The sequence below is a fragment of the uncultured Bifidobacterium sp. genome, assembly GCF_945269915.1.
Lineage (GTDB): Bacteria > Actinomycetota > Actinomycetes > Actinomycetales > Bifidobacteriaceae > Bombiscardovia > Bombiscardovia indica.
Genome location: NZ_CALYOY010000002.1, coordinates 1 through 57,671 on the forward strand (window position 1 = coordinate 1; position 57,671 = coordinate 57,671).

At 60.8% G+C, this 57,671-nt stretch carries 47 protein-coding genes and 1 tRNA gene (1 of these 48 running past the window's edge); 30 read left to right on the plus strand and 18 right to left on the minus strand.

Features of this window, described 5'->3' with window-relative positions:
- Positions 1 to 224: 224 nt before the first annotated feature.
- Positions 225 to 1,451: an acetate kinase gene (locus Q0K62_RS00600; RefSeq protein ID WP_297316044.1), complete on the minus strand. Its 1,227-nt coding sequence runs from the start codon at positions 1,449 to 1,451 to the stop codon at positions 225 to 227.
- Positions 1,452 to 1,656: 205 nt separating this feature from the next.
- Positions 1,657 to 3,366, minus strand: a complete 1,710-nt coding sequence (gene pta, locus Q0K62_RS00605; RefSeq protein WP_297316045.1) for a phosphate acetyltransferase — start codon at positions 3,364 to 3,366, stop codon at positions 1,657 to 1,659.
- Between the two features lie 181 nt (positions 3,367 to 3,547).
- Between pta and Q0K62_RS00610 the strand changes: the two genes are divergently transcribed.
- On the plus strand, positions 3,548 to 4,600 hold the full coding sequence (locus tag Q0K62_RS00610) for a LacI family DNA-binding transcriptional regulator (RefSeq protein WP_297316046.1): 1,053 nt from the start codon (positions 3,548 to 3,550) through the stop codon (positions 4,598 to 4,600).
- A gap of 27 nt (positions 4,601 to 4,627) precedes the next feature.
- Here Q0K62_RS00610 and Q0K62_RS00615 read toward each other — a convergent pair whose 3' ends face one another.
- From Q0K62_RS00615 to Q0K62_RS00625, 3 genes are all read right to left on the minus strand, one after another.
- Positions 4,628 to 5,914: an MFS transporter gene (locus Q0K62_RS00615; RefSeq protein ID WP_297316047.1), complete on the minus strand. Its 1,287-nt coding sequence runs from the start codon at positions 5,912 to 5,914 to the stop codon at positions 4,628 to 4,630.
- A 30-nt stretch (positions 5,915 to 5,944) separates the two neighbouring features.
- Positions 5,945 to 8,443, minus strand: coding sequence for a TIM-barrel domain-containing protein (locus Q0K62_RS00620; RefSeq protein WP_297316048.1), 2,499 nt, complete (start codon positions 8,441 to 8,443; stop codon positions 5,945 to 5,947).
- 330 nt (positions 8,444 to 8,773) lie between these two features.
- Positions 8,774 to 11,248, minus strand: coding sequence for a phosphoketolase (locus tag Q0K62_RS00625; RefSeq protein WP_297316049.1), 2,475 nt, complete (start codon positions 11,246 to 11,248; stop codon positions 8,774 to 8,776).
- A gap of 417 nt (positions 11,249 to 11,665) precedes the next feature.
- Here Q0K62_RS00625 and guaA point away from each other — a divergent pair, with 417 nt between their 5' ends.
- The gene (guaA, locus tag Q0K62_RS00630; protein ID WP_297316050.1) at positions 11,666 to 13,228 is read left to right on the plus strand and encodes a glutamine-hydrolyzing GMP synthase; all 1,563 of its coding nucleotides are present in this window, start codon (positions 11,666 to 11,668) and stop codon (positions 13,226 to 13,228) included.
- A gap of 579 nt (positions 13,229 to 13,807) precedes the next feature.
- Here guaA and Q0K62_RS00635 read toward each other — a convergent pair.
- From Q0K62_RS00635 to Q0K62_RS00655, 5 genes are all read right to left on the minus strand, one after another.
- Positions 13,808 to 14,209, minus strand: coding sequence for a hypothetical protein (locus Q0K62_RS00635; RefSeq protein ID WP_297316051.1), 402 nt, complete (start codon positions 14,207 to 14,209; stop codon positions 13,808 to 13,810).
- Positions 14,206 to 14,550 (minus strand): hypothetical protein, encoded by a 345-nt coding sequence (locus tag Q0K62_RS00640; RefSeq protein WP_297316052.1) that lies wholly within the window; start codon positions 14,548 to 14,550, stop codon positions 14,206 to 14,208. Before Q0K62_RS00640 ends, Q0K62_RS00635 begins: the two co-directional genes overlap by 4 nt.
- Before the next feature lie 422 nt (positions 14,551 to 14,972).
- Positions 14,973 to 15,257 carry a hypothetical protein gene (locus Q0K62_RS00645; protein WP_297316053.1) on the minus strand — a complete coding sequence of 95 codons (285 nt, stop codon included), beginning with the start codon at positions 15,255 to 15,257 and terminating at the stop codon, positions 14,973 to 14,975.
- Positions 15,258 to 15,633: 376 nt separating this feature from the next.
- Entirely contained in the window at positions 15,634 to 16,917 is a 1,284-nt protein-coding gene (locus Q0K62_RS00650; RefSeq protein WP_297316054.1) for a glycoside hydrolase family 28 protein, read from the minus strand.
- 636 nt (positions 16,918 to 17,553) lie between these two features.
- Positions 17,554 to 17,904, minus strand: coding sequence for a TrmO family methyltransferase (locus Q0K62_RS00655; protein ID WP_297316055.1), 351 nt, complete (start codon positions 17,902 to 17,904; stop codon positions 17,554 to 17,556).
- A gap of 120 nt (positions 17,905 to 18,024) precedes the next feature.
- Here Q0K62_RS00655 and Q0K62_RS07975 point away from each other — a divergent pair, with 120 nt between their 5' ends.
- From Q0K62_RS07975 to Q0K62_RS00675, 5 genes are all read left to right on the plus strand, one after another.
- The gene (locus Q0K62_RS07975) at positions 18,025 to 18,360 is read left to right on the plus strand and encodes a hypothetical protein (protein ID WP_366515876.1); all 336 of its coding nucleotides are present in this window, start codon (positions 18,025 to 18,027) and stop codon (positions 18,358 to 18,360) included.
- A complete protein-coding gene (locus tag Q0K62_RS00660) occupies positions 18,344 to 18,493 on the plus strand; it encodes a hypothetical protein (RefSeq protein ID WP_297316056.1) in 150 nt (49 codons plus the stop codon). Before Q0K62_RS07975 ends, Q0K62_RS00660 begins: the two co-directional genes overlap by 17 nt.
- 53 nt (positions 18,494 to 18,546) lie before the next feature.
- Positions 18,547 to 18,696, plus strand: a complete 150-nt coding sequence (locus Q0K62_RS00665; protein ID WP_297316057.1) for a hypothetical protein — start codon at positions 18,547 to 18,549, stop codon at positions 18,694 to 18,696.
- 732 nt (positions 18,697 to 19,428) lie between these two features.
- A complete protein-coding gene (locus Q0K62_RS00670; protein WP_297316058.1) occupies positions 19,429 to 20,598 on the plus strand; it encodes an aminotransferase class I/II-fold pyridoxal phosphate-dependent enzyme in 1,170 nt (389 codons plus the stop codon).
- Between the two features lie 299 nt (positions 20,599 to 20,897).
- Positions 20,898 to 21,890, plus strand: coding sequence for a D-2-hydroxyacid dehydrogenase (locus Q0K62_RS00675; RefSeq protein ID WP_297316059.1), 993 nt, complete (start codon positions 20,898 to 20,900; stop codon positions 21,888 to 21,890).
- A gap of 163 nt (positions 21,891 to 22,053) precedes the next feature.
- Here Q0K62_RS00675 and Q0K62_RS00680 read toward each other — a convergent pair whose 3' ends face one another.
- Positions 22,054 to 22,644: a xanthine phosphoribosyltransferase gene (locus Q0K62_RS00680; RefSeq protein WP_297316060.1), complete on the minus strand. Its 591-nt coding sequence runs from the start codon at positions 22,642 to 22,644 to the stop codon at positions 22,054 to 22,056.
- Between the two features lie 245 nt (positions 22,645 to 22,889).
- Between Q0K62_RS00680 and Q0K62_RS00685 the strand changes: the two genes are divergently transcribed.
- Positions 22,890 to 23,150, plus strand: a complete 261-nt coding sequence (locus tag Q0K62_RS00685) for a hypothetical protein (protein ID WP_297316061.1) — start codon at positions 22,890 to 22,892, stop codon at positions 23,148 to 23,150.
- 278 nt (positions 23,151 to 23,428) lie between these two features.
- Entirely contained in the window at positions 23,429 to 26,095 is a 2,667-nt protein-coding gene (locus tag Q0K62_RS00690) for a UvrD-helicase domain-containing protein (RefSeq protein WP_297316062.1), read from the plus strand.
- 94 nt (positions 26,096 to 26,189) lie between these two features.
- Here Q0K62_RS00690 and Q0K62_RS00695 read toward each other — a convergent pair whose 3' ends face one another.
- The 4 genes from Q0K62_RS00695 to Q0K62_RS00710 form a co-directional block, all read right to left on the minus strand.
- Positions 26,190 to 27,974, minus strand: coding sequence for a CAP domain-containing protein (locus Q0K62_RS00695; RefSeq protein WP_297316063.1), 1,785 nt, complete (start codon positions 27,972 to 27,974; stop codon positions 26,190 to 26,192).
- 165 nt (positions 27,975 to 28,139) lie between these two features.
- A complete protein-coding gene (locus Q0K62_RS00700; RefSeq protein ID WP_297316064.1) occupies positions 28,140 to 29,429 on the minus strand; it encodes a nucleobase:cation symporter-2 family protein in 1,290 nt (429 codons plus the stop codon).
- Between the two features lie 531 nt (positions 29,430 to 29,960).
- Positions 29,961 to 31,256 carry an MFS transporter gene (locus Q0K62_RS00705; RefSeq protein ID WP_297316065.1) on the minus strand — a complete coding sequence of 432 codons (1,296 nt, stop codon included), beginning with the start codon at positions 31,254 to 31,256 and terminating at the stop codon, positions 29,961 to 29,963.
- Entirely contained in the window at positions 31,234 to 31,962 is a 729-nt protein-coding gene (locus tag Q0K62_RS00710; protein WP_297316066.1) for a helix-turn-helix domain-containing protein, read from the minus strand. Before Q0K62_RS00710 ends, Q0K62_RS00705 begins: the two co-directional genes overlap by 23 nt.
- 319 nt (positions 31,963 to 32,281) lie before the next feature.
- On the opposite strand from Q0K62_RS00710, the gene rpsD reads away from it, so the two are divergent.
- The 7 genes from rpsD (at position 32,282) to Q0K62_RS00745 (ending at position 39,040) form a co-directional block, all read left to right on the plus strand.
- Positions 32,282 to 32,908, plus strand: coding sequence for a 30S ribosomal protein S4 (rpsD, locus tag Q0K62_RS00715; protein ID WP_297316067.1), 627 nt, complete (start codon positions 32,282 to 32,284; stop codon positions 32,906 to 32,908).
- A 133-nt stretch (positions 32,909 to 33,041) separates the two neighbouring features.
- Positions 33,042 to 33,710 (plus strand): histidine phosphatase family protein, encoded by a 669-nt coding sequence (locus Q0K62_RS00720; protein WP_297316068.1) that lies wholly within the window; start codon positions 33,042 to 33,044, stop codon positions 33,708 to 33,710.
- A gap of 94 nt (positions 33,711 to 33,804) precedes the next feature.
- Positions 33,805 to 34,257: a DUF948 domain-containing protein gene (locus Q0K62_RS00725; protein ID WP_297316069.1), complete on the plus strand. Its 453-nt coding sequence runs from the start codon at positions 33,805 to 33,807 to the stop codon at positions 34,255 to 34,257.
- Positions 34,257 to 34,496, plus strand: coding sequence for a hypothetical protein (locus tag Q0K62_RS00730; RefSeq protein WP_297316119.1), 240 nt, complete (start codon positions 34,257 to 34,259; stop codon positions 34,494 to 34,496). The genes Q0K62_RS00725 and Q0K62_RS00730 overlap by 1 nt, the downstream gene beginning before the upstream one ends.
- Before the next feature lie 198 nt (positions 34,497 to 34,694).
- Complete coding sequence (alaS, locus tag Q0K62_RS00735) at positions 34,695 to 37,373, plus strand: alanine--tRNA ligase (protein ID WP_297316070.1); 2,679 nt, start codon at positions 34,695 to 34,697, stop codon at positions 37,371 to 37,373.
- 11 nt (positions 37,374 to 37,384) lie between these two features.
- The gene (gene ruvX, locus Q0K62_RS00740; RefSeq protein ID WP_297316071.1) at positions 37,385 to 37,852 is read left to right on the plus strand and encodes a Holliday junction resolvase RuvX; all 468 of its coding nucleotides are present in this window, start codon (positions 37,385 to 37,387) and stop codon (positions 37,850 to 37,852) included.
- Positions 37,853 to 39,040, plus strand: coding sequence for an endolytic transglycosylase MltG (locus Q0K62_RS00745; protein WP_297316072.1), 1,188 nt, complete (start codon positions 37,853 to 37,855; stop codon positions 39,038 to 39,040).
- Positions 39,041 to 39,064: 24 nt separating this feature from the next.
- Here the strand turns inward: Q0K62_RS00745 and Q0K62_RS00750 are convergent, their stop codons facing one another.
- Complete coding sequence (locus Q0K62_RS00750) at positions 39,065 to 39,535, minus strand: prepilin peptidase (RefSeq protein ID WP_297316073.1); 471 nt, start codon at positions 39,533 to 39,535, stop codon at positions 39,065 to 39,067.
- Between the two features lie 47 nt (positions 39,536 to 39,582).
- Between Q0K62_RS00750 and aroC the strand changes: the two genes are divergently transcribed.
- The 12 genes from aroC (at position 39,583) to Q0K62_RS00810 (ending at position 55,141) form a co-directional block, all read left to right on the plus strand.
- The gene (aroC, locus tag Q0K62_RS00755; RefSeq protein WP_297316074.1) at positions 39,583 to 40,776 is read left to right on the plus strand and encodes a chorismate synthase; all 1,194 of its coding nucleotides are present in this window, start codon (positions 39,583 to 39,585) and stop codon (positions 40,774 to 40,776) included.
- A gap of 13 nt (positions 40,777 to 40,789) precedes the next feature.
- Complete coding sequence (locus Q0K62_RS00760) at positions 40,790 to 42,445, plus strand: bifunctional shikimate kinase/3-dehydroquinate synthase (protein WP_297316075.1); 1,656 nt, start codon at positions 40,790 to 40,792, stop codon at positions 42,443 to 42,445.
- A gap of 55 nt (positions 42,446 to 42,500) precedes the next feature.
- Positions 42,501 to 42,953 (plus strand): type II 3-dehydroquinate dehydratase, encoded by a 453-nt coding sequence (gene aroQ, locus Q0K62_RS00765; protein WP_297316076.1) that lies wholly within the window; start codon positions 42,501 to 42,503, stop codon positions 42,951 to 42,953.
- A 129-nt stretch (positions 42,954 to 43,082) separates the two neighbouring features.
- On the plus strand, positions 43,083 to 45,692 hold the full coding sequence (locus tag Q0K62_RS00770) for an excinuclease ABC subunit UvrA (protein ID WP_297316120.1): 2,610 nt from the start codon (positions 43,083 to 43,085) through the stop codon (positions 45,690 to 45,692).
- A 59-nt stretch (positions 45,693 to 45,751) separates the two neighbouring features.
- Entirely contained in the window at positions 45,752 to 47,413 is a 1,662-nt protein-coding gene (locus tag Q0K62_RS00775) for a CTP synthase (protein ID WP_297316077.1), read from the plus strand.
- A gap of 267 nt (positions 47,414 to 47,680) precedes the next feature.
- Positions 47,681 to 49,135 (plus strand): Fe-S cluster assembly protein SufB, encoded by a 1,455-nt coding sequence (gene sufB / locus Q0K62_RS00780; protein ID WP_297316121.1) that lies wholly within the window; start codon positions 47,681 to 47,683, stop codon positions 49,133 to 49,135.
- Positions 49,135 to 50,361 carry a Fe-S cluster assembly protein SufD gene (gene sufD / locus Q0K62_RS00785; protein WP_297316078.1) on the plus strand — a complete coding sequence of 409 codons (1,227 nt, stop codon included), beginning with the start codon at positions 49,135 to 49,137 and terminating at the stop codon, positions 50,359 to 50,361. Before sufB ends, sufD begins: the two co-directional genes overlap by 1 nt.
- Position 50,362: 1 nt before the next feature.
- Entirely contained in the window at positions 50,363 to 51,142 is a 780-nt protein-coding gene (gene sufC / locus Q0K62_RS00790; RefSeq protein WP_297316079.1) for a Fe-S cluster assembly ATPase SufC, read from the plus strand.
- A 34-nt stretch (positions 51,143 to 51,176) separates the two neighbouring features.
- The gene (locus Q0K62_RS00795; RefSeq protein ID WP_297316080.1) at positions 51,177 to 52,451 is read left to right on the plus strand and encodes a SufS family cysteine desulfurase; all 1,275 of its coding nucleotides are present in this window, start codon (positions 51,177 to 51,179) and stop codon (positions 52,449 to 52,451) included.
- Positions 52,452 to 52,509: 58 nt separating this feature from the next.
- Positions 52,510 to 53,079: a Fe-S cluster assembly sulfur transfer protein SufU gene (gene sufU, locus Q0K62_RS00800; RefSeq protein ID WP_297316081.1), complete on the plus strand. Its 570-nt coding sequence runs from the start codon at positions 52,510 to 52,512 to the stop codon at positions 53,077 to 53,079.
- Positions 53,079 to 53,732: a metal-sulfur cluster assembly factor gene (locus Q0K62_RS00805; RefSeq protein ID WP_297316082.1), complete on the plus strand. Its 654-nt coding sequence runs from the start codon at positions 53,079 to 53,081 to the stop codon at positions 53,730 to 53,732. The genes sufU and Q0K62_RS00805 overlap by 1 nt, the downstream gene beginning before the upstream one ends.
- Before the next feature lie 80 nt (positions 53,733 to 53,812).
- A complete protein-coding gene (locus tag Q0K62_RS00810; protein WP_297316083.1) occupies positions 53,813 to 55,141 on the plus strand; it encodes a solute carrier family 23 protein in 1,329 nt (442 codons plus the stop codon).
- Positions 55,142 to 55,215: 74 nt separating this feature from the next.
- Here Q0K62_RS00810 and Q0K62_RS00815 read toward each other — a convergent pair whose 3' ends face one another.
- On the minus strand, positions 55,216 to 56,094 hold the full coding sequence (locus Q0K62_RS00815) for an RNA methyltransferase (RefSeq protein WP_297316084.1): 879 nt from the start codon (positions 56,092 to 56,094) through the stop codon (positions 55,216 to 55,218).
- A gap of 205 nt (positions 56,095 to 56,299) precedes the next feature.
- Positions 56,300 to 56,387: transfer RNA gene (locus Q0K62_RS00820), tRNA-Leu, on the minus strand.
- Positions 56,388 to 56,537: 150 nt separating this feature from the next.
- Here Q0K62_RS00820 and Q0K62_RS00825 point away from each other — a divergent pair.
- Together Q0K62_RS00825 and Q0K62_RS00830 are read left to right on the plus strand one after the other, a co-directional pair.
- Positions 56,538 to 57,317, plus strand: a complete 780-nt coding sequence (locus tag Q0K62_RS00825; RefSeq protein ID WP_297316085.1) for a 16S rRNA (uracil(1498)-N(3))-methyltransferase — start codon at positions 56,538 to 56,540, stop codon at positions 57,315 to 57,317.
- A 101-nt stretch (positions 57,318 to 57,418) separates the two neighbouring features.
- On the plus strand, positions 57,419 to 57,671 hold the 5' portion of the coding sequence (locus tag Q0K62_RS00830; protein ID WP_297316086.1) for a histidine triad nucleotide-binding protein. The gene runs 95 nt beyond the window's last position; the window shows 253 of its 348 coding nt (coding positions 1-253); it begins with the start codon at positions 57,419 to 57,421; its stop codon lies beyond the right edge, outside the window.

Consider the following 57,671-nt stretch of genomic DNA (forward strand, 5'->3'; position numbering starts at 1 on the left):
GTGCATTTGCGCGGTCATCACCTGCCTGTCAACCTGGGATCAGGCCTTGCGGCGGCATCTTTGGCGCGTACAGGGTTGTGTGCATAGATATGAATCAGTACACAGATGTAAAAGAGGCCGGTAACCACAGGTGATGCCCATGGTTACCGGCCTTCTGGCCCCTTGTTGTCAGAACCGAAATCTCATTCCGGCAGTTGGGCCGAGGTGGGGGTCAGCCAATCGGATCAGGCCTGGAACCTGTTGCCGTAGGAGTCGCCCTGGCTGGCCACAACCTCGGCCTGGCGGGCGATGGAGAGCTCCTCGTTGGTGGGGATGACACAGACCGTGACTGTGCTGTCGGGGGTGGAGATGATCCTGCTCTCCTTGGACCGCGCGTCGTTCCTGGCCTCGTCAAGCTTGATGCCGAAGGGTGCCAGCTGTTCGATGACCCTCCTACGGACGATCTCATCGTTCTCACCGACACCGGCGGTGAAGGTGATGGCATCCAGGCCGCCCATCTGGGCGGTGTAGTTGCCGATGTAGCCGACGATGCGGTGCACGTAGATGTCCAAGGCCAGCTTGGCGTCCTCATTGCCCTCGGAGATCAGACGGTGAACCTCGCGCATGTCGCCGAAGCCGGTCAGACCGGTCATACCGGAGCGCTTGTTGAAGAGGGTGTCCAACTCGTCCACGCTCATGTGGGCGTTGCGGATCAGGTGGAAGACCACGGCCGGGTCGATGTCGCCGGTGCGGCCGCCCATGACCAGACCCTCAAGAGGGGTCAGGCCCATGGAGGTCTCGACCGGGTGACCGGAGATCTGAGCGGAGGCGGAAGCACCGTTGCCGATATGCAGAACGATCTGACGCAGACCCTCGGCGGGCTTGCCGATCAGGTCGGGGACCAGCTGGCCCACATACTGGTGGCTGGTGCCGTGGGCACCGTAGCGGCGGATGTGATACTGTTCGGCGATTTCCTTGTTCAGGGCGTATGTGGATGCCTTCTTGGGCAGTTCGAAGAAGAAGGAGGAATCAAAGACGAAGACCTGGGGGGTGTCGGGCATGAGCCTGCTCATGACCTCGGCACCCTCGGCCTCGGGCCCGTTGTGGAGGGGGGCCAGGACCGCCAGGTCCTTGACCTGGCTCAGGGTCTTCTCGGTCAGGAGGGCCGGCTTGGGGAAGATGGAGCCACCCTGGACCACTCGATGGCCGACGGCGATGATGCCGGCCTTGTCCAGGTCGGGGCCATACTCCTTGAAGAAGCCCAGAACGCGCTTCAGACCGGTCTCATGGTCGTGGATGGGCTCCTCCAACTCGTGCTTCTGGCCTTGGTACTCGTGCTTGTAGTGTCCATCTACGGGCTCGCCGATCTTCTCGACCAGTCCGGAAGCCAGGGACTGGCTGGTTTCCAGATCCACCAGCTGATATTTGATCGAGCTGGAACCCGAATTGATAACTAGGACGGTTTTCGCCATTGGGGCATCCTCCTGATGTACTGGATAGAGCATAAAGCTCCTCAATCAGTCAACAGGATACTCGTCGGCCCTTACAAATGGCTTTGGAATGCCACTTTCAGGGCATTATCAGCCCTGGAAAACAATGAGGACCCGATTCTGAAGAATCGGGTCCAAGGACCGTGGGGCCTCCCCAAGGGGGGGGGGTGCCGCTGATGGGAGAGGTTCAGCTCTGCTGCGCTTCGACTGCGGTAAGGGCGACGGTATTGATGATGTCGGCCACCAGAGCGCCGCGTGACAGGTCATTGACCGGACGGTTCAGCCCCTGCAGAACAGGACCGATGGCCAGGGCGCCCGAGGTGCGCTGGACGGCCTTGTAGCCTATGTTTCCGGCGCAGAGGTTGGGGAAGACGAAGACATTGACCTTTCCGGCAACCTGGTCGCCCTTGGCCTTGGCGGCCGCCACGGTAGGCGACCAGGCCGCATCGAACTGGATCGAGCCGACGATGGGCAGGTCCGGGGCCTTCTCCTTGGCCAATCGCGTGGCCTCCTCGACCAGGTCCACGTCCGGCCCCTTGCCGGAACCCAGCGTGGAATAGGAGAGCATTCCTACCTTGGGGTCGATTCCGAAGGACCGTGCGGTCTGGGCCGACTGGATGGCGATGTCGGCCAGCTGCTCGGCGTTGGGGTTCAGGTTGATGGCGCAGTCGGCGAAGACGGCCACGTGGTCACGGAAGCACATGAGGAAGGCCCCGGAAACCAGGGAGGCATCGGGCTTGGTCTTGATGACCTGCAGGGCAGGACGGACCGTGTTGGCAGTGGAATTGATGGAGCCTGAGACCAGACCATCGGCCTTGCCCAGGACGACCAGCATGGTGCCGAAGTAGGAGGCGTCGGTCAGCTGCTGACGGGCCTGGTCGGGGGTCATACCCTTCTTGGCCCTGAGCTGGCAGAGTTTCTCGGTCATGGGTTCCAGGACGCTCTCGTCATCCATGGCCTGGAAGGTGGCCTTGTCAAGGTTGTTCAGGCCCAGTTCCTTCCCCCGGGCCAGGATGGCATCCTTGCCACCGACGATGATCAGGTCGACGATGTCTCGTGCCAGGAGGTAGTCGGCAGCCTTGATGATGCGATCCTCACCGCCCTCGGGCAGGACGATCGTTTTCTTGTCGGACTTGGCTCGTGCCAGGAGGTCGTTCTGGAAAGCCGCCGGCGTGGTGACCCGGGGTTTGGATTCCTCAACGGCGGCGAGTACCTGGTCCAGGTCGACGTCCTTGGTGAAAGTCCGGTAGGCATCTTCACGGATTTGTCCGGCAGTGGGGTCCGAGTCGAAGTCCTTCCTGGAGACGGTCCAGACCGGCCGGTCATAATCCTTGAAAGCCTCCTGCAGCGGTGCCTTCTGGTCCTCATCGCAGCCGGAGACGAAGACCCCGGCCAAGGTGGTGCCACTGGCCTCAACGGTCCTGCGGCAGGCCTGTACGGTCTTCATGACCTGCTTGGGTTCGCGGCCGATGGTGCAGACCACCAGAAGGACGGGGGAACGCAGGTCAGCCGCGATGTCGGCATCGAGGTCCATGATTTCCGGGTCGAAGACTTTGGAGTGGTCACTGCCGACCACCAGAACCATATCGGGCTCGGCCTGGGCCATGACCCGGTCATGAGCTGCAAGGGCATCGGCACGGGTCTGATCCGGATCCTGCGTCGCCTTGCAAGAACAGGCGCCGCGGCAGGTCTCCGCAGTCAGCTCAGGCGAGCTGCTGGCTTTGATAAGGGTATCGGTCAGCATCTCCTTGCGGCAGGCAACCGGACGTAGGATGGCCGTCTTCATCCGGGCCGACAGGGCCTTGGTAAGACCGTATGCCACGACGTTACGACCGTTGGCCGCCTCCGGGCTGATGATGGTGATGCTTGCAGGACTCACTGTGTCTCTCCTGTTCATAGGTCTCGTGTGACTGCTTCGTTCACAACCATCCTCAGTATAGGTGCTCGATACAACACCCATGGTGCGGGGAAGTCTGAATCAAGGTTTGGAACATTGCAAATCCAAGGCTTTCACAGTCATTGCAACAGAATGAAATACTCCGGTCGGTCAGGTCTGGCGCCACTATATTGTTTGTCATATGTGTCACGGCAGCTCTGAAGTGCTCCCGACGAAAGGAGTGAAGGAAAGGCTGACCGGTGTGACCTTGACGGAGGTTGCCCAATCAGCCGGGGTCTCCCTCTCAACGGCATCGCGCGTGTTCTCACGTCCTGGCAGGGTTGGGCCGGAAACCAGGAACCGTGTATTGCAAACAGCAAGGCGCCTGGGATACCACCAGAAGGTCGTGTCTGTTCCGACTGATAACCGTATTCAAGGCTTCCTGGCCGTGGTGGTGACGGATTTGGAGAATATCGTTTCAGCCAGAATCGCCAGAGGAATACAACGCTCCTGTCAGTCACGCAAGTTTGGCCTATCCATTCTTGACACACAGGAAAGTGTGGCCCAGGAAGCCGGTTCCATCCGTGGAATTCTGAGCCACGTGGACGGGCTCATCCTCGGGTCCTCCAGACTGTCAGACGCTCAGATTCGGCATTTCGCTTCCACTAAACCAATTGTCGTGCTCAACAGGGTGGTTCCGGGTATTCCCTCGATTTGGGTGGACGAGTCGGCCAGCATCGAACAGGTGCTTGAAGACTTGCGGAGGAATGGGCACAGCTCCCTGTCGTATATGCAGGGTCCAGAGAATTCCTGGCAGAATGTAGTCAGGTTGAGGGCTGCCACGGTCTCTTCCAAAACACACGGGTTGGAACTCAGGGTGCTTCCGTGCGCCTATCCTGTCGAGGAACGTGGCCACAGGGTCTATAAGGCCTTCTTGAGAAGTCCGACGGATGCGGTGTTGACGTTCAATGATGACATCGCCATCGGGTTTGTCCGTTATCTGGAGGAACACGGAATCTCGGTGCCGGAGCAGGTTTCGGTGGTCGGCATTGATGATAACCCGATTGGTCGGTTCATGACCCCGGCCCTGACCACCATCCGTATTCCCCATGCTGAAATGGGTTTTCAGGCTGCCCAGATGCTCATCGATGAGATTCTTCACCTATCAGATCGTCACGCCACGGTTTGCAGCGTCTCCACCAGCCTCATAGAACGAGCAAGCACCGGCGCAGCCCCAGGTCATGTTCTGACGTAGGGCCACGTCGGTGCTGCTTTCCGTCCGTTACTTGACCGACTTGATCGAAAGGACGAAGAGGACGGAGAGGACGGACATGACGATGGCGATCGGGAAGATGTAGATGTAGGTCCCGGTCATCGATACGATGATGGAGGTCAGAGCCATGCCTGCGGACTGACCGGCAGTCGTAGCTGCGTTGATGAAGCCCAAATCCTTGCCCGCGTTCTCCTTGCTGGGAAGAACGTCCACATTCAGTGCCTGGTCGATAGCCATAAAGATTCCCTGCCCTAAGGCCACGAAGATCGAGGCAATGTATATGCCGGTGATGGTACGCATGGCCAGGGGGAAGATGAATCCGATGATGGCCAGTACAGCGGAAAGGGCCACCATGGGTTTGCGGCGGTGAATGCGATCGGATAGCGGCCCCACAAACATGGCCACGATGGAAGCCACCATCTGGAAGATGGCGATTGTCGAAACGACCTTGGCGGCTGATGTCTTGGTCAGACCAATGTAGTCCTGGCAGATGTAAAGCCAGTAACCGGAGAGCATCTGGATGGCCAGCAGGAGCAGGGTCCGGCAGCAGAAAGCCTTCCAGAAGTCAGGGGCGTGCATGGGAGGGGTGAAGGAGTAGACGATGTGCTTCCATGCGCTCTGCCCTGTGTCAATGGTCTTTTCGTCCTTGTTGCCGGGCTCCCTGGGGATGATGGCCAGGAAGAGCATGGCCGAGATGAACATGCAGAATGAGGCGATAGTGAAGCCCATGTGGACACTGTCAATGAATCTTGCTCCGACCCAGGCGCCGATGGCCAGGCCAAGGGTGTTGCCGAAGCCGATGGCGGACGAGATCGTACCCCGGTACCGTTTTGGAACGCGGTCCGAAACGGTTGAGTAGATGGGGGAATTCATCATGTTGAAACTGAGTTTGGACAGCCAGAGTGTGATAACCAGACCTGTTATGATGCCGATGTTGCCCATGAGCAGGTAGAAGGCCAGGGTGAGCCATGCGCCCCAGAAGAGCCATGGTGAACGGCGACCGAATCTGGATCTGGTCAAATCGGACAGGGCACCGACGACGATGTTGGCGACCAAAGCCACGATGGAGCCGATTGAGGTCATTGTTCCTAAAACAGCGGTGGGGTTGGAGGCTCCCATGTCCTTGATGCGCTGTGGCAGCAGGACCTGGCTGACCATGGCGAAGCCGATGGACATGATAATCCAGAATGCCAGGTAGCCGATGGTCCATCGGGCCAGATTGAACCCCTCGACGTCTATTCCGTCATCATCGGCCTCCATGGCCTGTTCCGATAAATCCGTTTTGTGTGAATCCATGAATCTCTCCTTTAACCTCAACAGCCTTGTTCAGATGGAAATAAGGTCCTTGGCCGTGAAGCCCAGCCTGACCTGATGGTGGTCTCCCTCAGGGTTGGGGAATCTGACCAGGGCGCGCCGGGTCTGGCCGTCGAAAAACCATCCACTGGTGGTCTCACGGAATCGGTCCATGCTCAGATACCTCTTCAGGGGTCTGCCGTCCAGCTCGACCTCGAGGGGGGCCATGGTCCTGGACAGCACTGCCAGGGTCATCCGCTTGACCTTGGTCGTGAAATCACCAGTGCCATCCATATTCAGAGTGACGCCCTGCTCATCGGGGTGGACGCTGATTTCGGTCTGCCGGTACCCACCATGGAGGTAGTCCATGGAAACGCCATCATCCTCATACAGGTCGAAAGATGTCTCGCGATTGGGCTCGACCAGAATCTCCAAGTGGTCGATGGGATCATGATGGAGATTGGTCAGCTCCTGGCAGGTCGGTATGATGCCTCCAGCTCGCAGGAAGAGCGGAATGCTGCCCAGGTTAACGGGAACCTCGATTTGACTACCTCCAGGGATATACCGGTGGCTGGTCAAATCGAACCAGTCGGTCCCCTTGGGGAGGTAGACCTGAATGCTGTCTACGCCCTTGTCCAGGACGTTGGCCACCAGGAGGGAGGGCCCCAGCATGAATTCGAAGCTCTCCTCATAGGTGCGGGGGTCGTTCTGGAATTCATAGACCAGGGGACGCATGATGGGTGACCCGTCTACGGACGCCTGATGGAGTAGGGCATAGAAGTATGGGGCGAGGCTGTAGCGAAGCCTCATGGCCTTGCTGATGTACTTGGTGTAGGCCGGATACATCCAAGGCTCGGTGACCGTGTTGTCCGTATTGCAGGAATGAATAGAGAAGCGGGGTTGGAAGATGCCGTTCTGAACCCAGCGCACGAAGAGCTCCGGGTCCGGGGCCGGGCCATCGAAACCGCCAATGTCACACCCCTGGTTCGCCACTCCCGACAGGCCCATACCCAGGATGGTCGGTACGTTGTACTTGAGATTGGTCCAGCTGGTTCCGTTGTCGCCCGCCCAGGTCTGTGCGTAGCGCTGAATGCCCGCAAACCCGGCCCGGTTGATAACGTAGGGTCGGGTGCCGGGTGCGTATTCCTTGACTGCATCCTGTGCCGTCTTGGCCATCATGGTTGACATAATCGGTTTTACCATGCTGATGGGAAGGTGCTGTCCTTCGGCATCGACCAGGGCCTGGTCTTCGTTGATTTCATACTCGTTGTTATCGTTCCAGATGCTGGTAATGCCCAGGGAGAGCAGGTTATTCCGCATCTCCGCGGCCCATGCCCGACGGCCGGACGGGCTGGTGAAATCCACGAAGTGGGCCGGTCCGCCCCAGTATCGGTCCTCTTGCCAATCCGTGCCGTCGGGTGTCCTGACGTAGGCCTCCTCCTGTTCCATCCGTTCGGTGTAAGGGTGGGTTGTCAGCATGCCCGGCTTTATGTTGGGCGCCAGGAGGGCCCCCTTCCCCTTGAGATGGTCCACGAACCCCTTGGGGTCGGGGAAGCGGGTCTTGTTCCATGTGAAGACGTAACGTTTCCCGTCCGGTCCGCTCGTGTACCCGGAGGAGAGGAAGAATCCATCACAGGGGATGTCGTTCTCTCTGCAGGTGTCGATGAAGTCTTCGATGGCCTTGTCGCAGTCCTTGTCAAGTTCGGTGTAGAACATGGTTGAGCCCATGTATCCCAAGGATGACAGTGGCATCATGACGCTTTTTCCGGTCAGATCCGTGTAGTGATGGACCACATCGGCAATGGTGGGCCCACCGATGAAGAAGAGGTCAATGTCGCCGGCTTCTGCCTGAAAGTAGCTGTACCGGAGCCAGTAGTTGCTGTGTTCGGAATCCATGTCAAAGACCGAGTCGGCACTGTTGTTGTAGAAGAGGCCGTGGGCCAGGCCGGTGTCCTCGTTGAAATCAATGTAGAAGGGGATCATCTTGTAGAGGGGATCGCTCTTGGAGGCATCCCACCCCAGGGAGTCCGTGTTGTGCATCCGCATCCTGCGGCGGCGCTTGTCGAGGTCACCGGATTTCTCGCCGAACCCATAAAAGTGTTCGTGGTCTCCCATGCTGGAATAGTGGGTAGGGCGGCCCAGGCTGTCTTCGACGAAGGCCCTGCCGGGCAGGTCACGATGGATTACTCTGCCTTCCAGGTCGGTAATCGTGAAAGCAAATGGTTCCGGGGCTATATTCAGGATATATCGACCATTGGTGACGGTCTTGATTCCTTCAGGCCCATCCGCCACATCTATCTGTATGGGTTTGACCCGCTCGCGCTCATGGGCCATCAGATGATCGGTACTATCCTTCCAAGCGGTCTTGACCAGGGCATAGGAGAGTTCGGGTTTGAACTCCTGGTCAAAGGTGCTCCGTATACGGATGATGTTCTGGTCGAGCAGGTAGATTCTGAATCTGGCTCCGTTGGTGACCAGGTCCAAATAATCACCATGGTTGTCCATACTGATCAGCTTGGTGCTGGTTTTCATGACTGCCCTCCTTGGCGTCCTTGCGTGGAATAGCTTCACAACGGCCGTCCACCGAGGTGCTTATGCCCATTCGGCAGCGTCATGCTGCCTGACGTCCATTGCGATTACCTCCATTGTCGTCAGAAGGCAGGGAGAGCGGGAGGGTTTGCCAAGATTTTCCAAAAGGCGGATGAGATTATTGATTTCACAGGGAAGTTGCCGCCCCTGAGCATCCGGCAGGTTGGAGCATACCAGGATATGAAAAACCCCACCACCCGAAGGTGATGGGGATTCCGGAGGTCCTATCTGTGGTCGGGCTGATTCATCAGCCTGCAGGACCAGCTGATGATATTACTCGTTGTCTCCGGCGGTGGCGGCGGTGGCGGAGATGTTCTCCTGGCCGGCGCGGTTGGCATCGGGCCAGACCCAATCGGTGTAATCGGGGTGGTCGTAGCCCTTGTCCACGGCGAACTGGAAGGCCTCGTCGCGGAACCTGGTCCACTTGTCGATCTGGTCGGCGTACTTCGAGGCATCCACCATCTGCAGGGCGGAGGCCGCCAGGCACCAGCGATCCATGTTGTTGACCCGTACCATGTCGAACGGTGTGGTGGTGGAGCCCTGCTCCTCGTAGCCGTGAACCTTGAAGCTGTCGTGGTTGGGGCGGCCGTGGATCAGGCGGTAGATCGAGCCGGGATAGGCGTGGAAGGCGAAGAGGACGGGCTTGTCCTTGCTGAAGAGCTTGGTGAACTCCTCATCGGACAGGGCCTGGTCGTTCTCCTCGACGTCCTGGATCTTCAGCAGGTCGACGACGTTGACGAACTGGACCTTCAGGCCCAGCTTCTGGAGCATGTCATCGGCTGCCAGGGCTTCCTGGGTGGGAACATCACCGGCGGTGCCGATGACGATGTCGGCATCCTCGGCATCCTTGGCGTTGGAAGCCCAATCCCAGCGTGCGGCGCCCTTCTCCAGTTCGGCTGCGGCCTCGTCCACACTCTGATAGGTGGCGGCGGGCTGCTTGCCGGCGAAGATGGCGTTGATGCAGTTGGTGGACTTGTAGCAACGCTCACCGACGTTCAGCAGCATGTTGGCATCCGCGGGGAAGTAGATGTTGCTGACGTGGTCGTTGTTGAAGTTCTTGTTCAGCAGGATGTCGACGAAGCCGGGATCCTGGTGGGAGAACCCGTTGTGGTCCTGACGCCAGACGTGCGAGGTGACCAGGAGGTTCAGTCCGGCGATGGGCTTGCGCCACGGAATCTCGCGGACCGTTGCCTCCAGCCACTTGGCGTGCTGGTTGATCATCGAATCGATGACGTGGACGAAGGACTCGTAAGAGCTCCAGATGCCGTGACGGCCGGTCAGGAGGTAGCCCTCCAGGAAGCCTTCCATCTGATGCTCGGAGAGCTGCTCGATGACCTGGCCGGTGTGGGCCATGTGCTCGTCGGTCAGTTCAGAGAGGTAGTCGGCGTCCCACTGCTTGTTGGTCACATCGTAGGCGGCGGCAAGACGGTTCGAGGCCGTCTCGTCGGGTCCGAAGATGCGGAAGTCGGTGGGATTCTTGGCCAGGACGTCGCGGGTGTAGTAACCCAAAACGCGGGTGGCCTCGGTGGCTCCCCAGCCGTGACCATGCTTCTTCACATCGATCTCGTAGTCGTGCACGTCGGGCAGCTCCAGCGGCTTGAGCAGCCGGCCACCGTTGGCGTTGGGGTTCTCGCCGATACGCAGGTCTCCCTTGGGCATGAAGCTCGTCACCTCGGGCCGCAGGGCACCTTTCTCGTCGAAGAGCTCCTCGGGCTTGTAGGAGGAGAGCCAGTCCTTGAGGACCTGGAAGTGGGCCTCGGTATCGCGGGCGGAGGCCAGCGGCACCTGATGGGCGCGCCAGGAACCCTCGGTCTTCTTTCCGTCGATGAACTTGGGGCAGGTCCATCCCTTGGGCGTGCGGAAGATGATCATCGGGTAGAAGGGACGGGTCATGTCATCCGTCTGCGCCCGGGCCTTGATGTCGCAGATCCTGTCGAAGACGGTCTCCATGAGGTCCGCGAACCGGGCGTGGATGGAGAGGTGGTCCTCGTTGTCGAAACCGGCCACGAACTCGAAGGGCTCGTATCCCATGCCGTGGAAGAACTCGTGCAGCTCCTCGTCCGAGATACGCGACAGGATGGTCGGGTTGGCGATCTTGTACCCGTTCAGGTGCAAAATCGGCAGGACGATGCCGTCGGTACGGGGGTTGACCAGCTTGTTGGACTGCCAGCCGGTGGCCAGGGGGCCGGTCTCGGCCTCACCGTCGCCCACGATGCAGGGGACGAAGAGGCTGGGGTTGTTCATGATGGCGCCGTAAGCATGGGAGAGGGCATAGCCCAGCTCGCCACCCTCGTGGATGGACCCGGGGGTCTCAGGCGCGAAGTGGGAGGGAATGCCACCCGGGTAGGAGAACTGACGGAAGAACTTCTGCAGTCCGGCCTCGTCATTGGTGATCTTCGGGTAGTACTCGCTGTAGGTGCCATCCAGATAGGACTGGGAGGTACCGGCAGGGCCGCCGTGGCCTGGCCCCATGATGATCACGGTGTTCTGCTGGTGGTCGGCTATCAGGCGGTTGATGTGGCCGAGCAGGAAGTTCAGGCCGGGGGTGGTGCCCCAGTGGCCGACCAGACGGTGCTTGACATCCTCCCGGGTGAAGGGCTCCTTCATCAGGGGGTTGCTGCGAAGATAAATCTGTCCGATGGAAAGGTAATTGGCTGCGCGCCAATACTTATCGACGGCCTCGAGGGTCTCCTCGGCGATGGGGGTATCCAGCTTCGCCCAGGGGGTGCCAATAACAGGATTCGTCATGTGTACTCCTGCACTATAGTGCGATTGTTTATTTACCTCGGTTACAGGTCATAATGTCGTTTCTTCTGCGCGAACCATGACCCATATCCAATGCTCTTATGCTACGTGAAAGAGCAGACTTTCTGAACGTTTTCTTGCTGTGTGTGTTCACTCTTGTGAGAAAAAACTTGGCTTTTGTCTGGTTTCACTTGCTTTGACAGACGGGGGGGGGAGATGGCATTGCGGGTGTGCGGGAGCGGTCTGAACCAAAACCCCAGCGGTTTCGCAGACCGGTACGCTCCACCCTCTCAGCCTGGAGGGGAGTGGCGTTACCATTGTCGAAAACACCGACAATACTGTAGGTATCCTTCTGACCGGATTCCGGATCCCGGCGCAGACAGGGGCACAGACAAGGTACGACCGTATATAAGGAGTCATATGGCACAGGGTCCCGTCCTGGTGGTTGATTTCGGCGCACAGTATGCACAGCTTATTGCCAGGCGCGTCAGGGAGGCGGGTGTTTATTCGGAGCTGGTTCCGCATTCCATGTCCGTGGATCGGATGCTGGACAAGGATCCCCAGGCCATCATCCTCTCCGGCGGCCCGGCCTCGGTCTATGTGGACGGTGCCCCAGCCATCGACCGTCGCATCTTCGAGGCAGGTGTGCCGGTTTTGGGCATCTGCTACGGCTTCCAGGTCATGGCTCACGAGCTGGGTGGCCTGGTCGACAAGGCGGCCCAGGGTGAATACGGCAAGACCGAAGCAGTAATCGATGACCCCAGGGGTATTCTGCAGGACTCCCCGGCCAGACAGGACGTCTGGATGAGCCACGGTGTGGCCGTCAATCAGGCCCCGGAGGGATTTGAGGTCCTGGCCCATACCGAGGGAGCGCCGGTGGCGGCCATGCAGGATCCGGCAAGGGGTCTCTATGGGGTCCAGTGGCACCCCGAGGTCACCAACACCCCGATGGGGCAGGACCTCATCGAGCATTTCCTCCATGATTGCGCCGGTCTGCCCTCCAACTGGAATGCCTCCAACATCATCGATGACCAGGTCCAGGCCATCCGGCGTACGGTCGGTCCCCACCGGGTCATTTGCGGACTTTCGGGAGGCGTGGACTCCGCCGTGGCCGCCGCTCTGGTCCACAAGGCGGTGGGGGATCGGCTCACCTGCGTCTTCGTTGATCATGGCCTGCTGCGCAAGGGTGAGGTGGAACAGGTCAAGCATGACTTCGTCAAGGCCACGGGCATCAGGCTGATCGCCGTCGATGCATCCGAGGATTTCCTTTCCGCCCTCAAGGGTGTTTCCGAGCCGGAGCGCAAGCGGAAGATCATCGGCGAGAAGTTCATCCGCGCCTTCGAGAAGGCCGCCAGGCAGGTTGTGGAGCAGGCCGGCCAGCAGGGCGAGGAGGTCCGCTTCCTGGTCCAGGGAACCCTCTATCCGGATGTGGTGGAGTCCGGTGGTGGTGACGGCGCCTCCAACATCAAGTCGCATCACAATGTCGGTGGTCTCCCCGAAGACCTGAACTTCACCCTGGTGGAGCCCCTGCGGACCCTCTTCAAGGATGAGGTCAGGGCCATCGGCACGGAGCTGGGCCTGCCCGACGAAATCGTCTGGCGTCAGCCCTTCCCGGGTCCTGGTCTGGGTATCCGCATCATCGGCGACATCACCCGGGAACGGCTGGATCTTCTCCGGGAGGCTGATGCCATAGCCCGTGAGGAGATGACCAAGGCCGGTCTGGACCGTGACATCTGGCAGTGCCCTGTGGTTCTTCTGGCCAATGTCCACTCGGTGGGCGTCCAGGGTGATGAACGCACCTACGGTTCGCCCATCGTCCTGCGTCCGGTCGGTTCGGAGGATGCCATGACGGCCGACTGGTCCCGTATTCCCTATGATGTGCTGGCGACCATCTCCACCCGGATCACCAACGAGTGCCCGGGCATCAACCGCGTGGTCCTGGATGTTACCTCGAAGCCGCCGGCCACCATCGAGTGGGAGTAAGAAGGTTCCGCTTCAAAGACGGCCTGCGCAGGTTCATGCCTGTGCGCAAATGCAGGAACCTTGCAGTTTTGCCCGCTTCTGTCGATGATGTGAAGTCAAGCCTATGGATCAGCCTCGGAACCCTAGCGGTCCGGGGCTTTTCGCTGTCCCAGAACCGGCGCCTTCATTTCGCGTGTTGCCGTTGAAACAAACAGACCAGACCCGGCAGCAGTCCGTGAGTGACGTGGCTCAGATTACGCCCGACTGGTTTCGTCGCTGGCCTTCCTGAGGGTCTTTGACGGCTCGGTATCGTTGCGCGAATACTATTTCAGGCTTCGCTTCAGAACCTGAGGCATCTTCCTCGAGCTGATCATCCCGATTGCATCATCTGAGTCGTCTGACGGATCATCGGGTGGAACACGGCGTTTGATTCCCTCGGTTTTTGCCTGCGGATTGATCACTTGCACGTTCAGGGTGGTGTTAATCTCCTCGACCGAAGTCCAACGCTTGATAAGCACCTCCTCACAAAGGCCAGCAGTTTTGTACACTCATCATGCATGAAATGTCCGTTGGTTGCGAGGGTCATGGATGTGGCCGCGGTTATTCCTGTCTTCCTCCAACGGTGCCCGGCAACACCCCGCCGCCAGCGATGAGTGCAGTCCCGCCGACCATCCCTGAACCGCCGGAGGCAATAGCTCCGCCGCCGAGATAGGTCTCCTCCGGTTTCTCGCCAGCTTCAGGGTTCCGTTCCTCATGCGTGGCTATCGCGTCGGCAACGCACGCAACCACGAAAGGTGCGATACCGACGTAAGTGATCCTCAGCAGGAAAACCTCCTGCATCCCGCCCTGTATTCCACGCACGGCTGCATCGGCGAAATCGACGGTTGTGCAAACACTCCGCTTGATCCCGTCACCATATGACGCATGGCTGGTGTGCCCGGGGAAGGATGCTTTCCGGAGCGATGCGACAGAGATCACTGAAATCTTGAATCTTCCAGTCACGAATCCCTCTGAACAGTCTGTTGCGGAAGTAGATTCCGCGGACAAGGCACTGATCGAGCAGTACAGGAGCCGCCTGCTGCCCAGCTCTCCGAGCAAGCCGATCTCCATGCGGGGGTCAACTGCTTCTCAGTGCCCATGATGATTTCTCCGCAGGCCTCATGGTCTGCAAGACCGGTGCCGTTGAACAGTTTGGACAACCATGCCCTGAAGTTATTATCAACGCTCTTGGCTTTTTTGAAGTAGGGGAGTGCCGATATTTCCTTCACGAAGCAAATCAAAGGGCCGGGTATGCCGGTGCCGTCATTGATGGTTCCACCCGAACCGGCCATGTCGCTGGTCATGTGGGACAACCACCCGATTGTTCAGAAGGTGGATTTCTTCTGCAAGTTCTTTCCGAGATATTGCCGGTGCGATCGGGCACGGGTACGACGAGAAGGTCCCCGCCCGTATTAGTGCCTAGAGACAAGACGGTGAAATGAGTGAAGATCGACATCGCCAATCCACCGATGCTGAAATGGTGTGCGAAGTAGCGGAAGTGGTGCTGTTGTCCGCCGCCAAAGGCATTGGTGTCGCCATCCGCTGACAATGGATGGTGCTTTTCGGGGGTCCTTATCGCCCCACTGAGGGAGTCGCCTGTATATCCTTCGATCCGGGCGATCTTTTTGATGATTCGCTCGACTTACCATGACCCGGTCGCTTGCGCGGTCGATCGAGAGCCCCCCGGCGAAGAAGTCGTCGGTAAGGCCGGCAATGACACCGCTGATCACGGCAACGACGCAATCGACCTTATCCGCTTCGCGACTACCTTCCGCTCGCACTCGATATGGTCTGGTAACCGTTCTGGGATCCTGATGCTGACCTGATCGGCTATATTGGTTGACTCGGTGCTGACAGCATCGGAATCGATGCGCCCAGGCAACAAACGATGCTCTGGGAACACTATTTCATATTGCATGACCGGCATATCGTCATTGGGGGTTGTCGGTTCCGGCACCGGATCCGTCTTTCCTGTGTGTTCCGCGAATAAACGGGACCGCTGATTGCTCATCACTGCACATTGTCATGAATCGAGACCTGTCTGGTCCGGTCCTTGTGATCCTTGGGGGTGGCATCTTCGTTCGTTTCCGCAACGATGCGCAAGCTGCCTCTCCCGAGGTCAACAATAGCGAGGGTATCTGGGGATCGTCGGTTTCCGAGATACCTCGGTGGCATACAAGGTGGACATGGGGAGAATCGAACATCATTCCTCGAGACGTGAGCCATGGTACCGGTGAAGGCGAGCGATTTATTTGTTTTTTGGGGGTGGGGTAACGATCAGCCCTCATTCGGTACCGGATGGCAGGGAAAGAAGATGGCATGGAAACCGGCGTCGAATGTCCGGCAATCCATGCCATCCGAATCAGGAGGAGAGTCCGCCATGCATCTCAGACCGTAGAGTCGAGGACCAGACCCTCGTTTGCCTCTTCCCTCACGAAGAAGGGCGTTTTCAGGCCTTCGAGTGTCACTCGGCGGATAGAGCAATGGTTGGTGTTTTCCATGAAGATGCCGGATTGGCTCAATTTGGGGGCGTTCGCAATCATTGCCGGTTCTGCCGGCTGGCTATCCTCGTCCATGCTTATATCCATATCATGCATGGTCAGGTCCTTGATTGGCATCTCGGGCAGACCATAAATAAATGCCGCGGTCGACCTGACTTTGGTGGCGCGGATGTCATGAATGAGAATGTGCCGGTATTGCGGGGTTCCTGAATCGACGGGTCGGGAGGATTTGTCCCAAACACAGGGTTCTTTTCCTGCTGGTCCATAATGGTAGTATGAATTAATCACTACGGGGCAGAGGGTATCAGCCATGACGATGTCGGATGCCACGATATCTGAGATGACTCCGCCCCGGCCACGTCTCGTTTTCATTCTGATTCCACGATCGGTCTGATCAAACACGCAACCGGTGATGACCACGTTGCGTATGTCGCCACTCATCTCACTGCCAAGGACAACTCCGCCGTGGCCATGCAGCATGTTGCATCCACTGATGATGATGCCCCGACAAGCGGACTTACGTGTGGTCTGTTCTGTTCCGGACTTGATGGCGATGCAATCGTCACCTACATCAAATGTGCAGCCTAACACTCTGACATTGCTACATGATTCGGGATCCAACCCGTCAGTATTGGGTGAATCTGATGGATTGTGCACGGTCACGTTGGTGATGAGCACGTTGTTGCTTTCCAATGGATGCAGGGTCCATGAAGGTGAATTCACGAACGTTAGATCCTGGATGGAGATGTTGCTGCAGTTTTCCAGCGACAACAGGAACGGTCTGGGATATTCGAGATTGTCTGTGCTGAACCGCTTCCACCAGGTTTGCCCACTCCCATCTATCAAGCCGGTACCTCTGAGTGTGACATGATCGAGACCTGTGCCGTATATGCAGGCACGGTGCATTTCCCTCGAGACGCCTTCCCATCGGGAGATGACCGGCGGATAGAGAGATGAATCAGGAATGAAACTGATGCGAGATCCCGATTGAACCGTAAGTGTCAGGTTGTCGCAAAGGGCAATGGACCCTGTCCGGTAGACGCCGCCTTGCAGAACAAGCTCACCACCGCCTTGGGTGCGGATAGCTTCAATCGCACTGGTGAATGTCTCGGTATTGTCCGTCGTTCCATCTCCGACGCCGCCAAAATCTTCAATCGTATATTGACTCATTGTTCCGATGGCTTCTTATCTGTCTCTTTTGACACAATAAATGTTAACAAGCAGTAAGCTAGCACTTTTCCATGTGCAGTCAAACTGTGCATGATGGTTGATTACCGCTTTTCAGCAGTTGCAGAGCTATACAGGTTCGCATTGAACCACACTGCAAACCGTGCAGGCTGAAGGACCGGGAGGGGGGGGGGAGATGGCGATAACCATACGGCTGCAGTTGATCTGGCTGAGTCTTCGTGACTGCGGAGTAACGGGCATTGTAACCAACTGACTTGGTGGTGATGACGAGCTGCAAGTCGGCCGAACGTTTGATATGTGCAAGTGCCCGGGTTATGGATCATCTGACATTCAAGAACGGGACAGCCGTGATTGAAGACACCGACAAACCGACCCTGGGGGGGGGGGGATAGCTGACTCTACTGTATGGTCCTGGCCACGGTCGTCTATTCTCAAGAGCCGACGAGAGAAATGAGCGGGAATCCGCTGATGTCGGCAGTCTATGTGGGTTTCAGGGTTCTGTCGTCCGGTGGCTCTTTTCGTGATTGCAATGCAGGGCATCTCATCGTGTTCCGTGCGTTATGGAGAGTGAGAGCCATGTCGCTTGGTCACGTTCGTAGGCTACGCATATCGCTGAACTTACATGATCATTGTGCTGTTCCGGTCGAAGCCGACTGATTCCTCGACGCTTGCCGGCCAGAGGCTGCACCAGTCGGGCACGCGGGTGCCTTCGACTTCGTCGGAGTTTGGATAGGAGGGCTTGATGTCCAGAATCGGACAATCCTCCGCCACATCAATATGTCGGACCGCGGTGATCCCATTGATGGCATCCACCTGCCCGACCTCCACCAACGATATGGCTATTGGATTCGGCCTGACCGGGGAAGGCGTGGCGAAAACGCCGACAGGCCTAATACGGCATGATGATTCACCGGGAGCTATACCCCCCCCCTCCCGCGGAGGGGAGTACCAGGGACGCTCCTGAGGCAATTATGCGGGGTGGATCCGGTCGGAGCTGCAGATTCCCAACAAAGAGCATGAGCGTCTGACCACGGCCTTCAATCCGGTCCACTCCGATGGATGCCATCGTGGACTGGCCAGGAGTGCGGAATGCAGTACCTGGTGGTCGCCACCAAGCACCATGAGGGATTCGCCATGTACCGGTACCGGCGGACCCCTGCAGCGTCTGCGACCCCCCCCCCTCCACCGGGATGTGATCGGCGAACCCTCCCTGGCCTGACGAAGGCCGGTCTCCGCTTCGGCCTCTACTGCTTCCAGGACCTTGACTGGCACGACCCCGATGGTGGAGTTTACCTCTCGAACGACATCGAGTCGGCCGACATGACCTGGGCAACAGTCGGGATTTCCGGGGGAGAAGAACCACCAGAGGGCCTTCGACCACACGATTCTGCCGCAGATCGAAGAGATCATGGGCAACTACTGTGACATCGCCGTGGCCTGGCTCGATGTGCCCATGACCCTGAGTGACGAGCTTAGCCAGACCATCTATGAGACGGTCAAGCATCTCCAACCGGACTGCCCGATCAACTCACGACTGGGCGTAGGTCGCTACGATTAGTCTCTCTGGGTGACAACGAGATTCCGGACGACGATGATGCCGGCATCAAGACGGTGGACGACGGCGAGGTGGATTACGATTCCATCGTAGAATTCAAATCTTCCATGCCGGGCCTGTACGAAACGGCCGGGACCATCAACGATCTCCTGCCCGACCCGCAATGGAAGAGCGCGCGGACCATCCACGACTACAAAACCACCTGAACCGGTATGGAATCAGCTGCCAGCTCATGCAGGGCTTTGACGGCCTGGACATGGTGCCCATGGCAGCCGAGGAAGCCTTGCCGGGGGCAAGGGCCCTGGAGGACAGAGCGGTTCGGGTCCCCCCGAATCCTAAGACCCCGCACCGGACGGTGTGAAGTCTGTCCACACCGGGTCAAATCGATAATCGCCCTGGATCCGCAGCACAGTCCGGTCAGGCTGACTCTCGACGAGGGGGTCGAGTCTCACTGCCAATCCGATTATGGAGAACAGGGAGCGGATGACCGCCTCATACATGAACCCGGTGAGAATGCCATGAAGGAACCCCCTCTTGTAGGTCCTGGGTATCGTCGTGCCGGTCCTCTTCCGTGCTGCTCGGCCTGCACTGCCGATCGGGTCTTGCTGCCGGGTAACCCGGTCGGGGCGGAGGGTGATTGTGATCCGTTCAAGACCTGTTTGCGATGCTGTGCATGATTGGTTGTATATTGGTGTTTGTCCGGTAAGAGTAAATCTCCCACAGGAGGCGTCCCATGTTGCAGGACTGGCGATTTAGGTACCGGTTGCACTGACCGGATTCGTACCACCAGAAGCCTGTATGGGCGGTCGCATGGATCAGAGGTCACGGACTGTGCGGGCGCCGGGAAATGCCACTCATTCTTCATCACCCCACAGCCGTTTCGTACCGCTGACCAAACTATGGGGTGTACACAGTTCAAGGATGAGAAAGGACAACCGATGGGATTGGCGGAAGGCATGAATACCAGGGTCAGAGCCCTGGCGCCAAGCGACATTCTGACATTCAACAACGAAATAGCCGGGATCGACGGTATCGTCAAACTGACCCTGGGGGAGCCGGACTTCGCCACTCCCGGTCATGTCAAGGCGGCCGGAATCAGGGCGATCGAGGACAACCGGAGCCACTACACGCCAAGTCGTGGTCTGCCGGAACTGCGGCGTGCGGCATCCACCTACCTGGCTGATCGGTATGGCACGGAATATGATCCGGACAGTCAGCTCCTGATAACGGCGGGCGCCACGGGCGGTATCTTCTCCAGTCTGACGGCCATGATCAATCCGGGCGATACGGTCGTCATCCCCACACCCATTTTCCCTCTGTACATTCCCATCGCTCGGTTGAATGGGGCGAAGACACTCTTCGTCGACACCTCCCAGGACGGTTTCATCCTCACGCCGGACAAGCTCCGTTCGGTCATTGGGCAGGAGGGGGAGAAGATCAAGGCCCTGGTTCTGAACTATCCGACCAATCCCACTGGGGTCACCTACTCCCGGGAGGACCTGGAGGCCTTGGCCGAGGTGATCCGCGGTAAGGACATCTTCGTCCTGAGCGACGAGATCTATTCCGAACTGACCTATGAGGAACGACATGTCTCCATGGGGTCGATCCTGCCCGAACAGACCGTGGTCCTGAACGGGGTATCCAAGTCCCACGCCATGACCGGGTGGAGGGTCGGCATTACGGCAGGGCCGCCCGACGTGATCGATCAGGTGGGCAAGGTCAGCGAGTTCAGTATCACCTCGGTCACCACCAACGCCCAGTACGCCGCCCTCGAGGCCCTTTCGAAGGGGGTGGATGATGCGGAACCCATGAGGCGGGCATACCGGGAGCGCAGGGATTTCCTGATCCGCTCCCTGCCCCAGGTCGGTATGGGTGTCATCGACCCCAAGGGTGCTTTCTACATCTTCGCCAAACTGCCGGAGTCCATGGAGGACAGCTGGAAGTTCGTCTACTCCCTGGCCCGGGAAGCCAAGGTGGCAGTCATTCCGGGCGCCAGCTTCGGTCCTGGTGGCGAGGGATATGTTCGTCTCTCCTATGCGGCCTCCATGGATGATCTGCAGCTCGCCGTGGAACGCATCGGACGGTACATGGAGACGCACTGTTCATAGTGTGTACCCCCTTCCGGATGGCAAGTCCTGCATGCACCGTGCCAGATGGGCCCGGCGGCTCGATAGCCATGGCGGGAATCATGTATGTCGTCGTACGCGGTACCGAGCAATGCCCGAGGCAAGTGAACCGGAACCGAAGCAGATGGTCCCTGGTCCCCGGCTCGTTGATTCCGGTCAGGGCAGGAATGTGATAAGGCCGCATGCCGGGTGAACACACGGATAAGAACCGGTGAGAAGCAACCAGCGGTCGTGGGTGGGGTGCCCCCCCCCCCCATCATCGACCAGGAAAGGAAGATCTCATGACAAGCATCCTTATGTACTCTGTCCGCCCCGACGAGATGAAGGCCGTCGAGGCATGGTCGCGCGAGAACGGCATCACCGTGGATGCCACGGAGGAGGAGTTCGGCCCCGCGACGGTGGACATGGTCGAGGGGTATGACGGCCTGGTGATCCAACAGCATGCCGCCGTCCCGCAACCTGAGGTCTATCAGCGCCTCAAGTCTATGGGCATCAAACAGCTGTCACTGAGAATCACCGGGTACGACATCGTCAACCTGGAAGCAGCCACCGAAAACGGACTGATGGTGACCAACGTGCCGGCCTATTCTCCCAGGTCGGTCTCCGAGCTGGTCCTGGCCCATGTCATGCGTCTGGTACGTCACCTGGGGGAGGCCAGCGCTCGCGAGTCCCATGACGATTACAGCTGGACCGGTCTGCAGGCCCGCGAGATCCATGACCTGACCGTTGGAATCATCGGCGCCGGCAAGATCGGTTCGGCCGTGGCCAGGATCTTCAAGGCCCTGGGTTCCACGGTCATTGCCAACGATCCCGTTCACCGTCCGGAGTTGGCTGACACCCTGGACTACGTCGACCTGGACACGCTCCTGACCAGGGCCGACATCGTCACGGTTCACACCCCTCTTGATGAGGTCACCCACCACCTGATTGATGCGGACGCCCTGGCTAGGATGAAGGAGTCGGCCTTCCTCATCAATGCGGCCAGGGGTCCCATTGTGGACACCCGGGCCCTGATTGCGGCCCTTCAGGGGAAAACGATCGCCGGGGCGGGCATCGATACCATCGAAGGCGAGGCCGGAATCTTCGAGAACGACCTGAGCGCGACGGGGGTCGACAACCCTGGTCTGCAGACCCTCAAGGCCTTGCCCAACGTCGAGGTCTCGCCGCATATCGGGTTCTACACGGACGCCGCCGTGGATGCCATGGTCAACATATCCCTGGACGATGTGAAGACCATCCTGGAAGGTGGCCACAGCGAGCATCAGGTGAACTGACCGGAGACAGGGTATGGGAATGTGCCGGGAGGATGATCCACCCCGGTGCACGCCCGTGTCCTGGTGGGTGCACCTCTCTGGTATCGGTCTTGGAGCATTGCCGCTTTCCGAAGTGAATGGGTGGTGGACCTGTGCCCTCCATACGGGGAGGGTGAGGAAGGCCTCATCCCTCGTTGGGGGCGAAGGTGATGGTTCCCTTGTCCGGGTCCATGCTCTCCACGATGGCCAGGGATTTGAGATTGTAGCCTTCCTGACGCAGGGCGCGGCCGCCCTCCTGGAAGCCCTTCTCCACGGCGATGCCGATGCCTTCGATGGTCACCTGGGCATCGTGGCAGATGTCGATCAGGCCGTGCAGTGCGTTCCCCTTGGCCAGGAAGTCGTCGATGAGGATCACATGCTCGCCCTTGGTCAGGAAGCGCTTGGCAACGATGACCGGATAGACCCTCTGTTTGGTGAAGGAATAGATTTCGGCCACGTACTGGTCCCCATCCAGGTTGATGGACTGGGTCTTCTTGGCGAAGACGACGGGAACGTTGCCGAAGTGCCTGGCGGCCAGGCAGGCCAGGCCGATGCCCGAGGCTTCGATGGTCAGGATCTTGTCCACCTGGCGACCGGCGAAGAGTCGGGCCCATTCGGCACCCATGTGGTCGAAGAGGGAGACATCGCACTGGTGATTGAGGAAGGCATCAACCTTGAGTACATTGCCGGGCTTGACCGTTCCCTGGCGTCTGATTCGTTCCTCAAGTTCCTTCATCTTGCTTTCCTTACATTCCTGCCAACGGGGTTCTTGACCCGACCGATCGATTCCAAGATAACCCCGCTGGAAGACCATGGTCCCGCGGGAGTGAATCAAGGGCATCCATCTTATGGTGAGTCGGCGGAAGCTTCTGGCGTGTCCGCCTGCAAATCCGCTGATTTGAGCGCTGCCTTGCTACTGTGACAATTGAACCTGATGGTTACGTATCTCATCTGATACGTTCATATACTAAGGAGGACCATATGGGGATTCTGGATGATGCAAAGGATGCCATGAAGTCTGCCGGCGAGAAGATCTCGGATGTCGCCGGAGATGTCAAGGACAATGTCATGGGAAAGGCTTCCGATGCCAAGGATGCCGTCACCGACAAGATGGGTGACGCCAAGGACATGGCCTCCGACAAGGTGGATCAGGTCAAGGCCGACGCGAACGTGGGCAAGGCCAAGGCCGAGCAGGGAGCCACCGAGGCGGCCAACCAGGCCAAGGAACAATTCCGCAACTGATCCTTCCTCAGACTCAACTTCCGGCAAGGCCCCGCAGGTGTACACGACCTGCGGGGCCTTGCCTTGCTTGTAGGCGTCATGCCATCCCTGACCAGGAAGACCGCCCGAGGATCCCGGGGGAGGGGGATTGTATATCCGATGGCAGGGCCAGAAAGGAAAGTCGCCTGTTCCTGTTCGGCAGGTTTGTTTGGCAGTGCTATGTGATAGAAATGACTCCGCGGTGGATGTTCCCCATCCGCCGAATACTGGCGGCGGTGACGTATGGCAAGGGGTGGCAGGTGATCGAGGAACCGGACATGATCCAGAGAAGTGCTGGGGAGCTGCTCAAGGGACTCAATGACAGACAAGCCGAGGCGGTACGGTACCAGGGGCCGGCCCTTCTGATCGGAGCCGGTGCGGGATCCGGCAAAACGCGGGTGCTGACCCGTCGCATTGCGTGGATACTCAGCCAGTTCGGTGCCTGGCCCAGTCAGATCCTGGCCATTACCTTCACCAACAAGGCGGCCTCGGAGATGCGGGAACGTCTCGGTGGTCTGATTGGCCCGGTGGCGGAGCGCATGTGGGTATCCACGTTCCACTCCGCCTGTGTCAGGATCCTTCGCAGGGACGGGAAGGCGATAGGCCTTCGTTCCGGATTCTCAATCTACGACACGGCGGATTCGGAAAGACTGATCAAATTGATCGGCCGGGACCTCAACATCGACCTGAAGCGGTATACCCCCCGCAACATCCTCTCGCACATTTCCGACTACAAGAACAACCTCCAGGGGTGGCAGACCCAGCTGGCCGAATATGCCCCTGACTACCGCCCTGGTGAACGTGGTCAGCAGATCGCGGCAAGGTTCGGCAACGAGGAGGAGCTCTACTCCGTGCTCTATGCGGAGTATGAACACCGGTTGGCCATGGCCAATGCCGTGGACTTCGACGATCTGATCGTACGCACTGTGGAACTCCTGCAAAAGGCCCCCCTGGTGGCCCAGTACTATCACCGTCGCTTTCGCTACATCCTGGTCGACGAGTACCAGGACACCAACCATGCCCAGTATGTTCTCATGCGTGAACTGGCAGGGGTGGGGAAGGGACAGGCCGATTCGGGGGAAGGATCGGCGACCCGAGCGGAAAGCCGGGGCGAACAGGCTGACAGGCCTGTCGGAAACTCCACGGTCTTTGCAGCGGGGAGGGAGGGCCCGGCATGGATCACCGTGGTCGGCGATTCCGACCAGTCCATCTATGCCTTCCGAGGTGCCGACATCGGCAATATCAGGGATTTTGAAAAGGACTTCCCCGGGGCCAGGACGATTCTTCTGGAACAGAACTACCGGTCCACGCAGACCATCCTGGATGCGGCCAACGCAATCATCGTCAAGAACGAGGGTCGAAAGCCCAAGAAGCTCTGGACGGCCCTGGGCAAGGGGGAACCGATTGTCGGTTATGCGGCCGACAATGCCCAGCAGGAAGCCGCCTGGATTGCCACCGAGATCGCCCGCCTGCGCAGCGAGGAGGACACCCCTTACTCAGACATGGCCATCATGTATCGGGCCAATGCTCAGTCACGTGCCGTGGAGGAGGCTTTGATCAACGCGGGGCTGCCGTATCAACTGGTCGGCGGCACCAGATTCTATGAGCGTCGGGAGATCAAGGATGCCCTGGCCTACCTTCATGCCATCGCCAACCCGGAGGATGACGTGAACATGCGACGCATCCTCAATGTACCGAAGCGGGGGCTGGGTGACCGGGCCGAGGCGGCGGCGTCCTCCTACGCCGACCTGCACGGCACCAGTTTCTGGTCGGGTGTCGAGCACGTTGATGAGGTGGCGGGTGTCTCCACGCTCACCTCGAAGAAGATGGCCGTCTTCCGTGACCTGATCCGGTCCCTGACCGCATTCGGCTCCGAGCATGATGCCAAGCCCTCGGAAATCGTGGCGGAGGTTCTGGAGGAGTCCGGCATGCTGGCCGAGCTGCGCAAGTCGACCGATCCCCAGGATGCCTCCCGGGTGGAGAACCTCTCGCAGCTCCAGTCAGTGGCTGCCGAGTTCGAACAGAAGACCCCCGACGCCTCCCTGGCGGGGTTCCTGGAGACAACGGCTCTGGTGGCCGATTCGGACCAGTTGCCCGGGTCCGGAGACGATACCGGCAAGGTGACCCTGATGACGCTCCATACCGCCAAGGGTCTGGAGTATCCCGTTGTCTTCCTGACCGGCATGGAGCAGGGGACCTTCCCTCATTCCAGAAGTCTGGACGATGCATCGGAGCTTCAGGAGGAGCGTCGCCTGGCCTATGTCGGGGTCACCCGCGCCAAGCGACGTCTTTACCTGACCAGGGCCGCGGTCCGTGCGCAGTGGGGCCAGGCAAACGAAATGCTGCCCAGCCAGTTCCTGGATGACATCCCCGATGATCTGATTGATTGGAAACGCAAGGAAGCCGGCTTCGAACGCATGCGTGGGCGATGGGGCCTGGACGATGACGACGAGTTCGGCGGATTCGAAGATGGTGGCGATGAAGACTCATTCGGCGGCCATGCCTTTGGCGGATCGGGGTTCGGTTCCGGGTCGTCAAGATCCACCTCGCGCTCCCGCACAGGGGGCGGACGTTCACTCGGTTCCTCCCGTCGGTCATACGGGTCGTCGGGCTATGGTTCGCACAGAGGCGGGGGAGCGTGGTCTTCCGGTGGTTCCTCATCCAGGAGCGGACGGGTCACGACCAGGCGGAGCACTGGGGGTTCCGCGGGCGGGCAGGGGACGAACAAGGCCGCTGCCCAACCGAAGTCGAGCGGACTCTCCATTCGGGATTTCTCCCTGGGAGACAGGGTGGCCCATGATCAGTACGGCCTGGGCAAGGTGGTGGATATCCAGGACAAGGGCCACAACTCGGTCCTGACCGTGGATTTCGGTTCCGAAGGGACCAAGCGACTCATGCTGAGGTTGGCCCCGATAGAAAAGCTCTGATCGCTGCCCGTGCTTGCCAGGCAGCGATATGAAAGACCCCCGAAATCAATGCTGAAGCATGTTTCCGGGGGTCCTCATTGCAGGTGGGATGGAATCAGGACCTGAGTCTGCGCCTGATGCCGAAGGTGCCCATGGCTGCAGCGCACAAGGCCACACAGGCCGCTATTGCCGCCATGGAGTCCGAACCGGTGGAAGCCAGAGGATCATCGCCCCGGTTCTTCTCCGGGGCTTTGCCTTCCTGCTTCTGGCCCGCACCGCTACCGGCGGCGGAACCGGAGGTTCCGGGTCTTCCGGGGATGGTGGTGCCAGGCACCAGGCTGTTGGACGCAGCAATGGCCTGCGCAAGGTTCTGATAAGCGTTTGTCCGCTCTGTCACGGCATTGTTCAAGGCCGCTTGGGCGTTGGCCAGGGCGATGTTGGTCTGAGCCGACGTCTGTCTGGCACTGGCCAGCCTGGTGTTGGCGGCGTTCAGGGCATTCAGGGCTGCAACCACTCCAGGATCCGATGCCACAGCTGCCTGGGCTGCGGCCAGGGCGGCCTGGGCATTGTTCAGTGTCGTCTGTGCCGTGGCCAGATCGGTCTGTGCCTGAGCAAGGGCCGCGCGCGCTGCGGTCAGTGACGGACTTGGGGTGATGCTTGCCAAGGCCGTATTCAGGTCATTCTGCCTGGTTGTCAGATTGGTACGTGCCGCAGCTTCTGCCGCTTGGGCCGTGGTCAGGTCGGACTGGGCATTGTTGAGATAGGCCAGGTAATTGTTGACATCCTGGAAGTAGTCCGAGACGGTGGCATTTTGGTTTCCCGCCCAGAGGGGATTGGAGCTGGTGACCCTTGTCAATGGCTCCGAGAACAGGAAGGTCTGGCTCATGGTCACAACATTGGTCGATGTGCAGGTGACGGCGAAACCGGTGATTGTGTATGCTGCGTTGACTATGTTGTCATAATGACCGGTCTGCCCGGTCCCATTCGCCTTGTTCCGCTTTTCCTCGGTATACCAGCTGTTGAATGGGTCGTAGGTGGCGGGATTCGCGGAATAGGCCACGTTCTCCCCAATCGGGAAGACAGCGGCATGACCATGAAGCCTATCGTCCCTCGTCCAGTCGGCGTCGGCCTGCGCCATGGCCATCAGGGAGTCGGAGACTTTGAGTTCCGGCTTGCCCTCGCTCTGCCTGAGTTGGTTGGCCTTGTTCAGCCAGCGCAGAGTCTCGAGCATCTTGTCCATGCTGGTGGCGTCCCCGCTTTGGCCGAGATGTATGCTCTGGAAGGTCTTGCCGCTAGAGCCTGCATCGGTCAGGATCTTGAAGGCACCGGTTGCACCCTTGTGCTTGAAGTATCCGGCGGTTCCCTGGGTTTTGAGCTGGTCGGCCTCCGTGGCCGCCGCCTGCTTCTGTGCCGTGGTCGCCTCCGCCGTGGTCAGGGCGGCCCTCGCCTGGTCACGTTCCCGGGTCAGCCTGACGATTGTCGGGTTGTTCGCCCCCTCCTGGCCTTCCAACCGAGTGACCTTCTGCCGGGCCTGGTCCAAGTTCTTCTGGGCGTTCTTGCGCGCAGCGACGGCATTGGCGACGTTGTTCTTCGCACTGGTCACGGCCGGGGTGCTCTGTGCCTCTTCATAGGCGGTTTGCTTGCTGGCCTGGTCCTGTGTGGCCTGGGTCAGGGCGGCATCGGCTGAGCTCTTGTTGGTCCGCGCGGTGTCAAGACTTGTCTGGGCCTGGGCCACGGCGATCTCGGCGCGATCGACGCGAGCCTCGGCGTCAATCACCCGCTGTGTTTTATGCCTGTCCACCCCCTGCGTACGGGGAGGATCCGGATTTGTCTGAGCCGGCTCAGCCATGGCCGGTGCTGCGCACCCCAGGAGGGTCGCCCCTGCCACCGCCGAGGTCAAGGCAACTCTTGATGCATTATGAGATGGTTTCTTGCCGGTTTTCATTTGTGCACTACCCCTGTATCTTTTTTATCAGCATGAAAACGGCTGCAACAGAGCAACCAGAACCACGCCTACCCAACTCGCTCTTTCCACAAGCAATACTTCACGAAGATTAGTGCGAACTTAGGACCTTTCCATTCGGAAGTGCTCCTCGCCAGGAAGAATGATGTTCAGAACCAGGGCCACGACGAATGCGACAGCGATGCAGTTATTGGCGAAAATCGACCGGAACAGCGCGGGGAATGCGATAAAGATATCACCAACCTGGGTGAATCCTATGCCGATGGTCAGTGCCAGTGCGGCGATGGTTATGTTGCGTTGTGTAAATCCGGCCTCAGCGATCATCTGGAAGCCGGAGAGGATGATATTGCCGAACATCATGATCGTGCATCCTCCCAGAACGGCCTGGGGGAGGGAGTTGAAGACGGCTGCCACCCCCGGGACGAAGGAGGCCAGGATCAGGATGAGTCCGCCCGAGAGGATGACCTTCCGGTTGACGACCTTGGTCATGGCCACCAATCCGATGTTCTGTGCGAAGGAGGTCAAGGGGAGGCAACCAAAAAGGCCTGAGATCATGGAGATGAATCCGTCACCGGCGATGGCTCCGCTCATTTCCCGGTCGGTCGGTTTGCGGTCCATCCCCACCTTGCACAGGGCTGTGGTGTCCCCGATCACCTCTACGGAGGAGACCACGTAGAGCAGCGCGAAGGAGATGATGGCCCCTGCGTCGAACTCCGGCTTGAAGGGCATTACCCGGGGGAGGGAGAGGACCTGCAGATGCCGGAAGCCGGAAAAGTCCACCTTGCCCATGGCCAGGGCGACCAGGTAGCCGACCACCAGGCCGAAGAGGACCGAGAGCTGCTTGGCCGTTCCTCTCATCAGGAGTTGGAAGGCAAGACAGGCCACCAGGGAGATGGTTGCCAGGGTCAGATTCTGCCAGGATCCGAAGTCCTTGGCTCCGGCCCCGCCACCGAAGGACTGCGCACCGACCGACAGGAGGGAGAAGCCGATGGATGTGACGACGATGGCGGAGACTATCGGTGGTACGAACCGGCGCCAGTAATCGGCCGTCAGCCCCAGGACGAATTCGACCACTCCACCGGCCAGGACCGCTCCCACCACGACCCCATAGCCTTGATTGGATACGATGGCCACGGCTGCAGCCACGTAGGTGAAGGAGATGCCGGTGACCATGGGCAGACGACCCCCGACCCGCCAGAGGGGGTAGAGCTGCAGGCAGGTGCCCAGGCCGGCCACCAGGAGTCCGTTCTGGATGACCATGGCTGATTCCTGGGGACTCATCCTCGCTGCGGCGGCGACCAGGAAGATCGGTGCCAGGTTGGCCACAAACATGGCCATGACATGTTGAAGACCGAAGGGAAGGCCCTTCCAAAAGGGGATTGTCCCGTTCATGTCCGACAAAACATTTCCGGAAGGTCCTGTGTTGGCTGTCTGGGTTGCGGTTCCCGACTTGGAAAGACCGTTCCCGTGCTCCCCCGCATGAAGGGTACGTCCCGTTTCCGACTGGTCCGTATGTTGTCTGGTCATGGCTCTCCTTGGTTTCTCGACGGCTCTTGGTTCAGTGCATGTAGCGATTAGCGGTGGAGAAGACAAATGGGTGGGTGGGTATGGAAAAAGGCCATATATCCGAATCCGGATATGCATGGCCTTTTCTGACTGATGATTCGAGTTTGGGTATGAGCGCTCCGCCCCGTCGGCGCATGCCCACAGCCGACATGGCAGATGTTGAAGCCGTAGCAACGCCGGTGCACGCGGAAGCCAGTCAACATTTGATTACTATCCTCTACACAACCTGGCGAATCATGAACGGATGATTCGTGGATATCCAGAAGCATACAAGGTGGTCTCGAACCATGCTGACCGTTCCTGAAACTCGATTAAGTCCCCTTGCCGCTCTTTCGGTCGGTTAATTTTTATGTGGATTTATGCCATAGTCACCGGGACATCACCAGGTTTCATTGCGCCTTTGGCGATTCGGCATATCAGGAGTGTTGCCAGAACCACACCGGCGATAATCGCAGTCATGGGAAAATGATCGATCAGGGGGCCGAACAGTCCCTGGCCAAGAGGAAGCGCGCACATGCACAGGCTTGCGGTCAGGCCGATCACCTTGCCGATCAAGGGTGTGGGGGTGTGGATCTGCTCGTATGAGATGGATGTGATGGAGACGGATTGGATCAATCCGGCAGCCAGGGCCAAGCACCCTGCCATCAGGATGAAGAGGATGATCGTTGGCAGGTTGAAGGCAAGGCCGGCCATGACCGGCAGGAGGACCAGTGCGCTGCACGTAAGCAGGACAGGTATCCGCTCGAGGAAGAACCATGAGGGCCGAATCGATACAAGGACCGCTCCCAGAAGACCGCCACCGGCGATTATGCCTTCTGCCAGGCCCTGCATGGTGGTGCTCAGGCCGAGGGTTCGCATCACCATATACGGTAGGGCCACGTTGACGTATGAAGCCAAAATCAAGTTTGCAGCGAGGCTGAGCCCTATGGCGACCTTCAGATTTCGTTGCTCGACAAGAAAACGGGCCGCCTCGTTCATGTCGTCGGTTAGATGCCCCACGAGGGCTTTCATGCCCTCGGGAACTTCGCCCTCCTCTTCGGGAATCCTGACTGTCAGCAGTATCCAGAAAGCGGACAGGAGACAGACAAGGGCCGAAAAGCCAACCACCCGCAGAACCCCGAAGAGCCCCATGACCAGCCCTGCAATTACCGGGCCCACCATTCCGACAAGGGAGGTGGCCTGTGAGACAAGGGCCGATGCGCGTGTCAGGTCAGCCCTGTCCACCAGGTGGCGAAGAGCGGATTGGACCGTTGGGGAGTAGCAGGACCGGTAGGCGTGAATCAACATCATGCAGGCCACGGTCAGGGGAATTGGGTCGGGGCTTCTGCTGACCAGCAGATATGAGAAGGCGGTGAGGGCCGAAAGGATGTCAAGCGCGGCCATGGCGGTCTGTTTGTGCAAGCGGTCGGCCAGGGCCCCGCCAATCGGTGTCAGGATGATGGAGGGAAGGGCGGCCAGGGCGCTCGCCAGACCATACAATGATGCCGAACCCGAGATGTTCAGCATATGCAGTGGGAGGACAAACACCATGCAGGTCTGCCCCAGGGTCGAGAGGATCTCGGTGATGATGAGCGCGACAAAGGAAGGGGTCAGGAGGCCATTGGCCGCGGGGGCTTCTGTGACATCCGGGTCAGGGTTTCTTGATGGAGTCATGCCCGGCCTCCTCAGGCTCGCCCGCATCGGTACCGAAGGTGGTCAACATGTCGGAGAACCCCCTGTCTTCCAGGGGAATCCCCAGGCCCTGCATGATGGTGAAGAAACAGACTGCCCTGCTGTGCAATTCGGTTCGGGTCCCTGGATGGTAGAAGGGTAGCAGCCACATGTTGGCGAGCAGACGGAAGACCTCGGCAGCCTCTTCGGCATTCTGCACATGCATGGATCCGTCAAGGTTGCCCCGGGTGAAGGTGTCGACAAAGTCCTCCCTGTCATTCACCATGGCGGTGAATTCCAGTCCGATCATCTTGGGATTGGACTTCGGCTTGAAACCATGGAACATCAGGTTTGCCGCTTCCAGTCTTTTCCTGGCCTGGGCAGGTGAGAACAGCGACTGCAGTTCCTCCAGGGCCAAAGGTTGCTCTGGCAGGGGTTGGGCTTGGGAAGCCCCGGCCTCGGTCCTGACTCTTGTCCAGCCTTCGTCGGATGCAGGACCGCTCATGGCCGTCATCATCCGATCGGCGACGGCATCGAAGAGGTCCTCCTTGGATCTGAAATGGTGGTAGACCGCCCCCTTGCTCAGTCCTCCAGTGGCATCGATGATGTCCTGCATGCTGGTCTTGTCATACCCCCTGTCGGTAAACAGTTCGGTTGCGGCGTTGATGATTCTTTCGCGTGTGAGCTCAGGGTGGGTGTTGCGGGCCATTACCGCACCTCTTCCGGCTTCTAGAAGTTGTTTTGGTCATTCGGATACGGTAGGACCAATATGTTGGAATCGATATCATACCGACCGTTGGTATGAATATAACACAGCTTGTCGGAACTCGCTTGGGTCCGGTACATGTGCTTTAATGAATCCTCGGTTGGTGCGTTTGTGCGCCGACCTATCTGGAGTCTCAGCCCGTCAATGGGTCGGCGGCCGTAAGGTCGTTCGTGCTTGGCACGGTGAAGCATTGGAGAGGCCTGACTCGACGGTTTCGACCGTATTCGTTCAGATAACGACAGAAGCAGATAAGGAATCAGTAATGACCAACATTCAGCGTGCACGCAGGCAGGTCCGTCTGTCACGTGCCCTGGGCATCGCCCTGACACCCAAGGCCCAGCGTCTTTTTGAGAAGCGTCCCTATGCTCCCGGTGAGCACGGTCGCACCCGTCGTCGCACCGAGTCCGATTACGCCATTCGTCTGCGCGAGAAGCAGCGTCTGCGCGCCCAGTACGGCGTTTCAGAGAAGCAGCTGAGGGCCGTGTACGAGCGCGGCACCCATGAGTCCGGCCAGACCGGTGAGGCCATGCTCCGCGAGCTGGAGTGCCGCCTGGACAACCTGGTCCTGCGTGCCGGCATCGCCCGCACCACCGCCCAGGCCCGTCAGTACGTGGTTCACCGCCACATTCTGGTGGACGGCAACATCGTGGACCGTCCCTCCTACAGGGTCAAGCCCGGCCAGACCATCCAGGTCAAGCCCAAGAGCCAGACCACCGTTCCCTTCCAGATTGCAGCCGAGGGTGTCCATCGCGACGTCCTGCCTGCGGTCCCCGGATACCTGGACGTGGACCTGGCCTCCCTGAAGGCCACCCTCGTCCGTAAGCCCGAACCGGAGGAGATTCCGGTTCAGGTCAACATCCAGTACGTGGTGGAGTTCTACGCCCGCTGAGTCTGGAAGAGGATTCTTCACAGGGCCCCGGATTGTTCCGGGGCCTTTTGCATCTGTCCGCCCACTCGTCAGGTGACCTTGTCCGGTCGGTTCAATGGGGCATTCGGCGTGCCGTGGTGGGATAATGGTGGGCATGTTGCTTCATCTGTACACCGTCCGTCATGGTCAGACCTACTTCAACAGGTACAACCGGCTCCAGGGGTGGACCAATGCCCCTCTTACCGAGTCGGGTGTGAACGATGCCGAAAAGGCAGGACTCAAACTGGCGGACCTGGACTTCAAGGCCGCCTATTGTTCTGACACCACCAGGGCCCAGGTGACGGCCCAGCGGATCCTGGAGGTCAACCGGTCGCCCCGGAAGCCGACCCTGATCAGTGACATGCACTTCCGGGAGCAGTTCTACGGTTACTTCGAGGGGCAGGACATGGCCATGGCATGGTGGGCCGCCGGGGCTCCCCATGGGGCCAAGACATACAATCAGATCGTCGACAAGTTCGGCCTGGCGGCCACTCGGGACTTCCTCAAGGAGGCCGACCCCTTCGGCGACGCCGAGTCCGACGGTGAGTACTGGGAGCGCGTCCGGGGCGGATTCGATCTGATCGCCGGTAACACAGACCTGCAGGAGGGTGACGATGTCCTGCTCATATCGCATGGGAACACCCTGCTCAGTCTCATGCACCGGTTTGCATCCGAGGGGTATGACCTGTCCCGGCGACCCGGCAACGGCAGTGTGACGGTCTTCGACTTCAACACCGCCCTTCCCTTCGAACAGGCCGTGGAGGTCCGCTCCTACAATCAGTGATCACGGTGCCTGCCGGTCGGTGCTGCCACCGGGAATATACGGTGCGTGGTACCGTTGAGCGGGTATATGTTCCTTGACGGAAGCGAGGTAGGAGATGGACATAGGACAGATTGCCGGTCTGATAGCGGCCATTGCCTTCGCAGTGGTGGCGGGGTTCCTGATCTATCCATTGATTCGTCTGGGCAAGCTCTTCGATCAGCTGGCCGACACCGTCAAACAGGCCGGTGACCACGCCATGCCCACCCTTGACGAGTCCACCACCACCGTCACCCAGCTCAACCAGACCCTGGCTGACGTGAACAAGATTTCGGCCGCCGCTTCGACCACGGCCAACAATGTCGGGGCCCTGACCGACCTGTACGGTTCCATGCTGGGCAAGCCCGTCATCAAGATGGCATCCTTCTTCTATGCCGTCAGGAAAACGGCTTCCTCATTCGTTTCAGGCGGAAAGAAGGCCGGGCATGAACAGGACGCTCCGGACTCTGGCCACGCCGCCGCCGCAGCCTCCTCGCCGGGTCAGGCCGGTGCAAGCCGGGGGGGCAAGTGATGTTCAAGCGACTCTTCTGGGTAGGACTGGGCGTTGCGGCCGGTGTCATCCTCGTTTCCAAGGCCGAGGCCTATGTCCGTGCGAACACCCCCAAGCAGGCGCGTGAATTCGTCTTCGGCGAGGACCAGGACCAGGTGCCCAAGCGGACGCTGGCCGGGCTTGTCACCGAGTTCCGCTCGACCATGGACCAGCGTCAGAACGAATTGGACCGGCGGTACATGGACCGGTTCCAGGGTTGAGCTGATTGTCTCCGGCATCAGCCAGGGCCGGTGGACGTTGTAGAATCGGCATGTTCAGCAATCAAGGGTGCTGCACGGCCTTTGGCCATGCAGCACAGCAAACCAAGCATTCCGCATCCGCAGGGTCGGGTGCCGAATTGAGACTGCCCACGGGCAGCGGCCATGCCGGGGGGCAGGGCCTGAAGGAGTACAAGCAGCATGCGCACTTCGGAAATCGCCAAGCGCTTCCTCGATTACTTTCAGCGGCAGGGCCACATGGTGGTTCCTTCGGCCTCGTTGATTTCGCCGAACCCGACCACCCTCTTCACCATCGCCGGCATGGTCCCCTTCATTCCCTACCTTCTGGGCGAGCAGACCCCGCCCAAGAGCCGTATGGCCAGCAACCAGAAGTGCGTGCGCACCCTGGACATCGACGAGGTCGGCAAGACCACCAGGCACGGCACCTTCTTCCAGATGGTGGGCAACTTCTCCTTCGGTGACTACTTCAAGGAGGAGGCCATCCACTATGCCTGGGATCTTCTGACCAGCCCCCAGGACCAGGGCGGTTACGGGTTCGACCCCGAGACCATCTGGGTCACCACCTATACGGACGACGATGAGGCGCGGTCCCTCTGGAGGAACGAGGGGTTCGACCCCGAACACATGGAGATCCTCGGCATGGAGGACAACTTCTGGACCACGGGAGGCCCCGGCCCCGGCGGCCCCTGCTCGGAGATATACGTCGACAGGGGACCCAAGTACGGAGTCGAGGGTGGGCCCTCGGCCGACGAGAACCGGTACATCGAAATCTGGGACCTGGTCTTCGAAAACTACGAGGTCGACAACGTCAGGTCCAAGACGGACCTGCACATCGTCGGCGAGCTTGAGCACAAGAACATCGACACCGGTGCTGGTCTGGAGCGTCTGGCATACCTTCTCCAGGGCAGGGAGAACATCTACGAGACCGATGAGGTCTACCCGGTCATCGAGGCGGCGGAGCGCATTTCGGGCCGCAAGTATGGAGAGAACCGGGAAGACGACGTCCGCTTCCGGGTCGTGGCCGACCACGTGCGCTCGGCCCTGATGATCATGAGCGATGGGGTTCGCCCCAGCAATGTGGGCCGTGGCTATGTGCTGCGCAGGCTTCTGCGCCGTTCCATCCGGTCCATGAGGATGCTTGGGGTCCAGGAAGAGGTTCTGCCCCAGCTCTTCCCGGTCTCCAAGGATGCCATGGCTCCCAGCTATCCGGAACTCAACGAGACCTTCCAGGAGGTGTCCGAATCCGCCTACGGTGAGGAGAGCGCCTTCCGCAGAACCCTGGACAAGGGAACCACCATCCTGGACGCCGCCGTGGCCAAGGCAAAGAAATCCTCCACCGAGGAGGTCTCGGGTGATGATGCCTTCACCCTTCACGACACCTACGGCTTCCCGATCGAGCTGACCCTGGAGATGGCCGAGGAGCAGGGCGTCAAGGTGGATGAGGCCAAGTTCCGCGAGCTCATGAACAAGCAAAAGGCCAGGGCCAGGGCCGATGCCTTGAAGAAACGCCACAATGTGGACCTGAGCGTCTATGACGACCTGCGGAAGAACCTCACCGAGCCCCAGACCTTCCTGGGCTATACGGATTACTCAAGCCGTTCCAAGGTCATCGGCATCATCCAGGAGGGCAAGGGGGCTGTTCCTGCGGTCACCGCCCCGGCCAATGTCGAGGTCCTTCTGGACCGTACTCCTTTCTATGCCGAGGCCGGTGGACAGCTGGCCGACCAGGGGGAGATCCTGTCCGACGACGGAGCCGTCCTTGAGGTGGATGACGTCCAGAAGCCCATCAAGGGGCTGACAGTCCATCAGTGCCGCCTGACCGAGGGGACCCTGACCCTGGAGGCCGCAGTCACCGCCACCATCGATCAGGATCGCCGAGGTGCCATCGCCCGATCCCACACCGCCACCCATATGGTCCACAAGGCGCTTCGTGAGGAACTCGGGCCGCAGGCCACCCAGCGCGGTTCCGAGGATGCACCCAACAGGCTACGCTTCGATTTCCAATGGTCGCAGGCTCCCAGCCGGGCTGCCATGGAGGCCGTCGAAGCGCGGGTCAACGATCGACTGCGCGACAACCTTGCCGTGACCACCCAGGAGATGAAATTCGACGATGCCATCGCTTTGGGTGCCATGCACCTCTTCGGCGAGAAATACGGCGACATCGTCCGTGTCGTCTCCATCGGCGAGGACGGCTGGAGCCGCGAGCTCTGCGGAGGAACCCACGTGGACCACGTAGGAAAGATCGGTGCTGTCTCCATCATGTCCGAGGCTTCGGTCGGCACAGGCGTGCGTCGTGTCGATGCGGTGGTGGGGCAGGGTGCCTACCAGTACAACGCCAGGGAGCATGCCCTGGTCTCGCAGCTCTCGGACAGGCTCAACGCCCGTCCCGACGAGCTGGAGGCCCGCGTCTCCACCCTTTTGGCCAAGCTCAAGGAGTCCGACCGTCGCCTTGCTGCGGCCTATGAGAACCAGCTGGCTCAGTCCGTGCCCGATCTGGTCGAGCAGGCCGAGCGGTCTGATGCCCCGGTCAAGGTGGCCAGCAAGAATGTGGGGCATTTCGGCTCGGCCGATGCCCTTCGCAAGACGGTGACCGATATCCGCGCCCGTCTTGGGGAGGATGACCCCACGGTGGTGGCTCTGGCCGGTGTCACCGATGATCAGAAGCCCGTGATCTATGTGGCTACCAACGACAAGGCCCGCAAGGAGGGGATCAAGGCTGGCGACCTGGTGCGGGGAGCATCCAAGATCCTAGGCGGCGGTGGTGGCGGCAAGCCGGACTTCGCCCAGGGTGGTGGCCAGGATGCCGGGAAGATCGATCAGGCCCTGTCGGCCCTGTCCGACCAGGTCCTGAAGGGCTGACCGGATTCTGCATGAGTGCTCCCATATGGATGGGGATAGACCTGGGTCAGGCCAGGGTCGGAGTGGCTCTGTGTGATCCTGAGTTGACCCTGGCATACCCGGCTGGCAACATCGAGGTCCAGGGTGACTGTTTCCGTGCCCTGGGCCCTGTGGTTGACCTGATACACGAGCATGGGGTCGAACGGGTCATCGTCGGGTACCCACTACTTCTGAATGGCTCGGAGGGCGGTAGCGCCAAAAAGGCGAAGCGGTGGGTCAGGAACCTGTCGCGGATTCTGAACGAGGAGGCTGCACTGGCGAAGGATTCGCCGGTCCGTGTACTATTGCAAGACGAACGATTGACCACGGTCAGTGCCCACCATCAACTCTATGAGGCACAGATCGGCGGACGCGGGCACAAACCTCTGGTTGATCAGCAATCCGCTGTTGTATTGCTGCAGTCGGCCCTGGATGAATACAAGGTCAGCAAGGAGCGGTAATTGGCTGAAGACATACAGAACTTCTTCGAAGAGAAGGTGCAGTGGGTGGAGCCGGGTCAGGTCCCAGTCCCCGCCCAGCCTCCGCGTCCGCCCAGATCCAGACGAGAGATGCGCAAGCAGCGGCAGAAGAGGCAGCGGCGTCGCCGGATGACCGTCATCATCGTCCTCCTGGCTTTGGTCATCGTCGCCACCTGCGCCTTCTTCGTCACCCGGTCCTTGAAAAACGGATCCCCCCGGATAAGCGCCACCAAGGAAGTGGCCCAGGACTATACCGGCCCTGGAGACAAGCCGATCCAGTTCACGGTCGAAAGCGGCCAGGGCGCTGAGCAGGTCGGACTGAATCTTCTCCATGCCGACGTGGTCCGTTCCTCCGGTGCCTTCGTCCAGGCCATCACCAACGCCCAGGCAACAGACAAACTCTTCCCGGGCACCTTCGATCTGAAAACCAAGATGAAAGCCTCGGATGTGGTCATGATCCTGACCGACCGAAGCAAGGCCCGCGGATTCCTCCAGGTCCGTTCAGGCGACCGTGCCAGGGATGTCATAACCCGGGCACAACAGCTGTCGGGATTGCCCAAGCAGGACTTCGACTCGATTCTTGACGCCAAGGGCCAGGGCATCCTGCCTGAGGAGGCGCAGGGCAACTTCGAGGGTTGGCTGGAGCCCGGCGAATACGATGTGAAGTCCATGGGTTCAGCCCAGAAGATACTCTCCTCCATGGTGACCAAACGCGTCCAGAAGCTCGATGAACTGGGAGTCCCCCAGGGCGCCGACCGGCAGGACGTCCTCATCAAGGCCTCAATCACCGAGGCCGAGGTCAACAAGCCCCAGTACTACGGGAAGGTGGCCAGGGTGATCGACAACCGTCTGGCCCGGAACATGCCCCTGGGCATGGACAGTACCGTTGCATACTCCAACAAGGTCTCGGCCCTGGAGCTGACCAACCAGATGCTGCAGAACCCCGATGATGCATACAACACCCGGGTGCACAAGGGGCTGCCACCGGCCCCAATCGGGTCTGCGGGCGACAGTGCCATCAAGGCTGCCATGTCTCCCGAGGAGGGTGACTGGATCTACTTCGTGACCGTCAACCTGGACACGGGCGAGACCCGGTTCAGCGACAACGAGGGGCAGTTCAACTCGGATGTCAAGGAATACAAGCAGTGGGAGTCCGACCACGGGAAGTAGGGTTCGTCAAGACTGGGCGCGGGCTCACCAGCCGGCCAGCCCACTCAGAGTCGCGGCCGCCAGCGCCGCCAGGAGGATGACAGGAACATAGGCCAGGGTTTCGGATTGACTGCTCTGGTCTTTTCCGATCCGTCTGATTGCCATGGCACCCAGGCCCAGTACCCCCATCAGGAGCCACCAGACCAGGGTGGTCGTCCAACCCAGCGGACCAAGGGACAGGGCCAGCAAGGCGGTGGCGGTCACATCGCCCAGTCCCAGGGCACCTGGCCGGACCAGGGCCAGGAGGCATTGGACACCAGTGCATGCCAGACAGATCATGACTGATCCGATCAAAGTTGACATATCGTGCCTGGCCAGGCAGAGGACCGTGACGGCCAGCCCCTGGGCCAGAAGCCCCAGGATGACGGCTCTGCGCGGCACCCGCCGCCTTCTCAGGTCCGTCCAGGCTAGGTAGAGGCCGAAAATGAAACCGGGCAGGGTCAAGAGGTAGGCCATCTCCTAAGATAAACATACACAGGCGAGAACGGTGTAAAGGAGTTCATATGTTGCGCTGGCAGACGGCGGGGGAATCCCATGGAGAAGCCCTGGTGGCCATGATGGAGGGGTTGCCGTCCGGGGTCAGCATCGGTACCGATGACATCGTCAAGGCCCTGGCGCGTCGAAGGCTGGGATACGGACGTGGTGCCCGCATGGGCTTCGAGCAGGACAGGGTCCGCCTGCTGACGGGGGTGCGTCACGGTTCCACCCTGGGCTCGCCCATCGCCCTGGAGATCGGGAACACGGAATGGCCCAAGTGGGCGCAGATCATGAGCGTCGACAGGCTCCCTGAGGGGGTCGACCTGTCTGCCGAGGGACGGAACGCCCCCCTGAGCCGTCCCAGGCCCGGTCATGCGGACCTGACCGGTATGAGGAAGTACGGATTCACCGATTCCCGTCCTGTTCTGGAACGTTCCTCGGCCAGGGAGACGGCCTCCCGCGTGGCCCTGGGCGCCATCGCGGCCAAGTTCCTGGAACAGGCCCTGGGCATCAGGACCGTTTCCCATGTCCTTTCCATCGGGGGGGTGGGCCTGGAGGACCATTCACACCTGCCCTCTCCCGATGATGGTCCCGCCCTGGATCAGTCCCCGGTGCGCACCCTGGACAAGGATGCCGAACAGCGGATGATGGACCGGGTTGATCAGATCAGGAAGAACGGCGACACGGCCGGTGGTGTGTTCGAGGTCATCTCCTATGGTGTTCCTGCCGGTCTGGGAACCTATGTGGAATCGGACCGTCGTCTTGACGCGGCCCTGGCATCGGCCTTCATGGGCATCCAGGCCATCAAGGGGGTGGAGATCGGTGACGGGTTCGAGGAGGCCGACCGTCCCGGTTCCCAGGCCCACGATGAGATGGTGCCCGGCGAGGACGGGACCATCCAGCGTCTGACCAACCGTGCGGGCGGTCTTGAGGGTGGCATGTCCAATGGGCAGCCCATCCGCGTGCGTGCCGCCATGAAACCCATCTCCTCGGTTCCCAAGGCCCTGAGGACCGTTGATGTCCTGACCGGAGAAGCGGCCACCGCCATCCACCAGCGTTCCGATGTCACGGCCGTCCCGGCCGCTGCGGTCATCGGAGAGGCCATGATGAGCCTGACCCTGGCCGCCTTTGTCCTGGAGAAGTTCGGAGGGGACAGCCTGGCTGAGGTCTCCCGTAACGCCAAGGCATACCAGTCCTCATGGCCAGAGGGCCTGAGATAAGGGCGGGATGGGTATGGCCAGGCGTTCCGCGGACACACACGAGAAGAAACCAGGTATTCCCAGGGCGGTCATCATAGGGATGCCGGGGGCAGGAAAGACCCGGATAGGCAAGGAGGCGGCCTCCTTGATAGGGGTTCCCTTCAAGGATTCGGACCGCCTGATCGAGCATGATGCAGGCCGTTCCATCAGCGAGATATTCGAAGCCGAGGGCGAGGACTCCTTCCGCCGTCGCGAGAGCCGAATCATCTGCGGTCTCCTGGACGATTTTGCCGGAGGCATTCTCTCCCTGGGCGGCGGAGCCCCGATGACGGCTGCCGTCTACGAGGCCCTGAGGGAGTACCGGGGTCAGGGAGGCAAGGTGGTCTACCTGGACGTGGATCCGGATGAGGCCAAGTCCAGGTCCCTTCACGTCAAGAACCGCCCCCTTCTGCGGGGTCAGACCCATGACCGGTGGATGGAACTCTACCAAGAGCGTTGCCCGGTCTATCAGAGTGCCTCAAACGTCGATCTGAAGGCCAAGGGGACCACGCCCGAGGTCATGGCACAGCGTCTGGCAGATGCCCTGACCGAGCGGGTGGTCCATGTCAGCAACCTGGACCCCTATGACGTCCGTATCGGGTCCGGGGTGACCAACCGCCTGCAGGTCCTCCTTGGTGACGAGGTCATGAGGGTGGCCCTGATACACACGACCCCGGTCCAGCGTCATTCAGACCGTGCCCGTGCGCTTCTGAGGCAGGCCGGCTATCGAGTGGTCGATGTGGTCATTCCCGATGCCGAGGCCGGCAAGACCATCGCCGTGGCCCAGGGTGTCTGGGACCGGCTCTCCGAGGAGGGATTCACTCGTTCGGATGCCGTGGTGGGCCTTGGGGGAGGGGCGGCAACCGACCTGGCCGGGTTCATCGCGGCCACCTGGATGCGTGGCATCAGGTACGTCAACTGCCCCACCTCCCTCCTGGCCATGGTGGATGCCTCGACTGGGGGCAAGACCGGTATCAATCTGAGCCAGGGCAAGAACCTGGTCGGCAGCTTTTTCACCCCGGTCGGGGTCCTGGCCGACCTGCGGACCCTGAGCACCCTTCCCAATGAGATCTTCGTCGAGGGCCTGGGCGAGGTGGCCAAGTCCGGCTTCATCATGGATCCGGAAATACTCCGCCTCCTGGAGGACGAGGCCGAATCCCTGCGTTCCTTTGACGGGACCGAGTCCGAACAGTGGCTGGAGGACGTGGTCGAGGACCTGATCGAGCGGACCGTCCAGGTCAAGGCCAACCATGTCTCCGTGGACCTGAAGGACCTTGGTCTGCGCGAATTCCTGAACTACGGTCATACCCTGGGTCACGCCATCGAAAAGATCGAACACTTCACCTGGCGGCATGGTCAGGCGGTATCGGTGGGTATGGTCTTCGCTGCCGAACTCGCCTCCATCACCGGTCACATCGACCGGGAACTGGTTGATTACCATCGCAGCCTCCTCTCCTCCCTGGGCCTGCGCACCACTTGGGACGGGCGGGACTTCGATCAGGTCCTGGCCCTGATGCACAAGGACAAGAAGGCCCGCGGCAACAAGCTCCGGTTCATCATCCTTGACGGAATCGGGAAACCCACCCACCTGGATGATCCACCCCTGGATGCCGTTCGTGAGGCTTTCAGACGGATCGGAAGCAAGGGTTGAGGTTCGGCCCTGTTCAGGGATGCCCTGGGGGATGAAGAGAAGAAACGGAGCCGGTATGAGTACCAAGGTCGTTGTGGTCAATGGACCGAATCTGGGCAGGCTGGGAGTCAGGGAGCCGGATGTCTACGGACATCAGGACCTGGAGGCCCTGCGCCGGGATTGTCGTGACTGGGGGGCGGAACTGGGCCTGGAAGTTGAGGTTCGCCAGTCGAATGACGAGGGGGAGGTGATCTCCTGGATGCATCAGGCGGTGGACGAGCAGACGCCTGTGGTGATGAACCCCGCAGCCTTCACCCATTACAGTTACAGCCTGGCCGATGCCGCGGCCCAGGTCACTGATGCCGGGCTGCCCCTGATGGAGGTACACATCTCCAACCCCGCCTCCAGGGAGGCCTTCCGCCGTCACAGCGTCATATCGCCGGTGGCCACCGGAACCATCACCGGCATGGGGTTCTACGGCTACCGACTGGCCCTGGAATCCGTGGCCCATCTGCTCGAGCGGTCCTGACGGTCAGGCCTGGCGGAAGGCGCGATCCAATCGGTGGCGGTGATAGCATGTTCGCGGTTGTCCCGGATCGGGACGACGGATTGGACAGGTCGATCGATGAGCCATGAAGCAGCCACGGGAGCGGCGGGTATGAAGGCCGCCCATGCAGGGAAGGAGTCGGCAGACGTGCCCAGGGCCATCCAGGTCAGGGGTGCCCGGGTGCACAACCTGCATGATCTGGATCTTGATATACCCCTGAACCGCCTGGTGGGAATAGCAGGGGTCTCCGGTTCGGGCAAGTCATCCCTGGCGCTCGGGGTCCTCTATGCCGAGGGGTCCAGGAGGTATCTGGAGTCCCTGTCCACCTACACCAGGCGAAGGATGACGCAGGCCCAACGTCCCGAGGTGGATTCGGTACGCTTCCTCCCGCCCGCTCTGGCCCTGCGGCAGCGTCCGGGTGCCGGCGGGATGCGGTCGACCTTTGGAACCTCCACCGAGCTCCTCAATGTACTCAGACTCATGTTCTCCCGACTGGCTTCACATGTCTGCCCCAATGGGCACCACCAGGAGCCCACCATGCGGGTGGCGGCCGAGATGCCCGTCATCTGTCCGGTCTGCGGAGAGAAGGTCCAGGCCCCCAGTGCCGAGGAGCTGGCCTTCAACTCGCTTGGGGCCTGTCCCACCTGCCAGGGGACAGGAACCGTGCGCGAGGTGGACGATGCCACTCTGGTGCCCGACCAGGATCTGACCATCGACCAGGGGGCCGTGGTTCCCTGGCGAACCTTCGGGTTCAACGTCCAGCCCGATATCGTCCGCGAATTCGGGGTCCGGACCGACGTGCCCTGGAAGGACCTCACCCCGGACGAGAAGGAGATCGTCTTCAAGGGTCCCCCCGAAAAGAAGCACATCACCATCACCTCGGTCAAGGGCGTCCATGAGTTGGATTTCACCTTCAGGAACGCCAGGCTGACCGTGACCGAGGAGCTCAAGCGGGCCACGGACGAAAAGCGCCTGGCCAAGGTGGCCAAGTTCCTGACCGAACGAACCTGCCCGGACTGCGGCGGGAGTCGGCTCAACGAGGCCGCCAGACGGCCGCTGATCGGCGGGGAGAACCTGGCAACGGTCACTTCCTGGCCCTTGAGGAAGGTCCTGGACTGGTCCAGGGGGGTGCCGGCAACCCTGCCCGAGTCCATGGAATCCATGGCCGGAACCCTGGTGGGCACATTGCAGGACATGGGCAGGCGCCTGATGCAGCTGGGCCTGGGATACCTGACACTGGACAGGTCCAGCGCCTCCCTCTCGACCGGAGAGCGGCAGCGGGCACAGCTCTCCAGGGCCGTCCGGAATGAGACGACCGGGGTCCTCTATGTGCTGGACGAACCCTCGACCGGTCTCCACCCCGCCAATATCGAGGGGCTGATCGGGGTCATGCACGACCTTCTGGCCAGCGGGAACTCGGTGGTCTTCGTGGACCATGATGTTTCGGTCCTGGGTGCGGCCGACTACTTCATCGAGATGGGTCCGGGAGCGGGAAGCAAGGGCGGCAGGATCATCGCCCAGGGCACGCCGGACCAGGTGGAGGACGATCCCCACTCCCGAATCGGCGGTTTCCTGACCGGCCGCGAAAGGGTTCTGGTCCGTAAGCGCAGGACCGTCCCCCCTGCTCCACTTCCAGGGTCCGGTGAAGCAGCCACAGAGGCGCGGCGCTCCGCTGGCGACGGTGACTGGATCAGGATGACCACCGGGCCGATACATACGGTCCACCCTCTGGAGGTGGCCATACCACGCGGATGCATGACGGCCGTGACGGGAGTCTCCGGTTCGGGCAAGACCACCATGATTCTGGAATCCCTGGTCCCCGCCCTCCAGGCCCGACAGGATGGGCGGCCCCTGCCCGATCATGTCAAATCCCTGACGGATGCCTCCATCGACCGGGTCAGGCTGGTCGATTCCTCACCCATAGGCATCAACGTCAGGTCCACGGTGGCCACCTATACGGGCATCATGGACCACCTGCGCCGCCTCTTCGCCAAGAGTCCCGCCGCCCGCCGGGCAGGGTACCGGCTGGCTGACTTCTCCTACAACACGGGTTCGCTCAGGTGCCCCCAGTGCGATGGGACCGGACAGATCAGCCTGGATGTCCAGTTCCTGCCGGACATTCCCATCACCTGCCCTACCTGCAAGGGGCGGCGGTTCAAACCCGAGATCGAAGCGGTGAGGGTGGCGACCAAGGCCCACCCGGACCCCATGAGCCTGACCGACCTCCTGGCCATGGAGGTGGGTGACGCCCTACGGGTCTTCGGTGCAGCCGGTACCGACGGGGCCGAGGCTGGGGATCATGCCAGCATCTACCGGTCCCTGCGCACCCTGCACGACCTGGGACTGGGCTACCTGACCCTGGGGGAGGACACCCCATCCCTGTCAGGAGGGGAGGCCCAGCGCCTCAAGCTGTCCAATGAGCTTGGCCGTCGGCAGAACACCTCCCTCTTCGTCCTGGACGAACCCACCACCGGCCTTCACCCGCTGGATGTGCGGACCCTGATCACGGTCCTGGAACGCCTGATCGGCCGGGGTGCCACCGTGGTCTTCATCGAACATGACCTGGACATGATCGCCAACGCCGACTACCTGATCGACATGGGTCCTGGTGGCGGCCAGGAGGGCGGCAGGATCATCGCCCAGGGGAGTCCTGACAGCGTCTGCGAAACACCTGCCTCCCTTACCGGACAATACCTGGCAGCCCATCTGCATAGGGGATGACCGGAGAATGGTATTCCACGCCGCGCCGTGGTCTGGGATTCCTGATAGGCTGAAGTTCCATGGTCAGAGAACATGGAAATTCGCAAGGGCACATCACCAAACACATTTTCGTCACTGGCGGCGTGGTTTCTTCATTGGGCAAGGGACTGACTGCATCCTCCCTGGGCAGATTGCTCAGAAGCCGCGGAATCCGGGTCCTCCAACAGAAGCTGGATCCCTACATCAACGTCGATCCGGGCACCATGAACCCTTTCCAGCATGGTGAGGTCTACGTGACCGAGGACGGGGCCGAGACCGATCTGGACATCGGCCACTATGAGCGCTTTCTGGATGTCTTCCTCTCCCAGAAGGCCAACGTGACCACCGGGCAGATCTACCAGTCCGTCCTCCGCAAGGAGCGTGCGGGCGAGTACCTGGGTCAGTGCGTCCAGGTCATTCCCCACGTCACCAACGAGATCAAGAGCCGGATGCGGGCACAGGCCGGCGATGACGTGGACGTGATCATCACCGAGATCGGCGGCACGGTCGGCGACATCGAGTCCCAGCCCTTCATGGAGGCCGCCCGTGAGGTCAGGCGTGACATCGGCGCGGACAACTGCATGTTCGTCCATGTCTCCCTGGTGCCTTACATCGCAGCGGCCCACGAGCTCAAGACCAAGCCCACCCAGCACTCGGTCATGGCCCTCCGTCAGCTGGGCATCGCCCCCGATGCCCTGGTCCTGCGCTCGGACCGCCCCCTGAACCAGTCCATCAAGGACAAGATCTCCCTGATGTGCGACGTCGATGCCGAGGGTGTGGTCAACTGCGTGGACGCCCCCAGCATCTATGACGTGCCGAAGATCCTTTATCAGGAGGGTCTGGATGCCTACGTGGTCCGCAAGCTGGAGCTCCCCTTCCATGATGTGGACTGGAACGAGTGGGAGGACCTCCTGGAACGGGTCCACAACCCCAAGAGCCAGGTCACCGTGGCCATCGTCGGCAAGTACATAGATCTTCCCGATGCTTATCTTTCGGTCATCGAGGCCCTGAAGGCCGGCGGGTTCGCCAACTGGGCCAAGGTGGATGTGCAACTGGTCACCGCCGATTCCTGCGAGACCATGGACGGTGCACGTGAAGCCCTGAAGGGTGTCGACGGAATCGTCATTCCCGGCGGATTCGGCATCCGGGGCATCGAGGGCAAGATCGGGGCCCTCAGGTACGCCCGTGAGAGCAAGCTGCCGGCGCTTGGCCTTTGCCTTGGCCTGCAGTCCATGGTCATCGAATACGCCCGTCACGTCCTGGGTCTGGAGGATGCCAACTCCTCAGAGTTCGAGCCTGACTGCGAGCATCCGGTCATCGCCACCATGGAGGAGCAGAAGGATATCGTCGCCGGCCATGGCGACATGGGTCACACCATGCGCCTGGGAGCCTACCCGGCCATTCTCAAGCCTGACTCCCTTGTCGCCGACCTTTACGGGCAGACCGAGATTTCGGAACGGCACCGTCACCGCTACGAGGTCAACGTGGCCTACAAGCAGGACCTGGACAAGGCCGGCCTGCACATTTCGGGGACCAGCCCGGATGGACAGCTGACCGAGTTCGTGGAGCTCCCCAAGGACCAGCATCCCTTCTACGTGGGAACCCAGGCCCATCCTGAGTTCAAGTCCCGTCCGACCAGGCCCCACCCACTCTTCGCGGGTCTGGTCAAGGCCAGCCTGGAGCATCGGCAGGACGCCGATTGATCTGGTGAGGGAAGAACAAGAACACTGGTGATGATTTCGCCCGTTCCCCAAGCGAGGACGGGCGAAATCGGTATTGATGGCCGCCCTCGGCCGGTATCAGATGTGATCTAATTCCCTATAGAGCGTAACCTCAAGTCTGGCGGGTCAATGCCGGCTTGGTTATTCTTGATTGGTAAAAGGCCATCGGTTGGTGACCCTATATGTGTGAGGAGGCCTAAGCTCGTGGATAACACCTCGCAGCAGACGGACACATCACGGGATGTGGAGATGAGCCAGTACGTGGCCGACCGCACCCGTGTCAATGAAGATAAGATCAAAGAAGACGACGAGATCATATCCCAGTTCGGTGAATACAACTACGGTTGGCATGATTCCGACAAGGCCGGGGAGACCGCCCACAAGGGGATTGACGAGAACGTCGTTCGTGCCATCTCGGCCGACAAGGGTGAGCCGAAGTGGATGCTGGACATGAGGCTCAAGGGCTACAGGTCCTTCATGGAGAAGCCCATGCCCGACTGGGGTGTGGATCTGTCGGGGTTCAAGGCGGATGACTTCAAGTACTACGTCAAGCCCCTCAAGGAGCAGGCCAAGTCCTGGGAGGACCTTCCGGACGATATCCGGACCACCTACGATCGCCTGGGCATCCCCGAGGCTGAGAAGAACCGGCTGGTCTCAGGTGTGGCCGCCCAGTACGAGTCCGAGGTCATATACAACTCAATCCGTGACGACCTGAAGAAGCAGGGCGTCATCTTCCTGGATACGGACACGGCCCTCAAGGAACGCCCGGACCTCTTCCGGAAGTACTTCGGCACGGTCATTCCGCCGGACGACAACAAGTTCGCCGCCCTGAACACGGCGGCCTGGTCGGGCGGTTCCTTCGTGTACGTGCCCAAAGGGGTCCACGTGGACATCCCACTCCAGGCCTACTTCCGCATCAATACCCCAAACATGGGGCAGTTCGAGCGGACCCTGATCATCGCCGACGAGGGATCCTACGTCCACTACGTCGAGGGGTGCACGGCACCCATCTACTCCACCGATTCGCTCCATGCGGCCATCGTCGAGATAATCGTCGAGCCCCATGCCCGGGTGCGGTACACCACGGTCCAGAACTGGTCCAACAACGTCTACAACCTGGTGACCCAGCGTGCCTACGTCCGCGAGGGCGGCACCATGGAATGGGTGGACGGGAACATCGGCTCCAAGGCCACGATGAAGTATCCGGCCTGCATCCTGGCCGAGCCCTATGCCAAGGCCGAGACCCTCTCCCTGGGCTTCGCCGGCAAGGGGCAGTACCAGGACACAGGCGCCAAGATGATCCACCTGGCCCCCCACACCTCGTCGACCATCGTCTCCAAGTCCATCTCCCGAAACGGGGGGAGGGCCGCCTACCGTGGTCTGGTCAAGATAGTCAAGGGTGCCGAGAAGTCCTCCTCTTCGGTGGTCTGCGACGCTCTCCTGGTCGACGACTATTCGCGTTCGGACACCTATCCCCACGTGGATGTCCGCGAAGATGACGTCTCCATGGCCCATGAGGCCACGGTATCCAAGGTCTCCGAGGACCAGCTTTTCTATTTGATGAGCCGGGGCCTGGAGGAGAAGGAGGCCATGGGCATGATCGTGCGTGGCTTCGTTGAGCCGATCTCGCGCGAGCTCCCCATGGAGTATGCACTTGAGCTCAATCGCTTGGTCGAATTGCAGATGGAGGGTTCGGTAGGCTGATGTCACAGACAAGCGAAATCACGATTCCCAAGGCGGATCCCAAGGATCCCTATGCCATTCCGGCCCTGATGCCGTCCAGTGCCGATAAGGAGCCCCGCTCCTTCGACCCGGATGACTTCGCGGTTCCCACCACCAAGCAGGATGACTGGCGGTTCACCCCGATCGACCGGATGGGGGAGTTCTTCCAGGTGTTCACACCCAGTGGCCTGACCAGGGCCGAGGTGACCATGATGGACGGGACCCCCGTGGATCCCGCCCGGGTGGCCGTATCTCAGGTCCCTATGGGACAGGCCCCCTGCGGTACCGTCCTCAAGCCCAGTGACCGAGCGGCGGCCGTGGAATGGGCCAGCTGCAGGGAGGCCACCGTGGTCCACTTGAGTGGCCGGTTGGATCAGCCGGTCCTGGTCAGGATTCAGGGAGGTGGCTTGGATCTTGACGCCTTCCACCTGGTGATCCAGGTCGACGAAGAGGCCAAGGTCGACCTGGTCGTGGAGCACGCGGGCCAGGCCCGGTTGGCCGAGGGCACGGAGATCATCACCGGGAAGGACTCCCACGTCTCCACCACCTTCATCCAGGAGTGGGCCCCGGGGTCCAAGCACGTAGGCAACCATCGAATCCACGTCGGCGCCGGCGCCTCCTTGCGTCATTCCGTGGTCACCCTGGGCGGCGATTTCGTCCGCCTGCGTATGGACCAGGACTTTGGTGGGGAACAGGGCGACCTGAACATGCTGGGCATCTACTTCGTGGACCCCGGCCAGCACATCGAGAACCGAACCATGGTGGTCCACAACCACCCGGAATGCAAGTCCCGAGTGGTCTACAAGGGTGCCCTGGACGGGGCCAAGGCCCATTCCACCTGGGTGGGCAACGCCCTGATCCAGCCAACCGCACCCGGCACAGACTCCTATGAGCTGAACAGGAATCTGGTGCTGACCCCCGGGGCCATTGCCGACTCTGAGCCCAACCTGGAAATCGAGAACGGGAACATCATAGGGGCCGGCCACGCCAGTTCCGTGGGGCGTTTCGACGATGAGGAGCTCTTCTATCTTCAGTCGCGAGGCGTACCGGAGCATGAGGCCCGTAAGCTGGTGGTACGTGGCTTCTTCGGCGAACTGGTCGAGGAGATTGGCGTTCCCAGCGTATCCGGTCACCTTATGGGAGTGATCGACCGGAGACTGGCCAAGGGTGAAGATGAAGAGATGCAGCGCGTTTTGGAGGAGAACTGACATGTCAACACTGGAAATCAAGGATCTGTACGCCTCGGTCGAGACCAAGGAGGGTCGTAAGCAGATCCTCAAGGGTGCCACGCTGACGGTCCACTCGGGGGAGACCCATGCCATCATGGGACCCAACGGGTCCGGCAAGTCCACCCTGGCCTACACCCTGGCCGGGCATCCCAAGTATGAGGTGGATTCAGGCCAGGCCCTCCTGGACGGTGAGGACCTCCTGAAGATGACCCCGGACGAGCGGGCCAAGGCGGGTCTCTTCCTGGCCATGCAGTACCCCGTCGAGGTGCCCGGCGTCTCCATGACCAACTTCCTGCGTACCGCCAAGACCGAGGTGGACGGGAGGGCCCCGGCCGTCCGTGAATGGGCCAAGGAGCTGAACAGCGCCATGAAGAGGCTGCGGATGGATCCCAAGTTCGCCCAGCGCTCGGTCAATGAGGGGTTCTCCGGTGGTGAAAAGAAGCGTGCCGAGGTCCTCCAGTTGGAGCTGCTGAAGCCCAAGTTCGCCGTTCTGGACGAGACCGACTCCGGGCTGGACGTGGATGCCCTCCGTATCGTCTCCGAGGGTGTGAACCGGGCCAAGGAGAACACAGGGCTGGGCATCCTCATGGTGACCCACTACACCCGCATCCTCAAGTACATCAAGCCCGACATCGTCCATGTCTTCGCCCAGGGCAGGTTCGTCAAGACCGGCGGACCGGAACTGGCCGACACCCTGGAGGAGACCGGGTATGACCAGTACCTCCCCGAGGGCTCGGAATCGGAGTCAGCACTGGCCTGAAAGACGCGCGGCGGTCAAGGAATGGAGGCCGAAGATGGTTGATGAGGCACGGATACGCAGTCAGTTCCCGATCCTGGACCAGGAGGTGCACGGACACCCTCTGGTCTACCTCGATTCGGCGGCGACGGCCCAAAAGCCGGTCTCCGTGATCGATGCCGTCAGGGACTTCTACCTGCGCGACAATGCAGGGGTCCACCGAGGTGCCCATGAGCTGGCCGCCCGGAGCACCGTGGCATTCGAGGAGGCCCGAGCCAAGGTGGCAGCCCTGGTGGGGGCGGAATCGCATGAAGGAGGCGAGGAGATCGTCGTCACGGCCGGCGCCACGGCCGCCCTGAACCTCCTGGCCACCGCCTTCGGCAACGCCTCCCTGGGGCGCGGTGGAGGGGCCGCACAACGATTCGCCCTGAAGCCGGGCGACGAGATCGTGACCAGCAAGGCCGAGCACCATTCGGTCCTGCTGCCTTTCCAGGAGTTGGCCTACCGCACCGGGGCCACCCTCAAGGCCTTCGACCTGGATGACCAGGGCAGGATCCTGGCCGAAACGGCAGATCAGGTCATCACCGAGCGGACCAGGGTGGTGGCCATCACCCATGTGAGCAACGTGACCGGGGCCATCACCGATATCGATCCGATCGTCAGGCGTGCCCATCAGGTGGGTGCCCTGGTGGTCCTGGACGTATGCCAGTCGGTGCCACATCTGCCCATTGATCTGCATGCCATGGATGTTGACTTTGCGGCATGGAGCGCTCACAAGATGTACGGCCCCACAGGGGTGGGTTTCCTTTACGGCCGGCGCGGGCTTCTGGAGGCCCTGCCCCCGGCATCCTTCGGAGGGTCCATGGTGGAACTGGCCTATATGGACAAGCCCGCCCAGTACATGGACCCGCCGGCCCGGTTCGAGGCGGGCACCCAGCCCGTGGCGCAGCTGATCGGGGCCGGTGTGGCCGCGGACTGGCTGCGCGCCATCGGCATGGACCGGATCGCCGCCCATGAGGCCACCATCACCAGGGGGCTGCTCAGGTTGGGCCAGGTGGAGGGGGTCAGAATCCTCGGTCCCACCACTCCCGAGAACCGTATAGGCACCGTCTCCTTCGATGTGAAGGGGGTCCACCCCCACGATGTGGGCCAGTTCATCGACTCGCGGGGTATCGCCATCAGGGTAGGTCACCACTGCGCCCAGCCCGTCCATAGGCATTTCGGTCTCTTCGCCTCCAACAGGGCCTCGACCGGGATCTACAATACGGTGGCGGAAACGGATGCCCTGCTTGAGGCGGTTGCCGAGGTCAGGCACTTCTTCAAGGTGGATTGAGCGTTCACCAGGGGCACAGCGAGAGGCGCGAAACCAGCAATACGGGTAGGTTGAAGGCATGGCAGATTTTGGCATGAGCGATCAGGAACTGGAGCAGATGTACCAGGAGGTGATTCTGGAGGCGGCCAGGGACCCCCATGGGAGGGTACCCGAGGACCGTCCGGGTTCTCCGGCTCCGCATGATGGCGTGACCATGAAGGTGGAGCACGGGTACTGTGTTCCGGCCGAGTCCCAGCAGTTCAATCCCACCTGTGGCGACCATGCCACCATCCATGTCGAGGTCTCCGATGGTACCGACGGACGACCCAAGGCCATCAGGCGGATCGTCTGGCAGGGCGACGGGTGCTCCATCTCCCAGGCCAGTCTCTCGGTCATGGTCGACCTGGTCCAGGGCAGGAGTGTGGAGGAGGCCATGCACCTGGCCGAGGAGTTCCACAGCCTCATGGAATCGCGCGGAGCTGGAATCCAGAACGAGGATGCCGAGGAGGAACTGGGCGATGCCGTGGTCTTCCAGGGGGTTTCCAAGTACCCCATGCGCATCAAGTGCGCACTCCTGGGCTGGGAGGGCATGAAGGCCTCCGTGGCCCAGGCCCTGACCGATATGGACAAGGAGAAGGAGCAGGCGTAATGAGTTCTTCCGACAATCTGGTGCCGGAGCCCCAGGACTCCATCCTGGCTTCGGTCAACCGTGCCATCGACGACGAGGAGAAGGCCCAGGCCCTGGCGCAGAACCCGACCCAGGCTGAAGCCATCATGGGGATGGGCACCAAGTCCAACCCCGCACCGGTCCGTTCCACCACCGGCTCGAACAAGAAGGCGGACCAGGATGACAGACCGGGTTCCGTGAAGTCACCTGACCGTGCAGGGGATGTCATTGCGGCACCGGGGGCGTCGGGGGAGGAGACGGAGCACGCTTCCTCCATACCCCTCAAGGCCGTGGACGAGATCGGCCGCGCGACCGCGCAGGATGTTCGTGAGGCCCTGCACCAGGTCATCGACCCCGAACTGGGCATCGACGTGGTGGACCTTGGTCTGGTCTATGGAATCGAGATCGACGAGCTGGGCCGTGCCATCATCACGATGACCCTGACCACCCCGGCCTGCCCACTGACCGATCTGATCGAGGATCAGTGCGCCAGCGTCCTGGCCGGTCTGGTCGAGGAATTCCGGATCGACTGGACCTGGACCCCTCGGTGGAGCCTGGACATGATCACCCCTGACGGCCGTGAGCAGCTGGCCGCCATCGGATTCAACCTGGAGAACATGCCCACCTACAGCTGACCACCGGTCCTGCCCGTCGAATACAATGATGATTCCGGTCCGCCGTGACCGGCACGGCGTATGAGAGAAAGCATCGTGATATGTCATTATCCATGGGCTGGAAACTGCACGGCGACGGAAAGACGCTGGCACCGGGCGAGGTCGTTGAACCGGATGAACGACTGACTTGGCCGCGTACGGCAGGCATAGGTGCGCAGCATGTCATCGCCATGTTCGGATCGACCTTCCTGGTTCCGATCCTGACCGGGTTCGATCCATCGACCACCTTGTTCTTCACGGCCTTTTCCACGGCCCTCTTCCTCCTGATCAACAAGAACAAGCTCCCCTCCTACCTGGGCAGCTCCTTCGGCTTCATCGCCCCGATCACCGCGGTCACCACGGCCCACAAAGGCCTGGCCGTGGCCTCCTTCGGGATCATGGTGACCGGTGCCCTCCTGCTCCTGATCGGTGTCATCGTCCACTTCGCCGGTGCCAAATGGATCGACATGATCATGCCGCCCGTGGTCACCGGTGCCATCGTGTCGATCATCGGCTTCAACCTCGCCCCCTCGGCATGGAACAACTTCAAGTCGGCCCCCCTGACGGCCCTGGTCACCCTGGTGGCGGTCATGCTCATATCGGTTCTCTTCAAGGGCCTTATCGGTCGACTGAACATCCTGCTCGGCGTCCTGGTGGGGTACGTCTTCGCCATCACCCAAGGCCAGGTGGACTTCCGGGCCGTCGAAGAGGCGGCCTGGATCGGCCTGCCCCGGTTCCACACGCCCCAGGTCGATATGAGTGTCCTGGCCATGTTCATCCCGGTCGTCCTGGTCCTGGTGGCCGAGAACATCGGCCACGTCAAGTCCGTCTCCCTGATGACCGGCCGCGATTACGACGACCAGATCGGCACGGCTCTGATCTCCGACGGCCTGGGCACCTTCTTCGCCGGGCTCGGCGGCGGGTCGGGCACCACCACCTATGCCGAGAACATCGGCGTCATGGCCGCCACCAAGGTCTACTCCACTGCGGCCTACTGGTGCGCTGCGGCCTTCGCCTTCCTGCTCAGCCTCTGCCCGAAGTTCGGCGCGGTCATCAACACCATCCCCACGGGCGTCCTGGGCGGGGTCACGACCATGCTCTACGGCATGATCGGCATGCTGGGCATCCGCATCTGGGTGGAGAACAAGGTCGACTTCGGCAAGTCCGTCAACATGACCGTCGGCGCCATCGTCATGATCGTCGGTATCGCGGACTTCACCTTCGCGGTTGCCGGCATCAGTTTCAACGGCATCGCCATCGGCTCGGTCGCGACCCTGGTCATGTACCACGGCCTCAAGGCCATCGGGCGCTGGAGGGGGACCATCGACGGCGATGACTACATCCATGAGGACCAGCCGGCCCAGGCCCAGGAGACAGCGGGGAAGCACTGACCTTCAGGACCTATCGTCGCCGACGGTCATCGGCATAGGGGTGCGCCCCTGCATGGATTCGGGTCCACCCCGTGTCAGGCGTGCAGGGGCCGCGTCGCATAGAAGGCGACGGCACTGGAGGCGGCCACGTTCAGGCTGTCCACCTGGTGACTCATGGGAATGCGCACCGTCAGATCGCAATGGGCGATGGTCTGCCTGGACAGTCCGTCACCCTCGGTACCGAAGATCAGGGCGAGCCTGTCGATATGCCCGGGATCCGTACTGCCGGATCGGGGGAGGAGACGGGCGGTCAGATCGTCCAGGCTGATCGAATCATCACTCAGGGCCATTGCGGCGGTCGTGAATCCCAGTCGGTGCAGATCCTCCAGACCCTGAACCGGCCAGTAATGCCTGTCATCCCCGCCGATCCTGGTCCAAGGCACCTGGAAGACGGTCCCCATGGAGACCCTGGCGGCGCGCCGATACAAGGGGTCCGAGCAGGAGGGGGTCACCAGGACGGCATCCACACCCAGGGCGGCCGCCGAACGCATCAGGGCCCCGATGTTGGTGTGGTCGACGATGTTCTCCATGACGGCCACCCGTCTGGCATCCCTGCAGACCTGATCGACCGAGGGGAGGGGCCACCGGCGCATGGCGGCCAGGGCGCCCCGGTGGAGGCGGTATCCGGTTATGGCCCTCAGCTGCTCAGGACTGGCCACATAGACCGGTACATCGGGGCCGAAGGAGCCATCGACCTGGTCGAACAACCCGCCCATGCCCTCCAACCAGGGTTCCTCCACCAGGAAGGAGATGGGCTCGACACCGGCATCCAGGGCCCGGGTGATGACCTTTGGCGACTCGGCTATGAAGAGCCCCTTGGCCGGTTCCAGCCGGTTCCGAAGCTGGAGCTCGGTAAGGTGGGTGTACGCCTCGATACGGTCATCATCGATGGACCCTATGGGTATCGTGCGCATCCTCGTCTCCTTCCCCTAGGTGGGGATGTCCCCGGCGGCATCGATCACCTGTCATCCGGCCCGCACGCCACCCTGCAGGCTCCATGTCCGGCGGCGAACCACCGGCCTGAGGAGGGGAGGGCGAGAATCGGACATGGCGGAAGGGGAAACCCATCTACCGAAAAGGCACCATCGTGACGGAATCATCCCGATGGTGCCCAATCCGTGTCCGGAACGGGAGTTGAACCCGTACGCCTGTATAAAATAGGCACTAGCACCTCAAGCTAGCGCGTCTACCATTCCGCCACCCGGACAGGTGCGCTTTCGCAACAGAGGAAACTATAGCATCTTTGGGCCGATTTTGCATAGGGGGCAAGGGTTGCGTGTCGTTGGGTCCGGGCCGGGGCACGAGGCCGACATCTCCCATACGCCGGTTTTCGCCCGGCGACGCTAGCCTGAAAGGCATGACCGCACCGCTCTTTCTCTTGGACCCGGAACGGGACGACACCCCCCTGGCCAGTGACGAACTCCACACGGGATGGAAGCTCAGGCTTCCCCAGCATGTCAGACGTCATGCCATCCGATCGATGAGGTTGTCCCAGGGCTGTGAAATTCAACTGTCGGACGGGCAGGGGCTCAGGCTCCGGGCCACCATCAAGGATGTCGAAACAGGCTTGGTCGAGGTCACCGCCGTCGGGCGGGAGAATGCGCCTGACGTGTCCCTGATCCTGGTTCAGGCCCTGGCCAAGGGTGGTCATGATGAGGATGCCATCGATATGGCCACCCAGATAGGGGTCGACAAGGTGAGACCCTGGCAGGCGGATCGGTCCATCGCCAAGTGGAAGGAGGGTCGGACCGATCGCAAGTGGCGCCAGGTCCTCGATGCGGCCACCGAGCAGTCCAGACGGGCCATGACACCAGAACTCCTTCCGGTCCTGACCAGCAAGCCCCTGGTTAGGGACTGTCATGAGGCGACCGGACGGGGAGACCTGACTGTTGTGCTTCACCAGGACGCGACCATGGACTGGGAGGATGTGGAGCAGCGGGCCGCAAGCCTGGATACCGGCAGATGCGTGCGTGTCATCATCGGTCCTGAAGGTGGGATCGGCATGATGGAGGTCCAGGAGATGGTCGAGGCCGGGGCGGTGGCCACGGCCCTGGGTGGAAACATCCTGAGGGCTTCTACGGCTGGCCCCGTGGCCCTGACCCTCCTGGCACGGGCCCTCGGGCGGTGGAGGTGCTGATTCTCGGTTGTCCGGCTTCAATCCGGGCGAAATATCTGACAAGAACCATATGATGGTTGGTAGTGAATCTCAATCGTGAAAGGTCTGACCAAGGAGCGGGTATGAGTGATTCAGAACATGGTGACGGCTGCATCTTCTGCAAGATCATCGCGGGTGACATTCCCAGCCAGAGGGTCTATGAGGACGAAAGCGTCTATGCCTTCAAGGACGCCAACCCCAAGGCCAAGGTCCATGTTCTGATCGTTCCCAGGCGCCATTACGCCAATGTGGCCGAGCTGGCCAAGGCCGATCCCCGGACCCTGGCCCACATCGTCGAGGTGGCCCAGTCCATCGCCGACCAGGAGTTCCACGGTG

Coding starts and splice junctions, on each gene's coding strand:
- Q0K62_RS00600 (WP_297316044.1), bottom strand. CDS start 1,451: ATGGCGAAAACCGTCCTAGTTATCAATTCGGGTTCCAGCTCGATCAAA.
- pta (WP_297316045.1), bottom strand. CDS start 3,366: ATGAACAGGAGAGACACAGTGAGTCCTGCAAGCATCACCATCATCAGC.
- Q0K62_RS00610 (WP_297316046.1), top strand. CDS start 3,548: ATGTGTCACGGCAGCTCTGAAGTGCTCCCGACGAAAGGAGTGAAGGAA.
- Q0K62_RS00615 (WP_297316047.1), bottom strand. CDS start 5,914: ATGGATTCACACAAAACGGATTTATCGGAACAGGCCATGGAGGCCGAT.
- Q0K62_RS00620 (WP_297316048.1), bottom strand. CDS start 8,443: ATGAAAACCAGCACCAAGCTGATCAGTATGGACAACCATGGTGATTAT.
- Q0K62_RS00625 (WP_297316049.1), bottom strand. CDS start 11,248: ATGACGAATCCTGTTATTGGCACCCCCTGGGCGAAGCTGGATACCCCC.
- guaA (WP_297316050.1), top strand. CDS start 11,666: ATGGCACAGGGTCCCGTCCTGGTGGTTGATTTCGGCGCACAGTATGCA.
- Q0K62_RS00640 (WP_297316052.1), bottom strand. CDS start 14,550: ATGACCAGCGACATGGCCGGTTCGGGTGGAACCATCAATGACGGCACC.
- Q0K62_RS00645 (WP_297316053.1), bottom strand. CDS start 15,257: ATGAGCAATCAGCGGTCCCGTTTATTCGCGGAACACACAGGAAAGACG.
- Q0K62_RS00650 (WP_297316054.1), bottom strand. CDS start 16,917: ATGAGTCAATATACGATTGAAGATTTTGGCGGCGTCGGAGATGGAACG.
- Q0K62_RS07975 (WP_366515876.1), top strand. CDS start 18,025: ATGCAGTACCTGGTGGTCGCCACCAAGCACCATGAGGGATTCGCCATG.
- Q0K62_RS00660 (WP_297316056.1), top strand. CDS start 18,344: ATGGGCAACTACTGTGACATCGCCGTGGCCTGGCTCGATGTGCCCATG.
- Q0K62_RS00670 (WP_297316058.1), top strand. CDS start 19,429: ATGGGATTGGCGGAAGGCATGAATACCAGGGTCAGAGCCCTGGCGCCA.
- Q0K62_RS00675 (WP_297316059.1), top strand. CDS start 20,898: ATGACAAGCATCCTTATGTACTCTGTCCGCCCCGACGAGATGAAGGCC.
- Q0K62_RS00680 (WP_297316060.1), bottom strand. CDS start 22,644: ATGAAGGAACTTGAGGAACGAATCAGACGCCAGGGAACGGTCAAGCCC.
- Q0K62_RS00685 (WP_297316061.1), top strand. CDS start 22,890: ATGGGGATTCTGGATGATGCAAAGGATGCCATGAAGTCTGCCGGCGAG.
- Q0K62_RS00700 (WP_297316064.1), bottom strand. CDS start 29,429: ATGAACGGGACAATCCCCTTTTGGAAGGGCCTTCCCTTCGGTCTTCAA.
- Q0K62_RS00705 (WP_297316065.1), bottom strand. CDS start 31,256: ATGACTCCATCAAGAAACCCTGACCCGGATGTCACAGAAGCCCCCGCG.
- Q0K62_RS00710 (WP_297316066.1), bottom strand. CDS start 31,962: ATGGCCCGCAACACCCACCCTGAGCTCACACGCGAAAGAATCATCAAC.
- rpsD (WP_297316067.1), top strand. CDS start 32,282: ATGACCAACATTCAGCGTGCACGCAGGCAGGTCCGTCTGTCACGTGCC.
- Q0K62_RS00720 (WP_297316068.1), top strand. CDS start 33,042: ATGTTGCTTCATCTGTACACCGTCCGTCATGGTCAGACCTACTTCAAC.
- Q0K62_RS00725 (WP_297316069.1), top strand. CDS start 33,805: ATGGACATAGGACAGATTGCCGGTCTGATAGCGGCCATTGCCTTCGCA.
- Q0K62_RS00730 (WP_297316119.1), top strand. CDS start 34,257: ATGTTCAAGCGACTCTTCTGGGTAGGACTGGGCGTTGCGGCCGGTGTC.
- alaS (WP_297316070.1), top strand. CDS start 34,695: ATGCGCACTTCGGAAATCGCCAAGCGCTTCCTCGATTACTTTCAGCGG.
- ruvX (WP_297316071.1), top strand. CDS start 37,385: ATGAGTGCTCCCATATGGATGGGGATAGACCTGGGTCAGGCCAGGGTC.
- Q0K62_RS00750 (WP_297316073.1), bottom strand. CDS start 39,535: ATGGCCTACCTCTTGACCCTGCCCGGTTTCATTTTCGGCCTCTACCTA.
- aroC (WP_297316074.1), top strand. CDS start 39,583: ATGTTGCGCTGGCAGACGGCGGGGGAATCCCATGGAGAAGCCCTGGTG.
- Q0K62_RS00760 (WP_297316075.1), top strand. CDS start 40,790: ATGGCCAGGCGTTCCGCGGACACACACGAGAAGAAACCAGGTATTCCC.
- aroQ (WP_297316076.1), top strand. CDS start 42,501: ATGAGTACCAAGGTCGTTGTGGTCAATGGACCGAATCTGGGCAGGCTG.
- Q0K62_RS00770 (WP_297316120.1), top strand. CDS start 43,083: ATGAAGGCCGCCCATGCAGGGAAGGAGTCGGCAGACGTGCCCAGGGCC.
- Q0K62_RS00775 (WP_297316077.1), top strand. CDS start 45,752: ATGGTCAGAGAACATGGAAATTCGCAAGGGCACATCACCAAACACATT.
- sufB (WP_297316121.1), top strand. CDS start 47,681: ATGAGCCAGTACGTGGCCGACCGCACCCGTGTCAATGAAGATAAGATC.
- sufD (WP_297316078.1), top strand. CDS start 49,135: ATGTCACAGACAAGCGAAATCACGATTCCCAAGGCGGATCCCAAGGAT.
- sufC (WP_297316079.1), top strand. CDS start 50,363: ATGTCAACACTGGAAATCAAGGATCTGTACGCCTCGGTCGAGACCAAG.
- Q0K62_RS00795 (WP_297316080.1), top strand. CDS start 51,177: ATGGTTGATGAGGCACGGATACGCAGTCAGTTCCCGATCCTGGACCAG.
- sufU (WP_297316081.1), top strand. CDS start 52,510: ATGGCAGATTTTGGCATGAGCGATCAGGAACTGGAGCAGATGTACCAG.
- Q0K62_RS00805 (WP_297316082.1), top strand. CDS start 53,079: ATGAGTTCTTCCGACAATCTGGTGCCGGAGCCCCAGGACTCCATCCTG.
- Q0K62_RS00810 (WP_297316083.1), top strand. CDS start 53,813: ATGTCATTATCCATGGGCTGGAAACTGCACGGCGACGGAAAGACGCTG.
- Q0K62_RS00815 (WP_297316084.1), bottom strand. CDS start 56,094: ATGCGCACGATACCCATAGGGTCCATCGATGATGACCGTATCGAGGCG.
- Q0K62_RS00825 (WP_297316085.1), top strand. CDS start 56,538: ATGACCGCACCGCTCTTTCTCTTGGACCCGGAACGGGACGACACCCCC.